This is a genomic window from Stappia sp. (assembly GCF_048268045.1).
Classification (GTDB): Bacteria; Pseudomonadota; Alphaproteobacteria; order Rhizobiales; family Stappiaceae; genus Stappia.
In genome coordinates, this window is record NZ_JBLWWG010000001.1 from 397787 (window position 1) to 455457 (window position 57671).

At 66.6% G+C, this 57671-nt stretch carries 49 protein-coding genes (2 of these 49 running past the window's edge); 28 read left to right on the top strand and 21 right to left on the bottom strand.

The genetic code is table 11. The features are described from left to right. Positions 1-665 carry the final stretch of a putative bifunctional diguanylate cyclase/phosphodiesterase gene (locus tag ACN0WF_RS01785; RefSeq protein ID WP_417771048.1) on the top strand. The gene continues 1621 nt to the left of window position 1, outside the view, so 665 of the gene's 2286 nt are visible here — the last part of the coding sequence; its start codon lies off the left edge, out of view; the stop codon is at positions 663-665. Between the two features lie 8 nt (positions 666-673). Here ACN0WF_RS01785 and ACN0WF_RS01790 read toward each other — a convergent pair whose 3' ends face one another. Next, positions 674-1216 (bottom strand): winged helix DNA-binding protein, encoded by a 543-nt coding sequence (locus tag ACN0WF_RS01790; protein WP_417771049.1) that lies wholly within the window; start codon positions 1214-1216, stop codon positions 674-676. A gap of 107 nt (positions 1217-1323) precedes the next feature. Beyond that, entirely contained in the window at positions 1324-2031 is a 708-nt protein-coding gene (locus tag ACN0WF_RS01795; RefSeq protein WP_417771050.1) for an aspartate/glutamate racemase family protein, read from the bottom strand. A 192-nt stretch (positions 2032-2223) separates the two neighbouring features. On the opposite strand from ACN0WF_RS01795, the gene ACN0WF_RS01800 reads away from it, so the two are divergent. From ACN0WF_RS01800 to ACN0WF_RS01830, 7 genes are all read left to right on the top strand, one after another. Continuing rightward, positions 2224-3489: an NAD(P)/FAD-dependent oxidoreductase gene (locus ACN0WF_RS01800; RefSeq protein WP_417771051.1), complete on the top strand. Its 1266-nt coding sequence runs from the start codon at positions 2224-2226 to the stop codon at positions 3487-3489. Positions 3490-3615: 126 nt separating this feature from the next. Beyond that, complete coding sequence (locus tag ACN0WF_RS01805; protein ID WP_417771052.1) at positions 3616-4620, top strand: TRAP transporter substrate-binding protein; 1005 nt, start codon at positions 3616-3618, stop codon at positions 4618-4620. A 121-nt stretch (positions 4621-4741) separates the two neighbouring features. Then, the gene (locus ACN0WF_RS01810; protein WP_417771053.1) at positions 4742-5275 is read left to right on the top strand and encodes a TRAP transporter small permease; all 534 of its coding nucleotides are present in this window, start codon (positions 4742-4744) and stop codon (positions 5273-5275) included. Positions 5276-5281: 6 nt separating this feature from the next. Next, the gene (locus tag ACN0WF_RS01815) at positions 5282-6589 is read left to right on the top strand and encodes a TRAP transporter large permease (RefSeq protein WP_417771054.1); all 1308 of its coding nucleotides are present in this window, start codon (positions 5282-5284) and stop codon (positions 6587-6589) included. Positions 6590-6735: 146 nt separating this feature from the next. Beyond that, positions 6736-10338, top strand: coding sequence for a hydantoinase B/oxoprolinase family protein (locus ACN0WF_RS01820; RefSeq protein ID WP_417771055.1), 3603 nt, complete (start codon positions 6736-6738; stop codon positions 10336-10338). A 471-nt stretch (positions 10339-10809) separates the two neighbouring features. Beyond that, positions 10810-12573 (top strand): methyl-accepting chemotaxis protein, encoded by a 1764-nt coding sequence (locus ACN0WF_RS01825; RefSeq protein ID WP_417771056.1) that lies wholly within the window; start codon positions 10810-10812, stop codon positions 12571-12573. 129 nt (positions 12574-12702) lie between these two features. Further along, positions 12703-13197 (top strand): hypothetical protein, encoded by a 495-nt coding sequence (locus ACN0WF_RS01830; RefSeq protein ID WP_417771057.1) that lies wholly within the window; start codon positions 12703-12705, stop codon positions 13195-13197. A gap of 16 nt (positions 13198-13213) precedes the next feature. Here ACN0WF_RS01830 and ACN0WF_RS01835 read toward each other — a convergent pair whose 3' ends face one another. From ACN0WF_RS01835 to ACN0WF_RS01850, 4 genes are all read right to left on the bottom strand, one after another. Further along, positions 13214-14356, bottom strand: a complete 1143-nt coding sequence (locus ACN0WF_RS01835) for an endonuclease/exonuclease/phosphatase family protein (RefSeq protein WP_417771058.1) — start codon at positions 14354-14356, stop codon at positions 13214-13216. Between the two features lie 88 nt (positions 14357-14444). Continuing rightward, positions 14445-14837: an MAPEG family protein gene (locus ACN0WF_RS01840; RefSeq protein ID WP_417771059.1), complete on the bottom strand. Its 393-nt coding sequence runs from the start codon at positions 14835-14837 to the stop codon at positions 14445-14447. A 19-nt stretch (positions 14838-14856) separates the two neighbouring features. Beyond that, positions 14857-15813, bottom strand: a complete 957-nt coding sequence (locus ACN0WF_RS01845; protein WP_417771060.1) for an alpha/beta hydrolase — start codon at positions 15811-15813, stop codon at positions 14857-14859. Positions 15814-15883: 70 nt separating this feature from the next. After that, positions 15884-16672, bottom strand: coding sequence for a HugZ family protein (locus ACN0WF_RS01850; protein WP_417771061.1), 789 nt, complete (start codon positions 16670-16672; stop codon positions 15884-15886). A 120-nt stretch (positions 16673-16792) separates the two neighbouring features. Between ACN0WF_RS01850 and ACN0WF_RS01855 the strand changes: the two genes are divergently transcribed. From ACN0WF_RS01855 to ACN0WF_RS01870, 4 genes are all read left to right on the top strand, one after another. Continuing rightward, positions 16793-17377 (top strand): BA14K family protein, encoded by a 585-nt coding sequence (locus ACN0WF_RS01855; RefSeq protein WP_417771062.1) that lies wholly within the window; start codon positions 16793-16795, stop codon positions 17375-17377. A 208-nt stretch (positions 17378-17585) separates the two neighbouring features. Continuing rightward, a complete protein-coding gene (locus tag ACN0WF_RS01860; protein WP_417771063.1) occupies positions 17586-18128 on the top strand; it encodes a BA14K family protein in 543 nt (180 codons plus the stop codon). A gap of 212 nt (positions 18129-18340) precedes the next feature. Beyond that, positions 18341-19423, top strand: a complete 1083-nt coding sequence (gene ppk2, locus ACN0WF_RS01865) for a polyphosphate kinase 2 (RefSeq protein WP_417771064.1) — start codon at positions 18341-18343, stop codon at positions 19421-19423. A 149-nt stretch (positions 19424-19572) separates the two neighbouring features. Beyond that, positions 19573-20826 (top strand): amidase, encoded by a 1254-nt coding sequence (locus tag ACN0WF_RS01870; RefSeq protein WP_417771065.1) that lies wholly within the window; start codon positions 19573-19575, stop codon positions 20824-20826. A 31-nt stretch (positions 20827-20857) separates the two neighbouring features. Here the strand turns inward: ACN0WF_RS01870 and ACN0WF_RS01875 are convergent, their stop codons facing one another. Both ACN0WF_RS01875 and tsaA read right to left on the bottom strand, forming a co-directional pair. Continuing rightward, positions 20858-21934, bottom strand: coding sequence for a DUF2336 domain-containing protein (locus tag ACN0WF_RS01875; RefSeq protein WP_417771066.1), 1077 nt, complete (start codon positions 21932-21934; stop codon positions 20858-20860). Between the two features lie 815 nt (positions 21935-22749). Continuing rightward, positions 22750-23250 carry a tRNA (N6-threonylcarbamoyladenosine(37)-N6)-methyltransferase TrmO gene (tsaA, locus tag ACN0WF_RS01880; protein WP_417771067.1) on the bottom strand — a complete coding sequence of 167 codons (501 nt, stop codon included), beginning with the start codon at positions 23248-23250 and terminating at the stop codon, positions 22750-22752. Between the two features lie 259 nt (positions 23251-23509). On the opposite strand from tsaA, the gene ACN0WF_RS01885 reads away from it, so the two are divergent. From ACN0WF_RS01885 to ACN0WF_RS01895, 3 genes are all read left to right on the top strand, one after another. Further along, positions 23510-24592: a DUF2336 domain-containing protein gene (locus ACN0WF_RS01885; protein ID WP_417771068.1), complete on the top strand. Its 1083-nt coding sequence runs from the start codon at positions 23510-23512 to the stop codon at positions 24590-24592. A gap of 110 nt (positions 24593-24702) precedes the next feature. Then, positions 24703-26925, top strand: a complete 2223-nt coding sequence (locus tag ACN0WF_RS01890; RefSeq protein WP_417771069.1) for a mechanosensitive ion channel family protein — start codon at positions 24703-24705, stop codon at positions 26923-26925. A 96-nt stretch (positions 26926-27021) separates the two neighbouring features. Continuing rightward, positions 27022-28155, top strand: a complete 1134-nt coding sequence (locus ACN0WF_RS01895) for an acyltransferase family protein (RefSeq protein ID WP_417771070.1) — start codon at positions 27022-27024, stop codon at positions 28153-28155. An 85-nt stretch (positions 28156-28240) separates the two neighbouring features. On the opposite strand, the gene metH is transcribed toward ACN0WF_RS01895, so the two are convergent. The 4 genes from metH to ACN0WF_RS01915 all read right to left on the bottom strand — a co-directional run bounded on the left by metH (position 28241) and on the right by ACN0WF_RS01915 (position 36626). Further along, on the bottom strand, positions 28241-31972 hold the full coding sequence (metH, locus tag ACN0WF_RS01900) for a methionine synthase (protein ID WP_417771071.1): 3732 nt from the start codon (positions 31970-31972) through the stop codon (positions 28241-28243). Positions 31973-31997: 25 nt separating this feature from the next. Beyond that, the gene (gene metF, locus ACN0WF_RS01905) at positions 31998-32921 is read right to left on the bottom strand and encodes a methylenetetrahydrofolate reductase [NAD(P)H] (protein WP_417771072.1); all 924 of its coding nucleotides are present in this window, start codon (positions 32919-32921) and stop codon (positions 31998-32000) included. Then, a complete protein-coding gene (locus ACN0WF_RS01910; RefSeq protein WP_417771073.1) occupies positions 32922-33950 on the bottom strand; it encodes an ArsR/SmtB family transcription factor in 1029 nt (342 codons plus the stop codon). Positions 33951-35156: 1206 nt separating this feature from the next. After that, positions 35157-36626, bottom strand: coding sequence for a catalase (locus ACN0WF_RS01915; protein ID WP_417771074.1), 1470 nt, complete (start codon positions 36624-36626; stop codon positions 35157-35159). A 242-nt stretch (positions 36627-36868) separates the two neighbouring features. On the opposite strand from ACN0WF_RS01915, the gene ACN0WF_RS01920 reads away from it, so the two are divergent. Beyond that, on the top strand, positions 36869-37789 hold the full coding sequence (locus ACN0WF_RS01920; protein WP_417771075.1) for a LysR substrate-binding domain-containing protein: 921 nt from the start codon (positions 36869-36871) through the stop codon (positions 37787-37789). A gap of 43 nt (positions 37790-37832) precedes the next feature. Beyond that, positions 37833-38183 (top strand): DUF2293 domain-containing protein, encoded by a 351-nt coding sequence (locus tag ACN0WF_RS01925; RefSeq protein WP_417771076.1) that lies wholly within the window; start codon positions 37833-37835, stop codon positions 38181-38183. Here ACN0WF_RS01925 and ACN0WF_RS01930 read toward each other — a convergent pair. Together ACN0WF_RS01930 and ettA are read right to left on the bottom strand one after the other, a co-directional pair. Then, complete coding sequence (locus tag ACN0WF_RS01930) at positions 38180-38797, bottom strand: MOSC domain-containing protein (protein ID WP_417771077.1); 618 nt, start codon at positions 38795-38797, stop codon at positions 38180-38182. The genes ACN0WF_RS01925 and ACN0WF_RS01930 overlap by 4 nt on opposite strands. Before the next feature lie 177 nt (positions 38798-38974). Further along, positions 38975-40624 carry an energy-dependent translational throttle protein EttA gene (gene ettA / locus ACN0WF_RS01935; protein WP_417771078.1) on the bottom strand — a complete coding sequence of 550 codons (1650 nt, stop codon included), beginning with the start codon at positions 40622-40624 and terminating at the stop codon, positions 38975-38977. A 201-nt stretch (positions 40625-40825) separates the two neighbouring features. On the opposite strand from ettA, the gene ACN0WF_RS01940 reads away from it, so the two are divergent. Beyond that, the gene (locus ACN0WF_RS01940) at positions 40826-41083 is read left to right on the top strand and encodes a hypothetical protein (protein ID WP_417771079.1); all 258 of its coding nucleotides are present in this window, start codon (positions 40826-40828) and stop codon (positions 41081-41083) included. Between the two features lie 139 nt (positions 41084-41222). After that, positions 41223-41474, top strand: coding sequence for a hypothetical protein (locus ACN0WF_RS01945; RefSeq protein WP_417771080.1), 252 nt, complete (start codon positions 41223-41225; stop codon positions 41472-41474). Positions 41475-41480: 6 nt separating this feature from the next. On the opposite strand, the gene ACN0WF_RS01950 is transcribed toward ACN0WF_RS01945, so the two are convergent. The 3 genes from ACN0WF_RS01950 to ACN0WF_RS01960 form a co-directional block, all read right to left on the bottom strand. Beyond that, the gene (locus ACN0WF_RS01950; RefSeq protein ID WP_417771081.1) at positions 41481-42206 is read right to left on the bottom strand and encodes a class I SAM-dependent methyltransferase; all 726 of its coding nucleotides are present in this window, start codon (positions 42204-42206) and stop codon (positions 41481-41483) included. Between the two features lie 28 nt (positions 42207-42234). Next, positions 42235-42954 (bottom strand): FkbM family methyltransferase, encoded by a 720-nt coding sequence (locus ACN0WF_RS01955; RefSeq protein WP_417771082.1) that lies wholly within the window; start codon positions 42952-42954, stop codon positions 42235-42237. Between the two features lie 120 nt (positions 42955-43074). Next, complete coding sequence (locus ACN0WF_RS01960; RefSeq protein ID WP_417771083.1) at positions 43075-43824, bottom strand: hypothetical protein; 750 nt, start codon at positions 43822-43824, stop codon at positions 43075-43077. A gap of 72 nt (positions 43825-43896) precedes the next feature. Here ACN0WF_RS01960 and ACN0WF_RS01965 point away from each other — a divergent pair, with 72 nt between their 5' ends. Beyond that, the gene (locus ACN0WF_RS01965) at positions 43897-44961 is read left to right on the top strand and encodes a hypothetical protein (RefSeq protein ID WP_417771084.1); all 1065 of its coding nucleotides are present in this window, start codon (positions 43897-43899) and stop codon (positions 44959-44961) included. A 50-nt stretch (positions 44962-45011) separates the two neighbouring features. On the opposite strand, the gene ACN0WF_RS01970 is transcribed toward ACN0WF_RS01965, so the two are convergent. Continuing rightward, on the bottom strand, positions 45012-45419 hold the full coding sequence (locus ACN0WF_RS01970) for a BA14K family protein (protein WP_417771085.1): 408 nt from the start codon (positions 45417-45419) through the stop codon (positions 45012-45014). A 214-nt stretch (positions 45420-45633) separates the two neighbouring features. Then, entirely contained in the window at positions 45634-46377 is a 744-nt protein-coding gene (locus ACN0WF_RS01975) for an IclR family transcriptional regulator (RefSeq protein WP_417771086.1), read from the bottom strand. A gap of 201 nt (positions 46378-46578) precedes the next feature. Between ACN0WF_RS01975 and ACN0WF_RS01980 the strand changes: the two genes are divergently transcribed. The 7 genes from ACN0WF_RS01980 (at position 46579) to ACN0WF_RS02010 (ending at position 55200) form a co-directional block, all read left to right on the top strand. Continuing rightward, entirely contained in the window at positions 46579-48093 is a 1515-nt protein-coding gene (locus tag ACN0WF_RS01980; protein ID WP_417771087.1) for an ABC transporter substrate-binding protein, read from the top strand. A 134-nt stretch (positions 48094-48227) separates the two neighbouring features. Beyond that, entirely contained in the window at positions 48228-49145 is a 918-nt protein-coding gene (locus tag ACN0WF_RS01985) for an ABC transporter permease (protein ID WP_417771088.1), read from the top strand. A 1-nt stretch (position 49146) separates the two neighbouring features. Beyond that, complete coding sequence (locus ACN0WF_RS01990) at positions 49147-50043, top strand: ABC transporter permease (RefSeq protein ID WP_417771089.1); 897 nt, start codon at positions 49147-49149, stop codon at positions 50041-50043. 11 nt (positions 50044-50054) lie between these two features. Further along, on the top strand, positions 50055-51053 hold the full coding sequence (locus ACN0WF_RS01995; protein WP_417771090.1) for an ABC transporter ATP-binding protein: 999 nt from the start codon (positions 50055-50057) through the stop codon (positions 51051-51053). Further along, positions 51050-52060, top strand: coding sequence for an ABC transporter ATP-binding protein (locus tag ACN0WF_RS02000; RefSeq protein ID WP_417771091.1), 1011 nt, complete (start codon positions 51050-51052; stop codon positions 52058-52060). The genes ACN0WF_RS01995 and ACN0WF_RS02000 overlap by 4 nt, the downstream gene beginning before the upstream one ends. A 159-nt stretch (positions 52061-52219) precedes the next feature. Beyond that, positions 52220-53809 (top strand): gamma-glutamyltransferase, encoded by a 1590-nt coding sequence (locus tag ACN0WF_RS02005; protein ID WP_417771092.1) that lies wholly within the window; start codon positions 52220-52222, stop codon positions 53807-53809. Positions 53810-53811: 2 nt separating this feature from the next. After that, entirely contained in the window at positions 53812-55200 is a 1389-nt protein-coding gene (locus ACN0WF_RS02010; protein WP_417771093.1) for a M20 family metallopeptidase, read from the top strand. A 58-nt stretch (positions 55201-55258) separates the two neighbouring features. Here the strand turns inward: ACN0WF_RS02010 and ACN0WF_RS02015 are convergent, their stop codons facing one another. Then, positions 55259-56158, bottom strand: a complete 900-nt coding sequence (locus tag ACN0WF_RS02015; protein ID WP_417771094.1) for a LysR family transcriptional regulator — start codon at positions 56156-56158, stop codon at positions 55259-55261. Between the two features lie 169 nt (positions 56159-56327). Between ACN0WF_RS02015 and bla the strand changes: the two genes are divergently transcribed. After that, entirely contained in the window at positions 56328-57221 is an 894-nt protein-coding gene (gene bla, locus ACN0WF_RS02020) for a class A beta-lactamase (protein ID WP_417771095.1), read from the top strand. 60 nt (positions 57222-57281) lie between these two features. Here the strand turns inward: bla and arsH are convergent, their stop codons facing one another. Next, on the bottom strand, positions 57282-57671 hold the 3' portion of the coding sequence (gene arsH / locus ACN0WF_RS02025) for an arsenical resistance protein ArsH (RefSeq protein ID WP_417771211.1). Its footprint extends 306 nt past the window's final position; the window shows 390 of its 696 coding nt (coding positions 307-696); its start codon lies beyond the right edge, outside the window; its stop codon occupies positions 57282-57284.

Here is a 57671-nt window from a genome sequence, read left to right on the forward strand (position 1 = left end):
GCCTCAACCCGCGCCGCCTGGAGATAGAGATCACCGAAAGCCTGCTCATCGCCAATACGGCTGCGGTGGTCAAGACGCTGACCGAGGTCCGCGCCCTGGGCGTGTCCGTTGCCATGGACGACTTCGGCACCGGCTATTCGAGCCTCAGTTACCTGTCCCGCTTCCCCTTCGACACCATCAAGATCGACCGCTCCTTCGTCGCCACCCTTGGCAGCAACGGCACGACGGATGCGATCATCGCTTCGATTGTCGGCCTCGGTCGCTCGCTCGGCGTGACCATCACCGCCGAGGGCGTGGAGAACGAGGAACAGGTGACCCTGCTGCGCGCCGCCGGCTGCGACAAGGTGCAGGGCTTCCTCTTCGGTCGGCCGATGGACCTGTCGAACGAACTGGAAAGCGCCAACGCCGCGCGCCAGCAGGAAAAGAACCGCGCCTTCCTCGCCAAGCGGCGCAGCAGCTATGGCTTGCCGTCGCCTGCTGATGCCGCGATCACCGACGGCACGGCGATCTCGCTGCCTGAGGCGAATGCGTCCGACCAGGGATCCGGCGAGACGGCCGCTCCGAACGGCGAAGCGACAGCCGACGCCGACATGACGCCAAAGGCCGACGATGGCCCAGTGGCCGGGCGGACGACAGGCAGCCGCGGCGAAAGCACCTACGGCTGAACGCCCGTCTACATGGCCGCCGCAGCCCGCGCCGCCTGGTCGTAATGGCCGGAGACGGAGCGCAGCGTCGCCGCGAGCCGCGACAGCTCGGCCTCATCCATGCCCAGCGCCTTGACCGGCCCGACGAGCAAGGCCTCGCGCAGACGCCGATACTCCATGCAGATTGCCTCGCCCGCGGGAGAGATCGCCACGGTCTTTTCCTTGCCGCGCTTTCCCGTCTCCACGAGCCCCGCGCCGACGAGCTTCTTCAGGGCGTAGGTGACCGTGTGGGTGTCCTCGATGTTGAGCACCAGGCAGATGTCGGCGAGTGACTTCGGACGCCCGCGGTGGTTGACGGAATGAAGGACCAGCGTGTCCAGCGGGCTCATGCCCGGAGCACCGGCCGCCGCCATGCAGCGCGACATCCAGCGATGATAGGCGTTGACCATCATCGTCACCGCGAATTCGACCTCGGAGAGCGCCGGCATCGCACCGGAGGCCAGATGCGCCGCCGATACGACAGGCCCGATGCCGGAAGCCGCCGGAGCGGCGTGGCTGGTCTCGTCTGCCATTCATCTTCCCGTTGCCAGAATGAAACGTCCGCGCAAGGCTAGTGCATCCTTGTGCGGACTGGAAACCGCCCGAACCAAAAATCGGTGCAAGAGAGCGTGACCACCGCTCAGGTCGACGGGTAGCGGCGCGGCGAGAGGCCACTGTGGAACCAGCTCACGAGGCTCTCGACGGAATAGACAGGCACGCCACAGGCTTCCCGGATGTCGGCTGCATAGGGAACCATGTTGGTGCATTCGAGCACGATGGCGCCGACCTCCGGGTGATCATCGAGGAGAGCCTGCGCCGCCGCAACGTTCTCCGCGCGGGCACGTTCGACGTCCAGCGTCGTGCGATTGCCGAGGATGGCGCTGGAGAACTCCGTCCCCGCGTCGAGCCCGGCGACAGGCGTATCCGACCGGCAGCCGGCGGCGGCAAGATGCGCCGGCGTCAGCGACGCTGCCGAGATCGTCAGGATGCCGGCGCGGCGCGATGCCGGCAGCAGCGCCTCGACCATAGACACCTGCATGAGCGAGGAGGTCGCCACCGGCACGCCCAGCGCCGCGCGCAGCGCATCCTGGAAAAGCACCAGGAAGCCGCAACTCGTCACGATGCCCTGCGCGCCCTCCGCGACGAGCGCGTGTCCCGCCTCGACGAACGGCGCAAGCAGCCCTTCCGCCCCGCCCGTCACCGCAAGCTGCGGACTCGCTCCGCGAACCACCTTGAAGGCAACCGGAAACGGCCACGTCGCCGGATTGCCGAGATCGCCAGGAATGCGTGGAAAGCGCGTTTCCAGCATGAGGATACCGATTGACGCAAGCCCGTTCCTGTCGATCAAATTCCCCTCCGGCGCGCAAAGGCCCTGTCGTTCCGGCCAACGATGACCCGACCCGCCCTCGCGGTCAAAGGCGAATGCCAGCGACCGGCGAAGGACTGTGGAACGACCTCCATTGCCGTGATTTTATCGATAAATCGTTGACATGAAGCACCGCCGCTTGCAGAGTTTTACAGGGCAGTTTCGGAGGGGTTTGTGCGCAAGGCGAGTGTTGAGACGGACACTGTCGCGGTGATCGGTGCCGGAATCGTTGGCGTCAGCGCCGCGATCTGGCTTGCCCGGGACGGACGCGATGTCGTCCTCATCGACCGTGCCGGACCCGGCGAGGGCACTTCGCACGGCAACGGCGGCGTTCTTGCGTCCTGCTCGGTCGTGCCGGTCACCGTTCCGGGCCTGATGCGCAAGGCGCCGGGCATGATCCTCGACCCGAAGAGCCCGCTGTTCTTGCGCTGGTCCTACCTGCCGCGCCTGATGCCGTGGCTTGCCCGTTACCTTTCCCATTGCAACGAGCGCGACGTCCGCCGCATCGCCGCCGCCCTGACGCCCATTCTCGGCGACAGCCTTGAGCAGCATCAGGCGCTGGCAGCGGGCACTGCGGCCGAACGCTGGATCCGCCCGTCAGACTATCTTTATGTCTATCGCGACCGTGCCGCCTACGAGGGTGACGCCTTCGGTTGGGGCATCCGGCGCGACTGCGGCTACACATGGGACGAGATGGAAGCCGAGGAGCTTGGGCGTTACGATCCCCTGCTCGGCCCGGCAAACCGCTTCGCCGCCAAGCTTCCCGGCCATGGCGTGATCCGCGATCCCGGCCTTTACGTGAAGGATCTTGCCGCCCATTTCGAGACGCTCGGCGGACGCATCGTCAAGGCAGACGTCAAGGGCTTCGAGTTCGACGGCGACGGCCGTCTCGCCGCGCTTGGCACCGACGCCGGGCCGATTGCGGCAAGCCGCGCGATCGTCGCCACCGGCGTCTGGTCGAAAGGCCTGTCGAAACTGCTCGGCATCGATGTGCCACTGGAGAGCGAGCGCGGCTATCACCTTGAGCTCGAGGAACCCAGCGCCTCGCCAGCGGCGCCCGCCATGGTTGCCTCGGGGCGTTTCGTCATCACTCCGATGGAAGGCCGCATCCGCCTCGCCGGCATCGTCGAGTTCGGCGGGCTGGAGGCCGGCCCCGCCGAGGCGCCCTTCGGCATCCTCGAGGCGGAGCTTCGCCGGGCAATGCCCACCCTCTCCTGGAAATCCACCCGAAAATGGATGGGGCACCGGCCGGCGCCGAGCGACTCCATCCCCGTGATCGGGGCGTCGCCTGTCCATGGCGATGTCCTGATGGCCTTCGGCCACCACCACGTCGGACTGACGGGCGGGGCGAAGACCGGACGGCTTGTCGCCGACCTCATCGCCGGACGAAAGCCCAATATCGACCTGACCCCCTATTCGCCGGAGCGTTTCGCCAGCTAGAGTGACGCGATCCCGCAAAGAGCGGCAAGGGACGACAAACAGACCGACCAGAGCAGGAACCCGCCCCCGAAACCGCCGTTACAAGGCGTCCCGGGCGAAAGCCAGAAAATGATTGGAGGACTTGAAATGACTGTGTCCACGAAGACCCGCAAGACGCTTGCCCGCACCACGGCCCTCGTTGCCGCCGGCCTCGCCCTCGCCGCGACCTCGCTGCCGGCGAGCGCCGAGAAGTGGGACCTGCCGATGGCCTATCCGGCCAGCAACTACCACACGGAAAACGGCGCCGCCTTCGCCGCCTGCGTGACCAAGGGCACCGACGGCGCGATCGAGATCGTCACCCATCCCAACGGCTCGCTCTTCGGCGGCGCCGACATCAAGCGCGCCGTCCAGACCGGCCAGGTGCCGATCGGTGAGCGCCTGCTCTCCGCTCATGCCAACGAGAACCCGCTCTTCGGCGTCGACAGCATTCCCTTCCTGGCAACCTCCTTCGACGATTCCGTCAAGCTTTGGGCGGCAGCCCAGCCGGCGATCGAGGAAGCTCTCGCCGACCAGAACCTCGTCCTGCTCTACACCGTGCCGTGGCCGCCTCAGGGCATGTACTTCAACAAGGACGTGAACTCGGTCGCCGACATGGAAGGCCTGAAGTTCCGCGCCTACAATGCCGCGACCGCCAAGCTCGCCGAGCTTACCGGCATGCTGCCGGTGCAGATCGAGGCGGCCGAGGTTCCGCAAGCCTTCGCCACCGGCGTCGCCCAATCGATGATCTCGTCGGGCGCGACCGGCTATGACAGCAAGCTGTGGGAGCATGTCTCCAACTTCTATGCCGTCGACGCCTGGCTGCCGCGCAACGCCGTCTTCGTCAACATGGACAGCTGGAACGGCCTCGACGACGCGACCAAGAAGGTCTTCACCGACTGCGCCGCCACCGCCGCGGCCGACGGCCTCAAGAAGGCCCAGGACTACACCTCCTTCACCCTCAACGGGCTGAAGGAAAACGGCATGAAGGTCGAGATGCCGAGCGACCAGCTCAAGGCCGACCTCGCCAAGATCGGCGAGACCATGACCGCCGAATGGCTCAAGTCCGCCGGCGACAAGGGCAAGGCCGTCGTCGACGCCTACAAGGCGAACTGACCAGGCCTGACACGGACCCCCGGCGGATGCGCCGGGGGTTTCCGGATAGCTCCTGGCCCCAAGCCGGACGTTCGTTCCGGCACCGGCCACCTGTGACCGCGCGAACCCCAGGGACGATCCCATGACCGCACTCGGACGAGGGCTGAGACGCCTTCTCGACGGGCTCTATTTCGCCGGCGGCGCGCTCGCCGCGCTCTGCCTCGTCTCCATCCTGGTGATCATCGTCGCCCAGATGGTGGCGCGCTGGACGGGCCTCACCTTCCCCGGCGCGGCCAGCTATGCCGGCTATGCCATGGCCGGCGCCTCGTTCCTTGCCTTCGCCCATGCGCTCAACCGCGGCGCCCATATCCGCGTGAGCCTGCTCCTCGCCGCGCTCGGCCGCCACGCCAGGTGGCTGGAGGTCTGGTGCTTCGGCATCGGCGCGGCGCTTGCCTGGTTCCTCGCCCGCTACGCCATCAAGGCCGTCTACTGGTCGTGGAAGCTCAAGGACGTCAGCCAGGGGCAGGACGCGACGCCGCTGTGGATCCCGCAACTCGCCATGGCCACCGGCGCCGTCCTGCTGGCCATTGCCCTTACCGATCACCTCCTGCGTGTCCTGTTCACCGGCGATGCCGGCATCAAGGCGGACACGGTCGAACAGAGCCACGGGGAATAGGCATCGATGGAAACCTTCGCCCCGATCGTTCTCTTCCTCTTCGTTCTCTTCATGCTGCTCGGCACCGGCGTCTGGGTGGGCCTTGCGCTCCTCGGCGTCGCCTTCGTCGGCATGGAGCTCTTCACCTCGCGTCCCTCCGGCGATGCCATGATCACCGTGATCTGGGCCACGTCCTCCTCCTGGACGCTGACGGCGCTGCCCCTCTTCATCTGGATGGGAGAGATCCTCTACCGGACACGGCTTTCGGAAGACATGTTCCGCGGCCTGTCGCCCTGGATGGCGCGGCTTCCCGGCGGTCTGCTCCACACCAATGTGGTCGGCTGCACGGTCTTCGCCGCCGTCTCCGGATCCTCCGCCGCGACGCTGACCACCGTCGGCAAGATGTCCGTGCCGGAGCTGCGCAAGCGCGGCTATCCGGAAAAGATGGTGATCGGCACCCTCGCCGGCGCCGCAACCCTCGGGCTGATGATCCCGCCGTCGCTGACGCTCATCGTCTACGGCGTGACGATCAATGAATCCATCACCAAGCTGTTCATGGCCGGCATCCTGCCGGGTCTCGTGCTCGCCGGCATGTTCATGGGCTACATCGCGATCCACTCGAAGTTCTCGCGCGACTACAACCCGACGCCGGAGCCGAGGATGTCCTTCGCCGAGAAGCTCGCCAACTCGCGGTTCCTGCTGCCGGTGCTCGGCCTCATCGCCGTCGTCATCGGCTCCATGTACCTGGGCTACGCCACCGCGACGGAGGCCGCCGCCCTCGGCGTCATCGGCGCGCTGGCGCTCGCCGCCGGCCAGGGATCGCTCACCTGGTCGACCTTCGGCGAAAGCCTGATGGGCGCGACCCGCACCTCCGCCATGGTGGCACTGATCCTCGCCGGCGCGGCCTTCCTGTCGCTTTCGATGGGGTTCACCGGCCTGCCGCGCGCGCTCGCCACGTTCATCGGCAGCCTCGAGCTTTCCCGCTTCGAGCTGCTGATGGCGCTGCTCGTCTTCTACATCGTCATCGGCTGCTTTCTGGACGGCATCTCCTCGGTGGTTCTCACCATGGCCGTGGTGGAACCGATGGTGCGCGCCGCCGGCATCGATCTCGTCTGGTTCGGCATCTTCATCGTCGTGGTCGTCGAGATGGCGCAGATCACACCGCCCATCGGCTTCAACCTCTTCGTGCTGCAGGGGATGACCCGGCACGAGATGCCCTATATCGCCCGCGCGGCGCTGCCGATGTTCGCGATCATGGTCGTCATGGTCTTCGTGCTGATCGCCTTCCCGGATCTGGCCACCTGGCTGCCGGAGAACATCCGCCAGCGGCCCTGACCGGCACGGGCAGCCGGCGGCGATCCTCCGCCACCGGTTGCCGCAATTCTAACGTTGACATTTTATCGATAAAAAGTTGACTTAAGCAAATCCGGGAACGCTGGACTTGCGAACCGGGGAAATTCGGACTTCAGGGAGACAACGGCATGACGAGCGGCAAGTGGGACTTCTGGATCGACCGTGGCGGCACCTTCACCGACATCGTCGCGCGCACCCCGGACGGCGAGATCAGGGCCCACAAGGTGCTCTCCGAGAACCCCGAAGCCTATCGCGACGCCGCTATCCAGGGCATCCGCGAGTTGATGGGCGTCGCCGCCGACGCGCGCATCCCGGCCGAGAACATCGCCGCAGTGAAGATGGGCACCACGGTCGCCACCAACGCGCTGCTGGAGCGCAAGGGCGACCGCACCCTGCTCGTAACCACCAGAGGCTTCCACGACGCACTCGAGATCGGCTATCAGGCACGCCCCGACATCTTCGCCAAGAAGATCGTCAAGCCCGAGCTGCTTTACGAGCGCGTGGTCGAGGTGGCCGAGCGCGTGCGCGCCGACGGCACGGTCGAGGCCGAGCCGGACCTCGATGCCGTCGAGGCCGAACTGCGGGCCGCCTATGACACCGGCATCCGCTCTGCCGCAATCGTCTTCATGCACGCCTACGCCTTCCCCGCGCACGAGAAGAAGGTCGCCGAGATCGCCCGCAAGGTCGGCTTCCCGCAGGTTTCCGTCAGCCACGAGGTCTCGCCGCTGATGAAGCTCGTCGGGCGTGGCGACACCACCGTGGTCGACGCCTATCTCTCGCCGATCCTGCGCCGCTACGTCGAGCAGGTGGCAAGCGAGCTGCAGATCGAGGGCACCGACTGCCGGCTGATGTTCATGCAGTCCTCCGGCGGCCTCACGGCGGCGGACCTCTTCCAGGGCAAGGACGCCATTCTGTCGGGTCCCGCCGGCGGCGTCGTCGGCGCCGTCGAGACCTCGCGCATGGCCGGCTTCGATGCGGTCATCGGCTTCGACATGGGCGGCACCTCGACCGATGTCTCGCACTACAACGGCGAATACGAACGCGCCTTCGAAACCGAGGTCGCCGGCGTGCGCATGCGCGCGCCGATGATGATGATCCACACCGTCGCCGCCGGCGGCGGCTCGATCCTCCACTATCGCGACGGGCGCTTCCAGGTCGGCCCGGATTCGGCCGGCGCCAATCCGGGGCCTGCCTGCTACCGGCGCGGCGGGCCGCTTGCCGTGACCGACGCCAACGTCATGGTCGGCAAGCTCCGTCCGGACTTCTTCCCGAAGATCTTCGGCAAGGGGCGCGACGAGACGCTCGACCGCGACGTGGTGGTCGCGAAGTTCGAGGCGCTTGCCAAGGAGATCGGCGACGGACGCTCCGCCGCGGAGGTCGCCGACGGCTTCCTGCGCATCGCGGTGGAGAACATGGCCAACGCCATCAAGAAGATTTCCGTCCAGCGCGGCTATGACGTCACCGAATACGCGCTGACCTGCTTCGGCGGCGCCGGTGGCCAGCATGCCTGCTCGGTCGCCGACAGCCTCGGCATGACCACCGTCATCGTTCACCCGCTGTCGGGCATCCTCTCCGCCTACGGCATGGGGCTGGCAGACATTCGCGCCACCCGCCAGCAGGCGGTCGTCAAGCGTCTCGAGCCCGCCACCCTCGACGAGCTTCAGGCGCTGCTCGACCGGCTTTCCGCCGAGACGCGCGCCGAGGTCGCCGGACAGGGTGTCCCAACGGCCGAGGTACGGGACCTGCCGCGTGCGCTGCTGCGCTACGAAGGCACCGACACGCCGATCGCCGTCGCCTATGTCGCCTCCGACATAGACGCGATGACCCAGGCCTTCGCCGACGCGCACCGGGCCCAGTTCGGCTTCGTCTACGAGAACAAGCCCATTGTCGTGGAAGCGCTCGAGGTGGAATCGGTCGGCGGCGGTTCGGGCATCGACGAGCCGGATCTCGCGACCGCGACCGGCGAGCCCGCCCCCTCCTCCACCGGCGACGTCTTTGCCGACGGGACCTGGCACGAGGCCGGCTTCTTCGCCCGCGGCGACCTGCGGCCCGGGCAGAAGCTGATGGGCCCGGCGCTGATCGTCGAGCCGCACCAGACCATCGTCGTCGAGCCGGGCTGGCAGGCGGAGATCACCGCCAAGGACCACGTCGTCCTGAAGCGCGTGGAAAGGCTCGCCCGCGCCGAGGCCATCGGCACCAAGGCCGATCCGGTCATGCTCGAGGTCTTCAACAACCTCTTCATGTCGATTGCCGAGCAGATGGGCGTGACGCTTCAGAACACGGCCTATTCGGTCAACGTCAAGGAGCGGCTCGACTTCTCCTGCGCCGTCTTCGATGCCTCCGGCGCGCTTGTCGCCAATGCTCCGCACATGCCGGTGCATCTGGGGTCGATGGACCGCTCGGTCGAGACCGTCATCAAGCTCAACGAGGGACGGATCAGCCCGGGCGATGTCTTCGCCCTCAACGCCCCCTATAACGGGGGCACGCATCTGCCGGACATCACGGTCGTCTCCCCGGTCTTCGACGATGCGGGCAAGGAGATCCTGTTCTGGGCGGCAAGCCGCGGTCACCACGCCGACGTCGGCGGCTCCGCCCCCGGCTCCATGACCCCGCGCGCCACCACCGTCGACGAGGAAGGCGTCCTCATCGACAACCTCAAGCTCGTCGACCGGGGCAACTTCCGCGAGGACGCGCTGGTCGAGGTGCTGACCAACCATCCCTGGCCGGTGCGCAACGTCACCCAGAACGTCGCAGACCTGAAGGCCCAGATCGCCGCCAACGAAAAGGGCGTGAAGGAACTCCGCAAGATGGTTGCCCACTTCGGCCTCGACGTCGTCCAGGCCTACATGGGCCACGTCCAGGACAACGCCGAGGAAAGCGTGCGCCGCGTCATCGAGGCGCTGACCGACAGCGAGTACGAATACCCCACCGACCAGGGGTCGGTGATCCGGGTGAAGATCTCCGTCGACAAGGAGAAACGCGAGGCGACCGTCGACTTCACCGGAACCAGCGGCGTGAAGCCCAACAACTTCAACGCCCCCGAGCCGGTAACCCGCGCGGCGGTGCTCTACTGCTTCCGCGTCATGGTCGAGGGTGACATCCCGATGAATGCCGGCTGCCTCAGGCCGATCCACATCGTCATTCCCGACGATTGCATGCTGCGTCCGTCCTATCCGGCGGCCGTCGTCGCCGGCAACGTCGAGACCAGCCAGCATGTCACCAACGCGCTCTTCGGCGCGCTGCAGGCGATGGCGAACAGTCAGGGCACGATGAACAACCTGACCTTCGGCAACGACACCTACCAGTACTACGAGACGCTGTGTTCCGGCTCGCCCGCCGGCCCCGGCTTCGACGGTACAGACGGCGTTCACGTCCATATGACCAATTCGCGCCTCACCGATCCGGAAGTGCTCGAGTTCCGCTACCCGGTGCTGCTGGAGGACTTCCATATCCGCCAGGGTTCGGGCGGCAAGGGCAAGTGGTCGGCTGGCAGCGGCACGAAGCGCACCATCCGCTTCCTGGAGGAGATGGAACTGGCCATCCTCTCCTCCCACCGGACCATCGCCCCGAAGGGCATGGAGGGCGGCGACGACGGCCAGCTCGGCCGCACCCTGGTGCGCCGCCTCGACGGCACCAGCGAGGAACTCGCGGGCTGCGACCAGACGGTGCTCAAGGCCGGCGAGGCCGTCACGGTCATCACCCCGACGGCAGGGGGCTGGGGCAAGGCCTGACGGCCCCGGCCTGGACCGATCGGCGCGCGCGGGTTCCTCACCGGGATCCGCGCGCGTCCTTGCCCGGAATACGCTATCCAGGATACCGAAAGTCGAACCGTGGCCAGCCCGCCTGAACAAGACTGACTCGTCAGAAAAGATGCTTACACCACAAGCAAGGCGAAGCATCGAAAGCAATTTATAAAATAATAAAAGTTGAAAACCGTTAGAAATCAAAAAACAAACCGCAAGTATATCTCTCAAAAAACCAGAAATACGATATAATTTAGTATATTCTGATGTTTAATATTAAAATTATATTAATTAAAATAATGCAATGACGGTAAAAATGCCATGACAGGCAACCTTTCGATAACTTTATCTCGTGAATATATCAATCGTATAAAATGTTAATCGTTGGCGCAGATAAATTGAAATCGGGGATGGGGAATAACGACCGTAACAACCTGCTTCAAGCTACGGAAAAAAGATATGGCTATGAGCCCCGCCGGCCCCTCCAGACTGCGTTCCATTTCGGCCAAGGTACTCGGGCTTGTCGCTTTCCTGAGTGGCATGATGATCGTCATCGCCTGTGTCGGCCTGTTCCAGATGAACCGCATCGGGACAGAGCTTGAGGAAATCGCCGGGGAAACGATCCCGCTGACGACGAATGTCACCCGGGTCAGCCTGCATCAGCTCGAGCAGGCGGTGCTGCTGGAGCGGCTGCTACGGGTCGGTGAGCTTGCCCCCAGCCCGGCGACCGGATCACTCGACCAGCTCGCCGACGGGCTCGGCAAACTTGCCCAACAGGTCGGCGAGGAGATTTCCCTTGCCGAAGGAATCGCCAAGCAAGGGCTTTCGGTCGCCAGGACCGATGCGCACAGCGCCAAATACAATCACATTCTCGAGCAGTTGAAACGCATCGAGGTGGAACACCTTGCCTATGACGACCACATCCAGAAGGTCATCGCCGAGATCCGGGCGGGCGACATTGCCACTGCGGAAAAGATCTCCGTCGAACTGGAACGCGAACAAGAGCGCCTCAACGGTGAGCTTGTCGCCCTGACCGACGAGTTGGACCGCTTCACCGCCGCCTCCAGCCGCGCCGCCGAGGAGCACGAACGGCACGGTCTGCTGGTCGTCAGCATCGTTGCCGGCATCGCCATTTCCGGCGGCATCGTCCTCGCCTCCCTGCTCTCCATCTATGGTATCAGCCGGCCGCTGCGCCTCGTCGTCACCGCGTTGAACCGTCTTGCCCAGAACGACACCAGCGTTGAGCTCAACGTGCGCAGCCGCGACGAGATCGGCGAACTGGCCGTCGCTTTCGAGGCGTTCCGCGAGAAGACCATAGAGATCAAGCGGCTGCAGGAGCAGGCAAGGGAGGAGGAAGAGCGCATCGAAATCGAGAAACGCGAGGCCACCCTGCGCCTCGCCGACAATCTGGAGACGACGGTGAAGCACGTCTCCGACAGCATCGCGACTGCCATTGTCGAGCTGGAGGCGGCCGCCGAGGTCATGGCCCGCAGCGCCCAGGATACCTCCAACAATGCCGGAACGGTCGCCGCCGCCGCCGAGGAATCCGCCACCGGCGTCCAGACCGTCGCCAGCGCCGCCGAAGAACTGTCCGCCTCCATCGGCGAGATCAGCCGTCAGGTCACCGCAGCGCTCGAGGCAGCCGGCATCACCAGCCAAAGTGCCCGCAGGTCGAGCGAGACCGTCACCGTTCTCGCCTCCTCGGCGCGCAAGATCGACGATGTGGTCAAGCTCATCAACGACATCGCCGGACAGACCAATCTGCTGGCCCTCAACGCCACCATCGAGGCGGCCCGCGCCGGAGAGGCCGGCCGCGGCTTCGCCGTCGTCGCCGGCGAGGTGAAGGCGCTCGCCAACGAGACAGGACGCGCGACAGGCGACATCAGTGGCCAGGTCAGCGAGATGCAGAGCGGCGCCGCCCTCACCTCCAATGACATCGCCGCAGTCGTCGAGGCCATCGGCAAGATCAACGACCAGATTTCCGCCATCGCCTCCGCCATCGAGGAACAAAGCGCGGTGACCGCCGAGATCGCGCGCAATGTCGGCGACGTGGCCAAGGGCAGCAACGACATCACCCGGACAATCGGGTCCGTGCGCGCAAGCGCGGTGGATTCAAGCGCCGGCGCGCGCCAGGTGCTGTCCACGGTCGGCAACCTGTCGAGCCAGTCGCACCTGCTTCAGCAGGAACTCGATACCTTCCTGCACAACATCCGCTCGGCCTGAGTACCACGGCGGCGGCACCGCCCTTGCAAGTCGTTGCCGCCGCGCGCCCAAACCGCGACAATCGCCTTCGGGCTGCAGCCCCCGGGGGAGCCCGCGCGCCACCGGCCACCCCGTTTCGCGAGGCCGCCCGTGACAGCCAGCCTTTCCCTGCTTTTCCAGGTGAGCGACGCGCTCACGCGGGCCGGCCTCACCTGTCATCTCTTCGGTGGGTTTGCGGAGGAGGCACGCGGGCTGCGTCCGCCCGCCCTCCATGGCGACATCGACCTTCTTCTCGAGATCGACACCGCCACGCCCCCCGACCACGCGCTTGCCGGCTGCCTGCCCGCCGCGCGCCCACTCACCGCCAAGCGCTTTCATCACAAGCGCGCCTTCGTTCTGGAAGGATGCCTTGTCGAGCTGCTGCTTGTGAGCCGCTCGTCCGACGGGGCATGCCGGACGCTGTTCTGGGGCGACACGCCGCACGACTGGGCCGCGCCGCTGGCCACCCCGCTTGTCTTCGCCGGCCGTTCCGTTTCCGTCGCGACAGCCGCGAACCTCCATGGCTACCGCGCGGGCCGCGCGCGGCTCCAGCCGGAGCGATGGCGCGATCCCGCCTCCATCGTGCCCGCCAACACCGACTGTTGAGCGGAGACGGACCGTCTCAACGCTTGCCCGCCAGCACCACGCCGCGCCGGTCGAAGATCATCGACACCGGCTTGTGGTCGCTGGTCATCGCGTAGGCCGGACGGGTCCCGGTGACCGCGTGGTGGATCTCGTGCTCGACGCATCCCCCGCCCTCGCGCGCCCGGTAGGCGAAGGACGGGACCTGCCTGTTGCCGGTGAAGCTCTGGCTGAAAAGGATGTGGTCGAGCAGGATGCGCGGGTCGCGGCCGGGATCGAGCGCATCGCGGAAGAAGACCGACCAGCGCTCCTCCTCCACCGCGTCGAAGAGCGCATGGTTGAGAAAGCGCCGCGCGAAGAAGATCTCTCCCTGCAGCGTGCTGATGAGATCGTGATAGAGGAAGCGCCGCTCGATGCGCTCCTTGCCCGGACCGTCGTTGAGGTCTCCGGCGACGATGATCGGCACACCGGTCTCCGCCTCGAAACGGGCATCGATATAGTGGCGCACATCGGCACACTCGGTGGTGATCTTGGTCCGCGCCTTGACGAGTTCGGCGACGAGCTTCGGATTGTCGGCGAAATAGTGCGGATCGGTGGGGTCGCCGGTGCCGCGCACCCGGGTGAACTTGCTCTTCAGGTGCGCGCCGACGATCTCCAGCCGGTGCCCGCCAACGGTCGCAAGGAGCACCTGCGGGTGCCGCCAGTGGGAATGATTGCGGTCGATGTCATATGAAAGCGTGTCTCCGGCAAAGCGCGGGTAGGACACATCCCAGCGCCCGCCCGCGTGCTCGCCGCCAGAGTTCGCCGCGACCAGCGCCTGCCAGCGGTCGAGATGAAGGAGCTCGCCGGAAATATCGACGCCCTTGCGGATCAGGAACCAGATCCACTGCCGCCCTGTCGTCGCGTCCGTGCCCTGCATGCCATAGTCGCCGCGCTCACCCCCGCCGCGCGTCACCACAGCATGCCCCGGGGCGACCGCGCCGAAGAAGTCCTCAGCGCGCGCCTCGCCGTTCGGCCCCTCGCAGATGAGCAGGATATCCGGATCAATCGCCGCGATCTCGGCGGTGATCGCCTCGCGTCGCGCCTCCGCCTTCGCCCTCTTGCTCGGATCCGCGTCGGCAAGATCATCGATCAGCTTGTCGGCGTGCTCGATGTTCCAGGTCGTGAACTTGAAGCTCTGCATGGCACCCTCCCGATAGGCGCGAATGAAATAACTATACAATCAATGCGGGAATTATCCGGGAAAAGTAACCTAGCGTCAAATTGCGACTTCACAGCCCTCGCAGCACGCCGAGAAGCAGGATAACGGCTCCGGCGAACAGGCACAGTAGGGTCAGCAGCATGCCGGCCACCCGAAACGGAAGATTGCGGTCACCCTCGGCCATGCCATGGGCGTGGAGCAGCCGGCCGGCGATCAGGGCGATGCCCATGGCATGGATCAGGTAGATCGACGTGGACTGCAATTCCGCCAGCGCCATGAGAAGCAGGATCAGCGGGCCGTATTCGGCCGCGTTGCCGTGGATACGGGCGAGACGCTCCAGCCGCCCGTTGCCATTGTGGCCGACGCTGACGCGCGCCGACTTGCGCTGACGCACCACCTGAACCGAATAAAACAGAAACAGAAGGGCGAAAAGCGCCGCATAAAGCGCCGTTACATGAGCCATGTCACTTCCCTTTCCCGGGTCAGCGCCCGGTAGCCGCGAACATCCAGTTCAGTATCAGCCGCCAGTCGGTCATTCGGATCGGCGTGCCATGCGTGCCGGTCTCGAACAGGACGAACCGCGCGGGATATGTCGGCGCACGGGCCTTGAGGCGTTCGAAGAAGCTGGCCTGTCGGCGCCAGTCATAGACCTCGTCCCAGCTTCCGTGACCGAAGTAGATCGGCAGCCGTCCGGCGCGGAACGTGGCGGACGAAAGGAACTCCTCGTCCCAGGTCGAGCCCATCAGCAACATGCCGCCCATCATCGCGGCCGCGCCGGGGTCCTTGGCCAGCCGCCAGCACAGGAAGCCACCCATCGACCCGCAGGCGACATAGACCTTCGCCCCGGGTGACTGGTCCACGTAGTGGCGCATCAGCGCCTTGACGTCGGCCGCCCCCTTGGCCTCGAAATTCTTCACGTCGAGCGTCAGATAGAGCCCGGAGTTGCGCACCATCAGGTTCTTGATGCGGTTGAAGTTTCCGCCGAAACTGACGTCGCTCATGCCCTGGAAGCGATTGCCGCCCTGGCCGTGGACGTAGATCACGACGGCCTTCGCCCCGCGCGGTTCGCCGACGCGCATGTAGCTGACCGTGCGGCCGTTGGCCTTGAGCGTCAGGTCCTCCTGCGAGCCGCTCGGCTTCATCGACACGTATTCGCCGTAGACCTCGCGCTCCCACACCTTGTCGCGGCGGTGGATGTCGCGGCGCTTGTCGTAGTCGACGATGACGAAGGCGTCCTCAGCCGCCCCCGCCAGCAGGCCCGGATAGCGGAACAGCCGGTCCTTGTAGCTGTCGAGCCGATAGGCGGCCGCGGCCGGCAGCGCGCTGCCGGCAAGAACGGCAAGCCCGAGGATCGCCGCCAGCAGGGATGCGGCACGGCCACGTCCCGGTGTCGCGGATTTCGCCAAATCCAGATCGCGCGCGCGGAAATCGGTCTTCACGTTGGTCCTGTCTGCTCGCGTCGCCCGCCCGGCGCGCCGGTTTGAAGAATCGCCTCGCCAGCCGCGCCGATCATCCCCTCTCGCGGGCCTCTTTCGCAAGCGCCACGAGACGCGGGCGCAAATCTCCGGCGGTCGCGAGCGGAGGGTCGAAGGCCAGGCGGGCGACCCGGTCACCGTCCATGAAGTCGAGCCCCTCCGGGTCAAAGGAGGAGAGGAACCAGCTCCCCTCGCCCGCCCGCGCCAGCCGCTCGGCATACAGGCGCACCGCATCGAGATGGTCTGCGTGCATGTGGGCGATGGCACCCGCCTCCATCGCCGCGAGTTCCTCCAGCGCCGGATGGCCGGCGATCGACAGGTCCGCGCCCTCGAGCAGATAGGCCTTGCCGAAGCCGCCGTTAAGGCTCGCCCGCTCCATGCGGATGCGGAAGAAGGAGAAGTCGGAAAAGCCCGCGTAGAGCTTGGCCTTGGGATGACGGCAGAGATAGCGGCGCTGGATCGCAGCATGGGCGGGGTCATCGCGCCCGATCCGCTCCGCCCGGCCGGTGACGGAAAGCCGCGGATGGGCAAGCGGGTCGCCCTTGCCGGGCTCGCCGACAAGCAGCGCACAACGCGCGTCATGCTGCAGCGCCCTGGTGTGTTGGGAAAGCGAGGAGACAAGCATCGCCGGCGTACCATCCATCTCGCTCGCAAGCGCGACGCGCGAGACGAAGGGAAACCCGTCACCCGGGTCGAGCACGCCCAGCGCGCCGAAGCGCGCGATGCGGATCAGCCGGCGCGCCATGCCGCGCGCCTCCGCGTCCGTCGGCAGCACCGGGGACGGCCGGTCCTGTCGCCCGTCGCCCGTCTCGCCTTCAACCATGCCGGTTCCTTCCGCATCGACCGGAGCGTGACGGCCGTCACACAGTCCGGGTCACGCTGTCGCCATATTGGAAGCGATGCTTGGCAAAGATCACAAGGAAATACAACCGTGAGATCCGTCATGACCCTGCGTCTGAAAGCTGGACTGCCCCGCCTCCGCCGCTGGCTTGCAACCGGCGCGCTGGCCGCAGCCCTGTGCGTGCCGGCAAGCCTTGCCCCGCAGTCCGCGGCCGCGCAGGGCGTTTATCGCGACGGTCGCCCGGCTGTCGGCGTGCATCTCGTCGGTGGACGCCACCACCAAAGGGGCGGAAGAAACTGGGGCCACAGGGGCCGGGGCCACGGCCATTGGGGCAACAGGGGCCGCCACAACAGAGGCTGGGGCAATAGGGGCTGGGGCAATAGGGGCTGGGGCAATAGGGGCTGGGGCAACCGGAACCGCTATTACCGCCCCTATAGGCCCTATCGCTACGACCCGGGCCCAGGCATCGCGCTCGGCATCATGGGGCTTGCGACGGGCGCCATTATCGGACAATCCCTCAACTCCGGAGGGCGCGACTACATCGACCCGCCGGTTCGCGTCCACCGGGCACGCCCGGCTCCCTGGACGCCGGATTGGTATGCCTATTGCGCGCGCAAATACCGCAGCTTCAACCCGGAGACCGGCTATTTCCTGGCCTATTCCGGGCGCTACCGGTTCTGTCGCTAGGAGGCTTCGGCACCGAGCAACGGAACAGAAAGAGAAGCCTGCGCGTTCTTGAAACTGAATGCCAGATGAACGGGGGTCTCAGTGCCCGTTCAACCAGGATCGGTCATTCTGGCCTCATCGATCACGGAGACACCCGGCCGACCGACGCCATGCCCCCCAAGACCGGGCGCCGGACTCAGCTTAGAAAGCGTTCCGAAAGGACCAGAAAATGGCTCTCAAGCGTATCGCATCCCGTCTGCTCGCCGCCGCTCTGGTCGGCGCCATCATCGTCCCGACCGTCGTCGCTCCCGCCGAAGCCGGCCCCCGTCGCGAATGGCGCGACCGTGGCGGCCACGGTGGCGGCGGCCGTCACGGCGGCCACAACCGTCACAACCGTCCCGACCGCGGCGGCTACCGCGACCGGGATCGCGATAACGGCAACAATGTCGGTGCGGCCATTGCCCTTGGCGTGATCGGACTTGCCGCCGGCGCGGCCCTTGCCGGCGCGGCCAGCGCCCCCGAGCCGATCGATCCGCCCTACTATGGACCGAACTACGGGCCGGCCGACGGCGACTACTACATCGACCCGGCCCACCGCGGGACAGGCTTCCGCAAGCCCTACTATCCGAATGCGCCGCGCGTTTCCGCCGGCTACGCGCCGGAGCCCTGGTCGCGCGAGTGGTACGCCTACTGCGCCGACAAGTTCCGCAGCTTCGAGCCGCGCACCGGAACCTACACGACCTACGGTGGCGAGAAGCGCTTCTGCCAGTAAGGCAAGGCCAGGTCCCAAGCGAACTTCGGAGGCGCCCCATCGGGCGCCTCTTTCATAATCGCCACCCGGTTTCCCCGACGGCCTTGTCCGCGCCATCGCCCCGAAACGCCTTGCGCAATCATCCGCGTCTCCCCGAATTGCCGACTCCGCACGCGCGTGCGAGCCTGCCTGTCACGAAGCCGCAACACGCGGACGCCAGCGGGGAACACCAGGTGACGAAGCGACAATCCGGAACGAAACCAGGCACGCAGCAAGATGCGCCCGAGGCGGCCGATCTGCCGAGCGAGGCCGCCAGCCCCCTCGCAGAGGAGACGGCGGATCCTGCGGCGGATGCGGCCACGGCCGACGCAGCGCTTGCGGCCGTCGGCGCGGCGGAGCCGACGCCAAGTGCGCGCGCGGGCGCTGCGCGGCGGCACCGGCTCGCCGAGATGAAGCACGATCCGGATGCCATCCGCGAGGTTTTCGAGACCGGCTCCTACCCCTATGCGGCCAAGATGCGCCGCAAGGTCTACGAGGAACACAAGGCCGCGCTTCAGGTGGAGCTGCTGAAGGCGCAGAACTGGGTGGCGGAAACCGGCGAGAAGATCGTCGTCCTGTTCGAGGGGCGCGATGCCGCCGGCAAGGGCGGCACGATCAAGCGCTTCATGGAGCACCTCAACCCGCGCGGCGCGCGGGTCGTCGCCCTGTCGAAGCCGTCGGAGCGCGAACAAAGCCAGTGGTACTTCCAGCGCTACATCGAGCAGCTTCCTGCCGGCGGTGAAATCGTCTTCTTCGACCGCTCCTGGTACAACCGTGCCGGCGTCGAGCGGGTGATGGGCTTCTGCCAGCCCAATGAATATCTGGACTTCATGCGCCAGTGCCCGCTGTTCGAGCAAATGCTGGTCCAGTCCGGCCTGCGCCTGTTCAAATACTGGTTCTCCGTCTCCCGGGACGAGCAGCGCCGCCGATTCAACGACCGGCAAACCGATCCGCTGAAGCAGTGGAAGCTCTCGCCCATCGACCGGGCCTCCATGGACAAATGGGACGACTACACCGAGGCGAAGGAAGCCATGTTCTTCTACACCGACACGGCGGACGCGCCCTGGACGGTGGTGAAGTCGGACGACAAGAAGCGCGCGCGCATCAACTGCATGCAGCATTTCCTGGCCAACCTGCCCTATCCCGACAAGGACCGGTCGGTGGTCCGCGCGCCCGATCCGCTGATCGTTGGCGCAAGCTCCCACGTCATCGGCCGGGACACCCACATCCTCGGCAAGACGCTGCACCCGGAGAAGCGCCACACCCCAGAAACCTGATCTGTGCCCAAATCCTTGAAAAGGCTTGCAAGATAGCCGCTGATTGGAAAAACTCCCAAGGTCAACAAGGGTGCCCTGACGCGGGGGCCCAGAACCGTCGCGGCTCCGACATCCCTGGAGGCCCGCGGCGGGAGCGGGGGAGAAACGGGATGCTTTCGGCTCTGGAACTCGCGCGCGGCCTGGAGGCCGGCACACTCAGCCTCGACGACCTCTACGAGAGGGTCGCCGAGCGGATCGCCGAGCGCGAGGACGAGATCGGCGCTTTCGTCAATTACGACCTGGAAACCGCCCGGGCCGACGCAGGCCGCGCCAGCGGCCCCCTCAGGGGGCTGCCGCTGGGCGTCAAGGACAACATCGACACCGGCGACCGGCCGAGCGAATATGGCTCTCCGATCCACGCCGGCCACCGGCCGGCGGTGGATGCGGCCATCGTCGCGCTGGCGCGGCGGGCCGGCGGCGCGATCCTCGGCAAGACGGTGACGACCGAGTTCGCCTTCTTCGAGCCTGGCCGCACCCGCAACCCGCACAATCTCGAGCACACGCCCGGCGGCTCCTCGTCCGGCTCGGCGGCCGGCGTTGCGGCCGGCTTCTTCCCGCTCGCGCTGGGCACCCAGACCGGCGGCTCCGTGGTCAGGCCAGCGTCCTTCTGCGGCGTTGCCGGCTTCAAGCCCTCCTTCGGACGCCTGCCGACCGTCGGCCTCAAGTTCTTCTCCTGGTCGCTCGACACGCTCGGCCTGTTCGGCAAGGGCGTCGCCGATGTCGCGTTCGGCGCGGGCGCGCTGGCGGGACGGGACTGGCGCATCGACGGCGCCAGCCACGGCACGCCCCACCTCGGCTTTCTGGAGCCGCAGCCCTGGGCTCAGGCCGACGACGACATGCTCGAGGCGTTCGAGCGGGCCCGCAGCCTGGCGCTTCGCGCCGGCGCGAAGGTCTCCTCCGTCTCGCTGCCCCCCGTATTCCGCGAGGCGTTCGCCGCCCACCAGACGATCCAGGACTATGAGGCGACGCGCGCACTGGCGGCCGAGGTCGACATGGCAGCCGAGCGGATCAGCCCGAAGCTGCGCAAGACGCTGGAGGATGGTGCCGCGATTTCCGCCGAAGACTATGATGCGGCTCAGGAAACAGCGCTGGCCGCACGGCGTGCCTGCGCCGAGGCGATGGCCACCCTCGATGCGCTGGTGACGCCCTCGGCTCCGGGAGCCGCGCCCTTTGGGCTTGCCTCGACGGGATCCTCGGTCTTCAACCGGCTGTGGACGCTGATGGGGGTGCCCGCGGTCAATGTGCCCGGCCTCGTCGCAGGAAACGGCCTGCCGCTTGGCATTCAGGTGCTGGCCCCCTTCGGCCGCGACCGCAGCGCGCTGCGTGCCGCAAGCATTCTGGAAACGGCCTTCGCCAACGGGTGAACCCGGCCGGTGCGCCGGCCGACCTTGGACCTCAGACCTCGGCAGGCAGCTTCAGCTTCCTCGCCATCGCGAGGAAGGTGTTGCGCGCCTCGGCCACGGAGAGTTCGGCATAGCGGCGCGTGGATTCCGCCGAATTGGACGACGACAGCCGCATGCGCTTGGAGCGCATCTTGATGATCTTGCTGTAGGCCTCCTCGCTCACCCCGCTGATGCGGCAGAGCACGAAGAGCGGCATCTCGTCATCCCGGAACACCAGCGGAACGACAACGTTTTCCGGCCACCCCTGCTTGCGGGCCAGGAGCTGGGCCAGGTCGAAGGCCCGATCCTTGTCGGCGAAGGCGGCGACGGCCACGTCGACCGGCACCTGGCCTTCCAGCGCCTTGTCGATCAGCTCCTGGGTCTTCGACTTGGCGCCGTTGAACTCGCGCAGCTGGATCTCGACCTCGCGGGCGGCGCGGGTGGCGATCGCCTTGACCAGCACCTCATTGAGGTTGCCGTCGCGAATGCGCTGCGAAAGCTCGCGCGAGAGAAAGGGGACAAGCTTCTCGGCCGAGGCCATCGGCAGGTCGTCGCGCGCGCTCAACGCCTCCTGCAATTCCTCGTCCTTGCGTGCGCGCGCAACGAGAATGTCGAACGTATCCCCGCCGAGCGTCGCGGCGTGATTGCGCGCCAGCGTGTGCAGAACCTCGGGATTACCGCTTTCCGCCAGCACCCGCGTCAGCACCGGCCGGATCGGATGACGCTTGCACAGGACAAGCATGTGGGCGTTCGAGACTTCCTTGGCGATTTCGGCCAGGTCTTCGTCGCTCAGGACCCGCGAGTTGAGCAGCACCGGCTCGGCGACCTCGATCTCGGTGTCGCTGGCAAGCGCCTTCAGGATGGGCTTGGGGATCTTGTCTTCCTCGGAGACGCGCCGCGCGATCGCCGCCCGTGCCGCTGCCTCAAGGCGGTCCATCACATGGAGCAGCACCTCGGCGAAGACAGGGCTGACACGTTCGCGCTCCTTGGCCTCGGAGCGGCAGAACATGTCGGCCAGCGCGACGACCAGGTCCCCGATGTTTCCGGCCGGAGCCTTGGGGGTCAACGCTGCGTCATGCGTCGAATTCATGCCATTTCCTTCATCGCCGTTTCACAATAGGTTAGCGGCAACCTCTTTCCTCACCGTTAAACTTCGGGAATTGAAAAAGAACAGGAAATACAGCCCGCTTACCCACCCGTGATCTCTGTCTCGCGTCCCTTCGACTGTCGGGCACGCCGACGCCCGCGCCAGACCGGGCCCGAGAACACGCACCGCGCGCATTTCCAAAAAACTCACCCGAGCACCTGCCCGAGCTGCCAGATCCGACGCCGTCCGCAACCGGTTTCCACCATGCAACCGATTGCGCGCAAAGCCGTTTTCCGGACACGCGGCAGTGCAGCATCTTTTTCGCTTTGTCGTCTGCGCCCCGTAACTTATTATTTACCGGTCGAAAGACTGCGGGAGGCCACAGCATGACATTCGTCCGCAATCTTAACTTCCTTACCGCGTGCGCGGCATTCTTGTTCGTCGCCGCCATCGTTGTCGGAGTTCTCTGAGGCACCCCGTCAAGTCGGGTGCCGACTCATCGCAGACACGAAGAGGATGCGTTTCAGACATCCCGAGAGCGTAATTTTCGAAAGATTGTCGCATCTCGAAGCAAGTTTGTCGTGCCGAAGGGCACGCGGCCCGGGCGGGAAACCGCCCGGGTTTTTCGTATCTGCCGCCCTCCGGGCAAGCTCCCGAGAGCCTCGCTCCGCAGCGGCGAGAAAAACCGCAAGCTGGCTTGTCCCCGCCGCCCGTTCACCCGCCCCGCGCGCCTGTCCCCGCCCCTGAGCCGGAGGCCGGCGCGCGACCGCCGCGAGGACAACGGCCCGTTCAAGGAGAGAGCCGCCCTGGCCGGAACCCTAGCCGGCCCAGCCGACCTCGGCCTCGGGAAAGCTGTCGGTGCGGGCGAAATAGGGCTTGATGTCGACCAGCGGCGTGCCGTTCAGGCAATCGAGGCCGCGCACACTCAGCACGTTGCCGTCGACGCCTAGCAGGTCGACGACGGACAGCGACACCGGATTCGGCCGGACCGGCGAGCGCAGCGCGAAACATCCGTGGGTCGTGCCAGCAAAGGACGGCGCCTGAACGATCAGGTCGCGCCGCGCCACGCTCATCCAGTAGAGCAGGATGAGATGGCTGCAGGTCGCCACCGACTTGAGCCCCTCGGCATAGGCGTCACTTACATGGACCCGGCAGATGGCATCGCTCTTGCGGCCGTTGCGCGGGCAGGCCGAGAGGTCGCTCCAGGGCGTCTCGATATGACCGATGAACACCAGCCCGGCATCGGCCGGCAGGACCGCCGGGTCGCGGGCCAGCCGGACCTCGCCCGGCCTCGACGCCATCTTGTCCGTTTCGCTCACGAGCGCCACTCCCTTTTGATGCACGGCCCTTGCGGTCCGCCTGACTTTCAAGCACCCGCCCGCAACGATGCCATGCCGCAAGATCGCCGCCAAGAAGACGCGACACCGGCCGATGCGAACAATTTTACGAAAACTCTCCTCAAATTTTATTCTAATGAAAATCAAGTAAATCTATATTTTTTATTGGTGACTACGAGATTTTGTTTAAGTAGGACGTGCTAGCGATGGTCAATCGAACGATTCCGGTCAGGAAAATGCTATGTCGAACATGCCAACAACCGAACTGGTGAATTTCGAGGCGCTGGCCAATGAGAAGGACATGGGCCGACGCAACGAGCTGGCCCGCAACGTGGCGACCCTGTTTTCGCTGACCTCGGAGAAGTGCTCGGACGAACAGATCGAAATCTACGATTCGGTTCTGGTCCGCCTTTCCGATATGGTCGAAGCACAGGCCCGCGCCTTCATCGCCGACCGGCTGGCCTCGCTGCGCCGCGCACCGGAAGCAACCATGCGACGTCTCGCCGCCGACGACATCGCCGTGGCACGACCCGTGTTGCAGCGGTCCACAGCGCTCAGGGACGGCGACCTGATCGAGATCGCACTCAACCGCGGCGAGGACCACCGTGTGGCCATCGCCACCCGCGAGATCCTCTCTGAAATGGTCACCGACGTGCTTGTCGACAATGGCGGCACCGACGTCCACCGCACTGTTGCAGGCAACGGCGGCGCCAGCCTCTCGTCCCGCACGATCGGCAGCCTCATCCAGGCCGCCGGCCTCGACGAGGACCTGCAGCTCGCCCTGGCCAACCGGGCCGATCTCGACGAGCCGGCCGTTGAGACCCTTGCCGCCCTTGCCAGCGAGCGCGTGCGCATGCGCCTGCTCGCCGCCAACCAGGCGGAAGGCGAGAGCGTACCGCAGGCCGCCCGTCTCGCCGCCCAGAAGCTCTCCAACGACTTCTGGCTGAAGCGCTACGACTTCGAGACCGCGATGGGCCGCGTCCTGGCGCTCGCCCGCGGTCCCGGCATCGACGAGGCCACGCTGCTGCGCTTTGCCGAGGAAGACCGTTTTGCCGAGGTCGTGGCCACTTTCGCCATGCTCGGCGACATCGGCATCGAGGAAGCGACGCTCTGGATGGTGCGCCTCGACACCGACCCGTTCCTGATCGTCGCGCGGGCCTGCGGGCTTGGTGCGGACACCGTTTCCAAGGTGCTCACCATTGGCCCCTGGCGCTACCGTCTGAGCGAGGCGGGACGGGAAAAGGCGATGCGCCGCTACGAGACCATCAACCCGAAGTCCGCGCGTACCCTGCTCGGCCAGTGGCAGGGCCGGATGGCTTGCTGATCCCTTGGAAAAGACCGGCGAGACAAGGGCGCTTCCCCCCCGCCCTCGTCTCGCCGTAAAGTGCCGACGAATCAATTTCCGACTGTAGGGTCTGGCCGGGGGCAGCAATCATGGGCGAATCGGACGGGCGCGTTCTTCCAAACGCCGCCACACTGTTGAAATCCGCCACCGCGGGCCTTGCCACCATCGCCGCCGCCGGCCCCGCCCACGCCGAAACGGCACGGCAGATGGCAGGCGAACGCGCCTTCGTGCAGCTTGGACTTCAGGTTCGAGAGGCGCTCGAGCGCACGCTTCCGGCAACGGCCGATTTTCCCGAGCGCGCCGCCGCCGCGCTGAGCACCCATTCGCCTGACGGCAGCCTGAGCTGGATCTGGGCAACGCTGATCGTTCTGGCGGGCGCGTTCGCTGCCGGTGGCATGGTGCTTGCTGTCACCGAGCGCTGGATGTTTGCCCGCTTCCTCCAGGGCCGCCTCCCGCACCCGGGGGCCGACCGGTCGACGCGCATCGCCTTCCTTTTTTCCCGTGCCATCCTGATGGCGCTTGCCATCGTCCCCTTCGCGGCAGTGACCATGGCGGTCGCCTTCGCCTTCGTTTCCGGGCACCCCGCCTCGCGGGTGTCGGTATTCATCGGCGTGGAGGCGAGCCTTACCCTGCTTGCGCTGCGCCTGGTGCTGCGCACCGCGCTCGCGCCGGGGGTGTCGCACGGGCGCATGATCTCCTTCTCGGACCCGGAGGCCACGAGCCTCTATCGCGGCCTGATGGCGGCCGGCGGCCTCAGCATCCTGATGATGTCGATCTGCGACTGGATGGAGGCGATGGGCCTCGATCCGGCACCGCACCGGCTGGCGCTCATCGCCACCATCGGGGCGACCTGCCTGCTGTTGTCGCTCGTCGCCATCGCCCACCGGCGCTCCATCGGACGTATCGTCTCCGGCGGCCAGGCTGCCTCCTCGCGGGCCCACCGCATCGCCGGCCTCGTCTGGCTCCCCCTGATCCTCGTCTATTTCGCGCTCGCCTTCCTCACATCCGGCGTGCGCATTCTGCTGGAAAAACCGGATGCCATCGGGCTGGTGGCGGCTCCGATCATGGCAGCCCTTGTCTGGGGCGGTGTGCTGGGCCTGATGATCCTCATCGTCGACCGGCTGCTCCTGCCCCGCCTTGACAGCGACCAGAAGCTCGAGACGCGCGTCCGCGACCTCATGCGCGCCGACACAGCCGCCGGCGAGCCGCCCGAGGAGGAGGCCGCGCGGTCCCAGGCGGCGGCCGAGGCGATGGAAGCCGAACGCCACCGCCTGCCCTACCGCAATCTGCTCGACCACGGCGCCGAGATTCTCGCCGTCGTCATCGCCATCGGCTTCATCCTGATGCGCTGGGGCGTGCACATCGCCGACAAGAGCTCGATCGCCAGCATACTGTTCGAAGTCGGCGTCATCGTCTTCCTGTCCTACATGGCGTATCAGGCCGTCGAGCTTGCCATCGATCGGCAGATCCACCGCGAAAGCGGAACCGCCAGCGGACACGGTGAAGCGGCCGAGGGCCACGGGCGCGGCGAAAGCCGACTGGCGACGCTGCTGCCGATCTTCCGCAATTTCCTGCTGATCTCCATCGTCGTCCTCGGCGGCATGATCGTCCTGTCCGAATTCGGCGTGAACGTCGGCCCGCTCTTCGCCGGCGCCGGCGTCGTTGGCCTTGCCGTCGGCTTCGGATCGCAGACCCTGATCCGGGACATTTTCTCCGGCGCCTTCTTCCTGGTCGACGACGCCTTCCGCAAGGGCGAGTACATCGACATCGGCAGCGTCAAGGGAACGGTCGAGAAGATCTCCATCCGCTCCATGCAGCTTCGCCACCACAATGGCCCGCTCAACACGGTGCCCTTCGGCGAGATCAAGTTCGTCAAGAACTTCTCCCGCGACTGGGCAGTGATGAAGCTCGCCTTCCGCGTCACCTACGACACCGACGTGGACAAGATGCGCAAGCTCATCAAGAAGTTTGGCCAGGAGCTGCTGGAGCATCCCGACTACGGCTCGAAGTTCCTCGAGCCGGTGAAGTCGCAAGGCGTCACGGCGCTTGAGGATTCCGCCATGATCGTGCGGGTGAAGTTCATGACCCGCCCGGGCGACCAGTTCGAACTGCGCAAGGTGGTCTATTCCGGCATCCGCGACCTGTGCGAGGCAGCCGGAATCCACTTCGCCCACCGCGAGGTCACCGTGCGTGTCGCCCAGGAGCCGGGCGACACCCGCGAGTTCAACGAGGCTGAGAAGAAGGCAATCGGCGCGGCCGTGCTGCCGACGCTCGCGCCCGCCGGCCCGCCGCCCGACGCCGACGGCCGCTGATCCGGCCGTTTCACCGCTCTTAAACGCTCGCCTGCGAAACTTAACTCGTCGCGCGCGGGGTGGTCCGCATCGGGCCGGGGGCGGAAGGGGATCGTCATGGGGGACAACACCGGGCAGGCACGCCAGCGCGGCGATGCGCACGCCGCCAGGGCCGCCACCCCGCCCCATCGTCGGCCCGGCCTCGACCTGCTGCGCATTGTCGCCGTTGCCGCCGTCGCATGGTTCCATTTCGGCTTCCGCATGGAGGTGACGGGCGAGGCCGGCGACGCGCTCACCGGAGATCCAGGCGGGCTCGCCCGCTACGGCTATCTCGGCGTCTCGGTGTTCTTCGCCATCTCCGGCTATGTGATCACGATCTCGACCGAGGGCCGCGACCCCGTCGCCTTCGCCATCGCCCGCTTCGCGCGGCTGTGGCCCACCTATGTGCTGTGCATGAGCGCCACCGCTCTCGTCACCCTGCTGGTGCCGGGCCTCGTCTTTCCCGTCGGCATCGCCCAGTATCTCGCAAATCTGACCATGCTCTCGCCCTTTCTCGGGCAACCCTTCATGGATGGCGCCTACTGGTCGATCGTCGCCGAGATCGTGTTCTACGGCTGGGTCGGGCTGTTGATGGCGACCGGCCTGTGGCGTCGCCACCAGGTGGTGATCGCGCTCGTCTGGGTGACCATCGCCGCGCTCGACCAGGGGCTTGTCGGCAGCGGACTGCTGCGCCGCGTGTTTCTCACCGAGTTCGCCGGCTTCTTCGCCTTCGGCATGATGCTGCGCGCGCGCGAGCGCGGCGAGGCGGGCGCCACAATCGTGCTCGTCGCCGCCCTCGTGCAGGCGCTGGCGAGCGGCATCGCCTTCGCGCGGGGGCTGGAGCCAATCTATGGCGAAGCCTTCTCCGGCCCGCTCGCCGGGGCCATCATCGCGGCTTCGCTCGCCGTCATGGCCGGTCTGACGCGGAGTGCCGACACGCGGCTTCCGGCAGCCGTCGTCGCCCTTCTCGGCCGGGCGACCTATCCCTTCTACCTGCTCCACCAGCACATCGGCTACGCCGGCTTCCTGCTGCTTGCGCCCCTGATCGGGTTTCCCGCAACGGCCGTCGTCGTTTTGGCCGGACTGACATTCGCCGCGCTTCTTGTCACCACCACGATAGAACGCCCGGCCGGACGCGCCATCCGGCGGGTCGGCAAGGCATTGCGCGGCCGGGTGCCGGCCCTTGCCAGCCAGCACCCGCGCCAGGACTGAAAAACGCGAAAGGCCCGCGCCTCTTGCAAGACGCGGGCCTTTCCGAAGTGTCGCCAGCCGGCATACGGATGAGAGACCGGACGGCCTATTCCGCCGCCTGCAGCTTCAGCGGATCATAGTTCAGGATCGGGGCGAGCCAGCGTTCGGCCGTTTCCACGTCCCAGCCCTTGCGCGCCGCGTAATCCTCGATCTGGTCGCGCTCGATGCGTCCGACGCCGAAGTAATGGGCGTCGGGATGGGCGAAATAGAGCCCCGAGACCGAGGATCCCGGCCACATCGCATAGCTCTCGGTGAGAATGATGCCGGCGGCCGCGGACGCGTCGAGAAGCTCAAACAGCGTTCCCTTTTCGGTGTGGTCCGGCTGGGCCGGATACCCCGGCGCCGGGCGGATGCCCTGATACTTCTCACCGATCAGATCCTCGGCCGAGAGCTTCTCGTTCGCCGCGTAGCCCCAGAAGGTGGTGCGCGTCATCTGGTGGAGCTTCTCGGCGAAGGCCTCGGCCAGCCGGTCGCAGAGCGCCTGGGCGAGGATCTTGTTGTAGTCGTCGCCGGCCGCGATGTGACGGGCGAGGAGCTCCTCCTCGCCATGACCCGAGGTGACGGCGAAGCCGCCGAGCCAGTCGGCGATGCCGGAGGCTTCCGGCGCGACGAAATCGGAGAGCGCCAGATTGGCCCGCGCGCTGCCGGCACGCGCCATCTGCTGGCGCAAGGTGTGCAGCGTGGCCAGTTCGCCGGTGCGCGCCTCGTCGGCAAAGAGCACGATGTCGTCGCCCCGGCCTGCCGCCGGCCAGAAGCCGACAACGCCCTTCGGGCGAAGCTGGCCGTCGCGCACGATCTCGTCGAGCATGCGCCTGGCGTCATCGAACAGGGCCCTGGCCGCCGGGCCATAGCGGTTGTCGGTCAGCACCCCCGGATAGGTGCCCTTGATCTCCCAGGTGGAGAAGAACGGCGTCCAGTCGATCACCTCCGCCAGCGACTCCAGCGAGATGTCATCGACGATCTTCGTGCCCAGGAAGGAGGGCGCGCTCGGCCGGTAGCTCTCGAAGGAGGGCTTGAAGGCATTGGCGCGCGCATCCGCCAGGCTCGTGCGCTTGCCCTGGCCGCGCGAGCGCGAATGCCCCTCCGCCGCCTTGGCGTAGTCGGCGCGGATCCCATCGATGTAGCCGTCGCGCTCCCCCTTCGACAGAAGCCTGGAGACGACGCCCACCGCCCGGCTGGCGTCGGTGACATAGACGGCCTGGGAGCGGCGGTAGTTCGGGTGGATCTTCACCGCCGTGTGGATCAGGCTCGTCGTCGCTCCACCGATCAGCAGCGGCAGGTCGAAGCCCTCGCGCTCCATCTCGGCGGCGACATTGCACATCTCGTCGAGCGACGGCGTGATCAGTCCCGACAGGCCGATGATATCGACCTTCTCCTTCCGCGCGGTGTCGAGGATCTTCGTCGCCGGCACCATGACGCCAAGGTCGATGACCTCGAAGTTGTTGCACTGGAGCACGACGCCGACGATGTTCTTGCCGATGTCATGGACATCGCCCTTGACGGTGGCCAGAAGCACCTTGCCGGCGCTCGGCATGCCCTCGATGCCCTGCTCGCGCTTCTCCTGCTCCATGAAGGGCATCAGATGCGCAACGGCCTGCTTCATGACGCGCGCCGACTTCACCACCTGCGGCAGGAACATCTTGCCCGCGCCGAAGAGGTCGCCGACGACGTTCATGCCGTCCATCAGCGGTCCCTCGATGACGTGCAGCGGACGCTCGGCCTTGAGGCGCGCCTCCTCGACGTCTTCGTCGATGTAGTCGGTGATGCCGTTGACGAGCGCATGGCTGAGACGCTTCTCGACCGGCAGCTCGCGCCAGCTCAGGTCCTGCACCCGCGCCTTGCCGCCCTTGCCCTTGAACCGCTCGGCCGCTTCCAGCAGCCGGTCGGTGGAATCGGCGCGCCGGTTGAGCACCACGTCCTCGGCAAGCTCGCGCAGCTCCGCCGGCAGATCGTCGTAGACCGCCAGCTGGCCGGCGTTGACGATGCCCATGTCCATGCCCGCCTGGATGGCGTGGTAGAGGAACACCGAGTGCATCGCCTCGCGCACCAGCTCGTTGCCGCGGAAGGAGAACGACAGGTTCGAGACGCCGCCCGAGACATGCGCGTGCGGCAGGTTGCCGCGAATCCAGCGCGTCGCCTCGATGAAGTCGACGCCGTAGTTGTCGTGCTCGGAAATGCCGGTGGCGACGGCGAAGATGTTCGGGTCGAAGATGATGTCTTCCGGCGGGAACCCGACCTCGTTGACGAGGATCTCATAGGATCGCCGGGTGATCTCGACCTTGCGGGCCTGGGTGTCGGCCTGGCCATCCTCGTCGAAGGCCATGACGACGACCGCCGCGCCGTGCCGGCGCACGAGCTTCGCCTGGGCGACGAAGGCCTCGACGCCCTCCTTCATCGAGATCGAATTGACCACCGCCTTGCCCTGGACGCACTTCAGGCCGGCCTCGATCACCTCCCACTTGGAGCTGTCGACCATGACCGGCACCCGGGCGATGTCCGGCTCGGCGGCAACCAGATTGAGGAAGGTGACCATGGCCTCCTTCGAATCGAGCAGGCCCTCGTCCATGTTGACGTCGATGATCTGGGCGCCGCTCTCGACCTGCTGGCGGGCGACCTCGAGCGCGGTGTCGTAATCGCCTTCCTTGATCAGCTTGCGGAAGCGGGCCGAGCCGGTGACGTTGGTACGCTCGCCGATGTTGACGAAGGCGATCTCCGGCGTCAGCACGAAGGGCTCGAGGCCCGACAGGCGCAACCGCCGCGGAGGGGCCGCGACCGTGCGCGGCGCATGCGGCGCGACGGCCTCGGCGATGGCGCGGATATGATCCGGCGTGGTGCCGCAACAGCCGCCGACGATGTTGACCAGCCCGCTCTCGGCGAACTCGCCGACCAGCGCGCCCATCGCCTCCGGGCTCTCGTCGTATTCGCCGAACTCATTGGGGAGCCCGGCGTTCGGATAGGCGCACACCAGGGTGTCGGCGACACGCGAAAGCTCGGCGATATGCGCGCGCATCTCCTTGGCGCCGAGCGCGCAGTTGAGGCCGATGGAGAACGGGCTGGCGTGGCGCAGCGAATACCAGAACGCTTCCGGCGTCTGGCCCGACAGGGTGCGTCCGGACAGATCGGTGATCGTGCCGGAGATCATGACCGGCAGCTTGACGCCCTTTTCCTCGAACACCTCGTCGATGGCGAAGAGCGCGGCCTTGGCGTTCAGCGTGTCGAAGATGGTCTCGACCAGGATCAGGTCCGAACCACCGTCGATGAGGCCGCGCACGGCTTCCGCGTAGGACTCCTTCAGCGCGTCGAAGGTGATCGCGCGAAAGCCCGGATTGTTGACGTCCGGCGAGATCGACAGCGTGCGGTTGGTCGGGCCGATGGCGCCGGCGACGAAGCGCGGGCGCGCGGGGTCGCGCGCCGTGACGATGTCACAGGCCTCGCGGGCGAGCCGCGCGCCTTCCAGGTTCAGCTCGTAGGCGAGTTCCTCCATCGCATAGTCGGCCTGGGCGACGGTGGTGGAGGAGAAAGTGTTGGTCTCCAGGATGTCCGCGCCGGCCTCAAGATAGGCGATGTGGATGTCGCGGATCGCCGGGCCCTGCGTCAGGTTGAGAAGGTCGTTGTTGCCCTTCACGTCCTGCTGCCAGTCCTTGAAGCGCGCGCCGCGATAGCCGTCCTCGTCCAGCTTCAGGGCCTGGATCATGGTGCCCATGGCGCCATCTAGAACGAGAATGCGCTTGGCGGCGGCCTCGGCAAGGGCCGTGGCGGCGGATGTGCGGTTCGTCATCTGGTCGTGTCTCCCGGATCCGTCTTCAGGCGGCCTGCTGCGCGGCAGCGGCCGGGCTCATGCCCAGCATGCGGCAGATCGCGACCGTCAGGTCGGCACGGTTCATCGTGTAGAAATGAAAGTCGGCGACGCCGCGATCGACAAGGTCGAGCACCTGCTCGCAGGCGACCGCGGACGCGACCAGCTTGCGCGTCTCCGCATCCTCGTCGAGACCGGCAAAGCGGCGCGCCAGCCAGTGCGGGATCGTGGTGCCGCACTTGGCCGAGAACACCATGGTCGTCTCGAAATTGACGATCGGCAGGATGCCCGGCACGATCGGAATGGTGATGCCGGCGGCGCGCACCCGCTCCAGAAAGCTCTCGAACAGGTCATTGTCGAAGAAATACTGGGTGATCGCCCGGGTCGCGCCGGCATCGACCTTGCGCTTCAGGTTGTCGATCTCGGTCTGCCAGTCGGCGCTTTCGGGGTGGCGCTCCGGATAGGCGGAGACGGACACCTCGATGTCGTCGGCGATGCGGCGGATGCCGGTGATCAGGTCGCCCGCATAGGCATAGCCCTGCGGATGCGGCCGGTAGATTGCGCCGAGCCCCTCCTGCGGGTCGCCCCGCAGCGCCACGATGTGGCGCACGCCGAGCTCATGGTAGGAGCGGATGACGTCATCGATCTCGTCGCGGCTGGCACCGACGCAGGTCAGATGCGCGGCCGGGCGCAGCTCGGTCTCGCGCAGAATGCGCTCCACCGTGCGGTGGGTGCGTTCGCGCGTCGAGCCGCCGGCGCCATAGGTGACGGAGACGAAGGAGGGGCCAAGCGGCTCCAGCCGCTTCACGGCATTCCACAGCGAGGCTTCCATCTTCTCGCTCTTGGGCGGAAAGAACTCGAAGGAGACGGAGACCTCCTTGCCGGAGCCATTGCCGAGCTCGAAGCGGCGGAATTTGTCGAAGGAAGACATTCAGGCGACCTCCTGGGTCAGGTTCAGGTCCGGCAGATCGGAGACGATGCGCGGATCGCGGGCAAGCCAGATCGTGACCGTGAGGCGGTCCGCCTCGCCGGCATCGGGATGCAGGTCGCGGATCTCGACCATGTCGAGACCGGCATCCTGCAGCCATCGGCTCATCTGCTCATGGGCGAAGCCGAGCCGGCGATGCGCATGCGCGTCGCGCAGGAACTCCAGCTCGTGCGGGGCGAAATCGACAATCAGCAGCCGTCCGCCGGGACGCAGCACCCGCGCTGCCTCCTGGATCGCCCGGCCGGGGTCGTCGAGAAAATGCAGCACCTGGTGCAGCGTGATAAGGTCGAAGCTCTCCGAGGGCACGTTGAGGGCGTAGATGTCGCCCTGCCGCACCTGGGCGTTCTTCAGTCCCTCGCGCGAGATATTGGCGCGCGCCACGGCCAGCATGTCATGGCTCTGGTCGAGACCGAGCGCCTGCTCGTACTGGTCGCTGAACAGCGACAGAAGGCTTCCGGTGCCGGTGCCCAGATCAAGCATGGTATGGAACGGGCGCTTGCCGACGATCTCGCGGATCGCATCCTCCACCGCCGCCTCCGGCACATGCAGCGAGCGCTCCTGATCCCAGGTCCGCGCCCGCGAGGCGAAGAAGGCGGCCGCCTCCTCTGCCTTGACACGGCGGGTGGCGGCCAGGCGCACCCGATCAGCGGCGAGAAGCGGGTCGTTGATGTCGAGACGCGACAGCAGCAGCCGGGCGAAATCGCCCATCGCCCCCTCGCCCAGCCGGTAGAACACCCAGGCCCCTTCGGGGAAGCGCTGGACGAGGCCGGCCTCGGTCAGAAGCTTGAGATGGCGCGAGATGCGCGGCTGGCTCTGGCCGAGGATCGTGGTCGCGTCCTTGACGGTGAGTTCGCCATCGGCAAGAAGCGCCAGCAGACGCAGGCGCGTGTCCTCGCCCACCGTGCGCAGGCCGACAAGCAGCTGTTCCGCGCTCAGCGGCGTTCCGTCGGTCAAGGCGAACCCGTGGCTCATCGCAGTCCTCGTCATCGACGCGGCGAACATGGCATCGCGCCGTCCGGCCCGTGCATATCCGCTTCTCAGGAAGATATAAAGATATCTTTATACCTGTATCCCGAGAAAATCAAGACCTCCCCTTCGCCCCGACGGGGCGGCAGACGGGAAGCCGACGGGCCTGACCGCTCCGACACACAAGCCAGGCACCGGCGGGCGCACCCGCCCGGCCGCCTCCCTCCCTCATCTCTTCTCCCTGCCCATCCTCAACGCCCTCATCGCCGCCCCTCGCACCGCCGTCACCCCGGGCTTGCCCCGGGGCCCAATCGAGCCCGGAGCGCCGGCGACGTCGGCTTCGGGCCTGCGGATGGCTCCGGACGAACCAGCCGCCGCCGCGCCCGCGGCAAGGTGGATTGGGTCCCGGGGCAAGCCCGGGATGACGCCGTGAGGAAGCAGGAAAGGCCGAGGTGGAGGAGGTGCGCCACGCATTCGGGAGAAGAATGAAGGAGAGGCGGTGGGCCACGCGAAGGTGCGCGGCCCCATGCAGAGCCCCGGCGCTCGCGGGTGCACCCGCCGGCCACAGCGCTCATCGCTTCTCCCTGCCCATCGTCAACGCCCTCATCGCCGCCCCTCGCACCGCCGTCACCCCGGGCTTGCCCCGGGGCCTAATCGAGCCTGGAGCGCCGGCGACGTCGGCTCCGGGCCTGCGGATGGCTCCGGACGAACCAGCCGCCGTAGCGCCCGCGGCAAGGTGGATTGGGTCCCGGGTCAAGCCCGGGATGACGCCGTGGGGAAGCAGGAAAGGCCGAGGTAGAGGAGGAGGTGCGCCACGCATTCGGGAGAGGAGTGAAGGAGAGGCGGTGCGCCACGCGAAGGTGCGCGGCCCCTGCAGAGCCCCGGCACCGGCGGGTGCACCCGCCGGCCTCTGCGCTCATTGCTTCTCCCTGCCCATCGTCAACGCCCTCATCGCCGCCCCCCGCACCGCCGTCACCCCGGGCTTGACCCGGGGCCCAATCGAGCCCGGAGCGCCGGCGATGTCGGCTTCGGGCCTGCGGATGGCTCCGGACGAACCAGCTGCCGTCGCGCCCGCGGCAAGGCGGCTTGACCCGGGACCGCCTCGCCTGCTGCTTGCGCCGGGGACGGAAAAAGGGCGCGGCGAAGGTCGCCGCGCCCTTGGGGCATCTCAGGCTCGAGGCAGCCGGGAGATCCCGGCTCCGAGAGCCCTTGTCACTCCGCCGCGTCGCGGGCCGAGGCGCGCTCGGCGAGGGCGGCGCGCACGCCCTTGCCATAGTCCGGGTGGACCTGGTCGAAGAGCGCCGTCTGACGGTCGACGATCGCCTGCGGCACGCCCTGCATGGCGGTGGCGATGTTCGAGAAGAGCCGTGCCTTCTGATCATCGTCGAACAGGTTGAACAGCGCGCGCGGCTGCGAGAAGTCGTCGTTGCCCTCGCGGTGGTTGAAGCGGTCGGCGTCGCCCGAGATCTTCAGCGGCGGCTCCCGGTACTCCGGCGCCTCGACGGCGCCGTTCATGCTGTTGGGCTCGTAGAAGGCATCGGTGCTGCCGGTCATCTGGCCGAAGAAATTCATGCTGCCGTCCTTGTGGTAGTGATGGACGGGGCAGCGCGGCTGGTTGACCGGAAGCGCCTCATAGTGCGTGCCGAGCCGGTAGCGGTGCGCATCCGCGTAGGAGAAGACACGCGCCTGCAGCATCTTGTCCGGCGAATAGCCGATGCCGGGAACCTTGTTCGACGGCGAGAAGGCGGCCTGCTCGATCTCCGCGAAATAATTCTCCGCGTTGCGGTTGAGCTCCATGATGCCGACCTCGATCAGCGGATAGTCGCCATGCGGCCAGACCTTGGTGAGATCGAACGGATTGTAGGCCGTCTTGTCGGCATCCGCCTCCGGCATCACCTGAATGCACATGCGCCACTTCGGGAAATCGCCCTTCTCGATCGAACCGAAGAGATCCTCCTGGTAGCTCTCGCGGGTCTGGCCGACCACATCGGAGGCCTCGCCGTTGGTCAGGAACTTGTGGCCCTGCATGGTCTTGAAGTGGAACTTCACCCAGAAGCGCTCGCCCTCGGCGTTGATCAGGCTGTAGGTGTGCGAACCATAGCCGTTCATGAAGCGCGGGCTCGGCGGCAGGCCGCGGTCCGACATCAGGATCGTCACCTGGTGCAGGCTTTCCGGCGACAGCGACCAGAAATCCCACATGGCTGTCGCCGAGCGCAGGTTGGTCTTGGGATGGCGCTTCTGCGTGTGGATGAAGTCGGGGAACTTGTAGGCATCACGCACGAAGAACACCGGCGTGTTGTTGCCAACGAGATCCCAGTTGCCTTCCTCGGTGTAGAACTTCAACGCGAATCCGCGCACGTCACGCTCGGCATCGGCGGCCCCCTGCTCACCGGCAACGGTGGAGAAACGCGCCAGCATGTCGGTCTTCATGCCGACCTTCGAGAAGATGCTCGCACGGGTGTAGCGGGTGATGTCGTTGGTGATGGTCAGCGTGCCGAACGCGCCCCAGCCCTTGGCATGGACGACGCGCTCGGGAATGCGCTCGCGGTTCTGATGCGCGAGCTTCTCAAGCAGCTGGTAGTCTTCCATCAGCACCGGACCGCGGGCGCCCGCCGTCAGCGTGTTCTGGTTGTCGGACACCGGCGCACCGGCCGTCGTCGTCAGAATGGGCCTGTCACTCATCGCGTATCTCCCTCTCGATTTCGCGCGGGCAACCTGTGCCGGCGACCCGCGTCTCATAATCCAGCCCGTGAAGCGTGCCACAGGCAGGCTATCAGAACCAATCGCATTGCAGGCAAATGGTAATAAGATTTTCTGATAATAAGAGAGCGCCACCCGAAAGCCCCCTTTCGGATGCACCGGCGCGGCCGCCCATCAGAATCCGACACATTGCCAAGCCTGAGCGATAAGACTATCCAATCGACATGATCACACTGAGACAGATGCGCTATTTCGATGCGCTCGCCCGGCACCTGCATTTCGGCCGCGCCGCCGAGGATGTGTCCGTGTCGCAGCCAGCTCTTTCCATGCAGATCCGCGAGATGGAGGCGATCCTCGGCATCGCGCTGGTGGAGCGCCGGCCGAACGCGGTACGGCTGACGGCGGAGGGCGAGGAAATCGCCCGCCGTGCCGCCAGCATCCTGGCGGAAACCCGCGACCTGATCGACTACGGCCGCCACGCCGGCGAGGTGCTGACGCGCGAACTCCGGCTCGGCATCATTCCCTCCATCGCCCCCTACCTGCTGCCGCGCATCCTGCCGGCGCTGACCAGCGCCTATCCGAATGTCGATCTGCAGGTGCGCGAGACGCTGACCCAGTCGCTCGTCGGCGAACTGGCCCAGGGGCGGCTCGACGTGATCCTCGCCGCGCTGCCCATCGCCGGTCCCGAACTCGCGACGCTGCCGCTGTTCCAGGACCGTTTCCTGCTGGCCGTGCAGAACCGCCCGGATCTCGACGAACGCGCCCGCGTCGACCCTTCCAGCATCGACGGCGCCAGCCTGCTCCTGCTCGAGGAAGGCCATTGCCTGCGCGACCAGGCGCTGAACTATTGCGAGGGGCTGCGTCCGCAGGGGCGCTCCGCCTTCGGCGCGACCAGCCTTTCGACGGTCATGCAGATGGTCGCCGCCGGCTACGGCGTGACGCTGCTGCCGGAACTTTGCGCCGCCGTGGAAGTGCGCGACGAGCGCGTGGCGCTGCTGCGCTTCTCAGAGCCGCAGCCGCAACGCTCGGTCGGCCTGGCATGGCGCAAGTCCTCGCCGCGCGAGCGCGACTTCCTGGCGCTCGGCGACTGCATTACCCAGGCGATGGCCGATAGCGTCCAGCCGCTCGCGACAAGCGCGGCGTGACAGAGCAGCGGGCGACAGGGCGGCGGGCAACAGGGAGCGGGCGATGATGACGGACGCACCGCGCAGCCGCGGCACGCGCCGGCAGAAGGAGATGCGCCGGCAGCTGCGCGTGACCATTCCGCTCGCCCCGCACGCCGACGCGGTCCCGATCCTCGAGGCAGCCCTTGCCCCGCACCTGCGCCGCCTGCCGCCTTCGATCGCCCTGTGGCAGGCGATCACCGCCCATGTGCGTCACCGTCACACGGACTATGAGGCGATGCTCGACGACGGCTATGACCGCGACGCGGCGCGCTTCTTCTGTCTCGACGAAATGAACGAGGTGCTGACCGGCTGGGGCTGTCCGCGCCAGGTCACCGCCGATGAGCCGGAGATCGCCGGGGACGGCAGCGTCTAGCGGTAGAGCCAGTGCTCCGGCACATGGGCGACCACCTCCTCGCCCGGGCGGATGACGCCCGGCCGCTCGACGAAGCCGACCAGCCCACGCCGCCGGCGGCCATGCCTGGGGAAGGCGAGCTCGAGCCCCTCGTGTTCAGGGAGATGGCCGGCAATCGCCTTTCCCGCGGCCCGGCAAGGGGCGTTGTCGCCATCGACGCGCACCACGGCGCCACCGGCGAAAACGAGCCGGGTGCGCGGCGGCAGAAGAGTGAAGCGCGCGATGCCCTCGATCAGCACGTTGGCGCCGATCCAGCCCGCCTCGATCCGCTCGATGCCCATGCGCGCGGCGATGAGGGCGAGTTCCTCGACCGAGACCAGCGACAGCTGCCGCTCGTTGCACATCTCCGAGCCGCGCGGATACCAGGGCTCTCGCGAACCCGAGCGCCGGGTGTGGCCGGCATGCAGGTCGCCTGCGGCGCCGGTGAATCCGAGCTTCAGCGCCGCCTGCCAAACGGTCTGGAAATCGTCGGGCCCGCGTGTCGTCAGAACCTCGCGCACGGTGCCGGGCACCTTGCGTCCTGGCACCCGCTCCAGGTCCTCCAGGCTCTCCTCGCCAAAGAGATCCGTTGCCATGTCCGCCCCCTGCCTGATCCGTCGCGCGCCGCTTCGCCAAACCTTAGCGCGGTGTCGCCGCAGCGCCTAGGCCCGCCGCGCGGGGCACGCGCCAAAACGAAAAAGGGCGGCGGCTCTTGCGAACCGCCGCCCCTCTTTCGTACCGCTCTCCCGCCGTCGCTGCGGCGGGCGCGCCGGTCAGCGCGTCAGCGGCTTGTACTTGATGCGGCTCGGATCGGCGGCATGGGCGCCGAGACGACGCACCTTGTCCTTCTCGTAGTCCTCGAAGTTGCCCTCGAACCACTCGACGTGGCTGTCGCCCTCGAAGGCGAGCATGTGGGTCGCGAGGCGGTCGAGGAACATGCGATCATGGCTGATCACGACGGCGCAGCCGGCGTAGTTCTCGAGCGCATCCTCGAGGGCGGCCAGCGTCTCGGTGTCGAGATCGTTGGTCGGCTCGTCAAGCAGCAGCACGTTGGCGCCCTGCTTCAGCACCTTGGCGAGATGCACGCGGTTGCGCTGGCCGCCGGAAAGATCACCGACCTTGGCCTGCTGAGCCGGGCCCTTGAAGTTGAAGGACGAGCAATAGGCGCGGCTGTTGATCTCCTTGCCGTCGAGATAGATGATCTCCTGGCCCCCGGAAATCTCCTCCCACACGGTCTTGCTTCCGTCGAGCTTGTCGCGCGACTGGTCGACATAGCCGAGATGCACGCTCTCGCCGACGGTGATCACGCCGGAATCGGGCGTCTCCTGGCCGGTCAGCAGCTTGAACAGCGTCGACTTGCCGGCGCCGTTGGGCCCGATCACGCCGACGATGCCGCCGCGCGGCAGCTTGAAGGAGAGGTCCTCGATCAGCAGGCGGTCGCCAAAGCCCTTGGACACGCCCTCAAGGTCGATGACGTTGTTGCCAAGCCGCTCGCCCACCGGAATGAGGATCTGCTCGATCGAGGGCATGCGCTCTTCCTGCTTGGACAGCAGATCGTCATAGGCGCGGATACGCGCCTTGGACTTGGTCTGCCGACCCTTCGGCGACATGCCCATCCACTCGCGCTCGCGGGCGATGGCGCGCGAACGGGCCATGTCCTCGCGGCCCTCCTGCTCCATGCGCTTGGTCTTCTTTTCCAGATAGACCGAATAGTTGCCCTCGTAGGGAATGCCGCGACCGCGGTCGAGCTCGAGGATCCAGCCCGTGACGTTGTCGAGGAAGTAGCGATCGTGGGTGATGATCAGCACGGAGCCCTTGAACTCGCGCAGATGGCGCTCCAGCCAGTGCACCGTCTCGGCGTCCAGATGGTTGGTCGGCTCATCGAGGAGCAGCAGGTCCGGCTCCGACAGCAGCAGCTGGCAAAGCGCCACGCGGCGGCGCTCACCGCCCGAGAGATTGTCGACGGGGCTGTCCGACGGCGGGCAGCGCAGGGCTTCCATCGCCATCTCGACCTTGCTGTCGAGGTTCCACAGATCCTCGGCGTCGATGACGTCCTGAAGCTTGGCGCCTTCCTCCGCGGTCTCGTCGGAGTAGTTCATCATCAGTTCGTTGTAACGGTCGACGATCGCCTGCTTGTGGGCGACACCGTCCATGACGTTCTCGCGAACGGTCTTGGTGTTGTCGAGGTTCGGTTCCTGCGGCAGATAACCGATGCGCGCGCCGTCGGCGGCCCAGGCCTCGCCGGTGTACTCCTTGTCGAGACCGGCCATGATCTTGAGGAGCGTCGACTTGCCCGCGCCGTTCGGGCCCAGGATGCCGATCTTCGCATCCGGGTAGAACGAGAGGTGGATGTCGTCGAGGACCTTCTTGCCGTTATAGGCCTTCGACAAACCGTGCATGTGATAGATGAACTGGCGTGCCATGGATGCCTGCCGCTCCGCTTAATTCCGATGAGGGGAAATTTGACCCGTTACTTAGTCGAAGGAGGGTCGCGGAGCAAGGGCTGCATCGGAAGCGCGCCGGCGGGGCGAGACGCCTGGCGCGCCGGGTTCGCGTTTACCGACGATTCACGATGGTCGTCGCATGGTGCGGCAGCTGGAACATCGTTCGAAGGAAAAAAGTTCATGCGTATCCGGAGACCCCTCACCCTTGCCGGGCTTCTTGCGCTTTCGCTCGCCGTCGCCGCTTGCGGCTCGAACAGGTTTGAGCGCGGCGTGACCGGCGGCGCGATCGGCACCGCGGCCGGCGCCGGCGTCGTCGCCCTCGCGGGCGGCCCCGTGCTTGTCGGCGCGGCCGCGGGTGCGGTTGGCGGCGCGGCCATCGGCGCGCTCACCAACGAATGCCAGATCGACCTCGGCCCGCAGCGTCCGAACAACTGCTGAGGGCGTCCGGCGGGACCTCCCGCCGGACCGCTTCCGCGGTCGATACGACAGAGATACCCGCCTCAGTCGCCTTTCGTTCTTGTCCCGGGATTCCCTTTACGTCAGTATCCCGCTCACGCGAGGGGAACTGGAGGGGAACATGACCTGGTCGCTGTCGTGGATGGACACTTGGTCCGCCTGTACGCAACCGCGCGCTCAAGCGGGCAAGGCGCTCTTGAACACACCTCAGGAGCCGGCGCGGGGCACGCCTGAGCAGACGGTCGACGAAAGCGCGCAACCCTGTCTCGAGGCAGCCCATGACGCGCTGCTGCGCATCGCCGGCGCCGAGTGGCCTGACGGCACGGCCGATATGACAGCCCTCCCCACGCCATCGGTGCTCGAACGGGTCTGACCGACCTCAGGCCTTCGCCGGCCTGCGGGCGCGCACGAAATATCCGTTGGTCAGCAACTCGGCGGACGCGGGCGCGCCCTCTGCACGCTCCGCTCGCGCGAGCGCGCGCAGCCGTGCCCGGGCAAGCCACAGCAACACCCGCGTGAACGGCCCGAGCCGACCTCCGCCATATTGCCTGTAGACCCGCTGAACGCGGCCAACCTCATGCGCGACCCAGTCGAAATAGCCGCCATTCGGCGTCATCTCGACGATCTCAAGCCCCTCGTCGCCCAGATGCTTGCGGTAGAAATGCACCGACAGGCCGGTGGCGTGAAAGTGCGGGGCGAAATGGGTAAGGCTGCAAAACGGCGCGGTGACGATGAGCTCGCCCCCCGGCGCCACGAGCCTTGCGATCTTGCGCAGCGAGGCGGCGGGATCCGGCACATGCTCCAGCACCTCGGTGCAAAGCACGGCATCGAACTTGCGGTCCTCGGGAATGTCGAGAATATCGCAGACGATATCGATGCGCGAGAAATCGAAGCTGCCCGTCTGCAGGCCGCTGCCGTCGCCCGAGCCGTCATATTCCGCCACATCCTGCGAGGTGTAGGCGAGATGCGTTGCCGACTGCTTGTAGCGGCATTCGCCAGCCCCAACGTCGAGGAGGGAACTTCCCTGCGGGCGCGCGGCAAGCGCGGCCTCGACCCAGCGATGACGCACATGCTCGAACTTTTCGCCGGCCACATCACCCGTCATGCCCGTCATCCTTGTTGTTGGCGTGGGATCAAACGCGCCCCATCATGCGATAGAACCAGCGCTTGATGGGGCCGCGCGTGCGCTTCTGGTCGACTTCCACCGGCTCCATGCCAGCGGGAACGCGCTCCTTGCGCAGGTACACGCCATCGCCCCAGTAGCGGCTGACCCAGTAGGTCTCCATCCGGCGAAAGCCGGCCGCATCGAGGAACGCGTCGACATCACCGACGCCGGCGGAGTCCTCATAGGTCTTCTCGCGGTTGAGCTCGCAGACGATGCAGTCCATGCGTCGCAGGGTTTCCGGCCCACCCTTGAGCACCTCGATCTCGAAGCCCTGGACATCGAGGACCATCACGTTGAATGCCTCGCCGGCAACCAGAAAGGAGTCGAGCGTGCGGACGGCCACGGTCTCGCGCCCGACGAACCTGATCTTGCGCCACACCTTGCGCCCCTGCATCGGCGCGAGCAGCGAGCTCGAGGCGGCCTGGTTGTCAGCGACGAACATCTCCGCCTCGCCATCGCTCGCACCCAGAGCCACATTGTGCGGAATCGCCGTCACGCCCTCGGGAAGCTTGGCAAGGCGGGCCTTCAGCCGGGCGAAAGGCTCCCGCAGCGGCTCGAACATCTTGAAGGAGGTAAAGCCCGCCTCGACATAGGCATCCAGTTCCTGCCCGTCGTTCGCGCCAATGTGGACAAGCCCTAGCGGCGTGATCCCGTAGCGGGACAGGACGGCGACGAGATCGGCATTCACGTGGGACGCTCCGTTACGGCAGGCTCGGTGGTTTGCGGTAGTGCGCGCATGACGCGATGTCAACCGCTCCGAACGCCCCCGGGGCACCGCGTTGCTGCGCATTGCAGCGCGCCGCCACGCTCAGATGTGCGACTGGCGTCTCTCGCGCAGCAGATAGAGCCGCCGCCGAATGCCGTCACTGAACCGCAGGCGGCGGCCGTCGAGATGATCGACGGTACGCGCCAGCCCGTAGTCGCCATATAGATAGCCACCGCCGACATAGCGGCAAAGCCCGCCTTCCAGCCCGATCGCCTGCCCGCCCGGGCCGCGCAGGATCGGCAGCACTACCTTGCGATACCAGTCGACATCGATCACATGCGGATTGTTCGAGCGGCCGTTGATGCGGCACAGCGGAAAATCCGGATCACCGTTCGGCTCCACCGCCAGATCATAGGCAGCCGGGTGGTTGGTGCGCTTGTTGAAGCGCAGGTAGTTGATCCGCGCCTGCCCCATCCGCGAGACGATCTCCCCGATCGAATGATCGATGCGCCGCGGCATGAAGACGAAATCATGCTCGAGCTGCATGGCGAAGGCGCCCTCGCTCACGTCGAGCGAGCGGGCGAACCCGTCGATCAGCCCCCGCGTCTCGACGAACTCGAAGGGAATGTCGGCAAGCGCGTCGCGGATGACCGACTTCCACGCCTCGTAGAGATCGGGATTCGGGTTGGGATCAATGAAGATCCGCGTCACGAAGCGGAAGCATTCCGTCCCGCCAAATGTCTCGAAGAAGGAGCGAACGGCGTGTTGGGCCAGGCAATGGCCCGGATCGCGCGACGCGACATTGGTGAAGACATTGACGTTGAAAACGCCGGGATCGGCCGGACATTCCATGCTTGCTTTCCCCTTGCCCCGCTTCTAAGCGTGACGCGAACCGTTCATTTGCAACCTTATAGGGGTCTCTCCGTGCCGAAGCCAGCCTCGCATCCGTGGCGTCTGGGGCTCGACCAAAGCCTTGGAAGCGCCCGCTGGCGCGCACTGGCGAGCGCGGCCCTCGCCCCCTTCTGGCCGGTCCATGACCTGCCGGCCGGGCGGCTGACGCAAGGCATCGACGAGACCGGCCCCTCGGCCACCGAGCTTGCCGCCGAGGCCCCCGAGGCGCTGCGTGCGCCGCTGCTGCGCGAGGGCGACACCCGCGACAGGCTCGCGCATCGGATCGCCGAAGGTCCCTTCGACATCGACCCGCTTTCCGGCGCGCTGTTCAGCGAGGGTCGGCTGACACGTCCCGACGTCCGTCCGCGCGAGCTGCTGGCCACCCCCGCCGCGCGTCCCGACCTGACGCGACGGCTGCGGTTGCGCCGCATCCCGCGCGAACCGTCGCTGCCGCTCTACACGGGCGCGGAGGTTTCGCTCGGCGCTTTTCTTATCGACGTGTTGCCGCGCTTCTTCGCGATCGAGGCGCTCGATCTTCCCCGCGACCTGCTGCTGCTGGTGTCCGTGCGCATGGGAATGCTGCCGCAATTCCAGGATGCGCTGAACGACGGGCTGTTCCGTCCAAGGCCTGTTGAACTGATGCGACAGGGCCGCGTGGTTCAGGCGCAAACGGTCCATCTCGTCGACCGGCCGCTGTTGCGGGGCGATATTCACGCCCGCCTGCATGACCGTCTCGCCACGCTCTACGGCCTGCCGAAGCAGCCCGGAGGGAGCATAAGGACCGTCGTGCTCGCCACGGGAGGCCGGGCCGGCCTCGCGACGCTGATCGCCCGTAGCCCGGAGCTGCGCGCGCGTGTCGAGGAAGACGGAGCCCGGATCATCGACCCGCGTACCCTGCCCCTGCGGGACCTGGTCGCGTGCCTGTGGGGCGCCGACACGGTGATTGCCCCGGAATGCGGCGAGGCCGCCGCCTTCCTGCTCGCCGGCCCGACGCTGCGACAGCTGGTGCTGGTCGCGAGCGCCAACGGGACAGCACCCGATCCGCGCCCTTGGCTGATGGCCAGGGCCATGGGCCTCGACTGCATCAGAACCGACTGACCGGCCGCGCACGGCCGGAAAGCCGGTTCTTTTTCTCCCTCAGGCCGCGATCAGCGGATGTAGGGAGAGATGCAGGCGCGACGCCGGCCGTTGTAGGGCTGGAAGGTGTTGTCGGCCGCACGATAGGACCTGTAGCGCGCGCTGCACCAGCGGTAGTGCGCCCGCGGCAGGCCCGCCCGGTGTCGCGGCGCCGGGCGATAGCGTGGCGCCGGGCGATAGTAGCGCGGCACCGGCCGGTAGCGCGGGCCGTAGTAGTAGCGGTTGTTCCTGTGCCAGCGCCTGCGGTCCCCGTGACGGTACTGGGCCTTTTCGGCACGGACAGCGCCGTCCTGCGTACCGGTCGCCTGCGCGCCGGCATGAGCGGGGGCCGGCATGGCACCCGCTGGAACCGCGCCGAAACCGACGGCAGCCGCGGCGGCGAACAACGCGCCGGCGATAATCTGCTTCAGGGGTGTCATTTCCGGTCTCCTTCGGCCTTTGTCACAACGGGAACGGCAAGCCGAGCAACGTTCCTCGGGCTGACGGGGCGACTTGGCCGCGCCTTCCTGGGGACAAACGGCCCGGCCACCTGTCTGGTTCCCGTGACATGAAGGTTACGCGGCAAACCCGTCCCAAACTGTGACGCAGATCATGAAATGGCGCGCTGGCGAAAGACCGGCGACCAGGCCCGTCTCACCCCAGATGCGGCGTGATGGAATTGGCCGTGTCGATGAGCATGGGAACGATCTCGCGTTCGACCCGCTCCTGCGTCCAGTCGTAGGAGGAAACCGCGCACTGGATCGCCGCCAGCGGCCGCCCGTCTGAGCCGATGATCGGCGCGGCCACCGCGATCTCGCGCAGGATCATCTGCCCCTCGGTGATGACATAGCCCTTTTCCACAGCCTCCTCGACGCTGCGGCGGATGACGTCGCGGTCCACATCGGTGCGCGGGGTGAAGCTGCGCGCCGGCCAGTTCGCCAGGCAGGCCTCGCGCTCGTCATGCGGCAACCGGGCGATGATGGTCCGCCCCGACGAGGTGTTGAGCGCCGGCAGCCGGCGGCCCGGAACCGTGGCGGCGAAACTGGTGCGCTGGCACGGCAGCCGCACGACATAGACAATGTCGGTGCCGAACAGTTCCGCCATGTTGACCGTCTCGCCGATCCGCCGCGACAGGTCGATCAGCTTGGGCATGGCAAGCTGCACGACCGGGTCCGACCAGCTGTAGGCGTAGGCGCGCTCCAGGAACTTCAATGAAGGCCGATAGCGGCGCGTCGTCTCGTCCTTTGTCAGGAACCCGGTCTGGTGCAGCGTGTTGGCCAACCGCTGCGTCGCGCTCTTGTCGATGCCGGAAAGCGCCGCCAGTTCGCTCAGTCTCAGAGCCTGATGCTCCTCGTCGAAAACTTCCAGAATCCTCAAGCCTTTGGCCAGCGAATTCACGAATAAGGTGTCCTGCTTCCGCTCCGTCCCCAAAGCTGCTCCCTCGCCGACAATCTTAGACTTTTTTGCGGCGACCTCTTGACGGGACCGCCTCTGCACGTCTGAAATACCATAATCAGATACAACGTATCATAATACGATACAATAACAAGCTGACGCAACGGCATCACATAGATGCCGCAGAGACCGACCGGAGGGCATATGAACTCTTTTCTCCTGAAATGCAGTGTAGCCGCGCTTGCGCTCGGCATTGCCACCGCCGCACAGGCGGGCAAGTCCGATGACACGCTGAACGTCGCCTTCACCAAGGAGCTGGAGAACGTCGACAGCTACTTCAACTCGTCCCGTGAGGGCGTCGTCATGCAGCGCGCCGTTTGGGACGGGCTGATCTATTCCGATCCGGCGACGGGCGAGTACAAGGGCAACCTTGCCACCTCCTGGAAGTGGATCGACGACGTCACCCTCGAGCTGAAGCTGCGCGAGGGCGTCAAGTTCCACAACGGCGAGGAATTCGACGCCGACGACGTCGTCTACACGGTCGACTACGTCGCCGACGAAAAGAACGGCGTGAAGACCCAGCGCAACGTCAACTGGATGAAGTCGGCCGAAAAGGTCGACAAATACACCGTTCGCATCATCCTCAAGGCGCCCTTCCCGGCCGCCATCGAGTATCTGGCCGGCCCGGTCTCGATCTATCCGAACGAATATTACGCCAAGGCCGGCCCGAGCGGCATGGGCCTGAAGCCCGTCGGCACCGGCCCCTACAAGGTCGTCTCCGTCGAGCCGGGCAAGCACTTCGTGCTGGAGAAGTACGAGGGCTATCACGACAGCCCGAAGGGCAAGGCCGAGATCGGCCATGTCGACATCCGCACGATTCCCGACGTCAACACCCAGATGGCCGAACTCTTCGGCGGGTCGCTCGATCTCATCTGGCAGGTGCCGGCCGACCAGGCCGAGAAGCTTGCGGCGATGAACCGCTTCACGGTCGCCAACGAAAGCACCATGCGCATCGGCTATCTGACGCTCGATGCCGCCGGCCGCACCGGCGCCGACAATCCCTTCACCGATGTCCGCGTCCGCCGCGCCGTCGCCCACGCCATCAACAGGAAGGCGCTGGTCGAGGCTCTGCTGAAGGGCAAGTCCAAGGTCATCGACACGGCTTGCTTCCCGACCCAGTTCGGCTGCAGCCAGGACGTTCCGACCTATGACTACAATCCGGAGAAGGCCAAGGCACTGCTCGCCGAGGCCGGCTATCCGGACGGCTTCGAGACGGACTACTACGCCTATCGCGACCGCGAGTACGCCGAGGCCATCGCCAACTACCTGAACGCGGTCGGCATCCGCGTGAACTTCAACATGCTGCAGTATTCCGCGCTTCGCGAGCTGCGCATGAAGGGCGGCACGCCGATCTCGTTCCAGACCTGGGGTTCCTACTCGATCAACGACGCCTCGGCGATCACCAGCCAGTTCTTCAAGTTCGGCTCGCTCGACGACAGCCGTGACGAGGAAATCCGTGACTGGCTGAACATCGCCGACAGCTCCACCGAGCCGGAGGTGCGCAAGGAGAACTACGCCAAGGCGCTGACCAAGATCGCCGACCAGGCGTATTGGGTGCCGATGTTCTCCTACAACACCAACTACGTCTTCTCCGAGGACGTGGCCTACACCCCTACCCCGGACGAGGTGCTGCGCTTCGTCGAGATGAGCTGGAAATAACAAGCTCGAAGCCACCGAACCTCGACACAACCACCGGCCGGACGCCACTGGCGTCCGGCCGGCCCTTCGGCGATCTCGGAAGAGCGGCCTGACCGCCTCCGCGCCGTCGCGTCCGAAGCCTGCGGGAGCCGATCGTGCTGACCTTCATCCTCAAACGGCTGGGCCTTGCCCTGCTCGTCGCGCTGACCGTTTCGGCGATCAGTTTCAGCCTTCTCTTCATGGCCGGCGATCCGGCGGCCGCACTTGCCGGCGAGCACGCCAACGACGCCGACATCGAGGCGATCCGCACCCTCTACGGGTTCGACCGGCCGATGATCGTCCAGTACTGGGAATGGCTGCGCCACGCGCTCACCGGCGACTTCGGAGAAAGCTATTATTTCCGGCTTCCCGTCGCCGATCTCATCATGGACCGCCTGTCGGTGACCATGACGCTCGGCGTCTGCGGCATCAGCTTCGCGCTCCTGACCGCGGTTCCCCTCGGCGTGCTCGCCGCGATCCGCCCCAACTCGATGATCGACCGCTTCGCCCTGTTTCTCTCGGTGATGGGTCAGGCGATGCCGAGCTTCTGGTTCGGCCTGATGCTGATCGTCGTCTTCTCGATCCAGCTCAACCTGCTGCCGCCCTCGGGAACCAAGACCTGGCTCAACTTCGTGATGCCGACCATCGTGCTCGGCTACTACGCGATGCCGGCGATCATGCGCCTGACCCGCGCCGGCATGCTCGACGTGCTCGGATCCGACTACATCCGCACGGCGCGCGCCAAGGGTGCCGGCGAGACCCGCGTCCTCTTCAAGCACGCCTTGCGCAACGCCATCATCCCGGTCGTCTCTCTCGCGGCGGTGCAGATGGGGTTCATGCTCGGCGGCTCCATCGTCGTGGAATCGATCTTCGCCCTGCATGGCGCCGGCTACCTGGCGTGGGAGTCGATCGGCCGCAACGACCTGCCCACCGTGCAGGCGCTGATCCTTATCTTCTCGATGTTCTATATCGTCTTCACCTTCCTGTCGGACGTGCTCAACGCCTGGCTTGATCCGCGCATGAGGGTTGCCTGACATGTCACGTTCGATGGACACCCTCCTGGAGGAGATCCAGGGTCCGACGCCGGGCCAGCAGCTTCGCCGCCGCGTCTTCGGGCACCTGGGCCTGCTGTTCGGCGTCACCGTGCTGCTGTTCCTGCTCGTCATCGCGCTCGCCGCGCCGCTGATCGTCCAGCACAGCCCCTACGCCCAGGACCTGATGGGGCGCATGCAGCCGCCGGTCTTCCTTGGCGGCACCTGGAACCACCCCCTCGGCACCGACCATCTCGGCCGCGACTATCTCGCCCGCCTCATCTACGGCGCGCAGATCTCTCTGCTGATCGGCGGTCTCGCCGCGCTTATTTCCGGCGTGATCGGCACCGCCATGGGCGTCGCCGCCGGCTACTTCGGCGGCAAGGTCGACATGGTCGTGACCTTCCTCATCAACGTCCGCCTGGCAATGCCGGTGGTGCTGGTGGCGCTGGCGATCGTCGCCGTCTTCGGCGGTTCGCTCGAGGTCGTCATCCTGGTGCTCGGGTTCCTGCTCTGGGACCGGTTCGCCGTCGTCATGCGCTCCTCCACCTTGCAGGTGCGCTCGCGCGAATACGTGATCGCGGCGAAGGCCATCGGCTGCTCCACCACCCGCGTGATCCTCAGCGAGATCATGCCGAACATCGTCAACAACCTGATCGTCGTGGTCACACTGGAAATGGCGCATGCGATCCTGCTGGAGGCGGCGCTCTCCTTCCTCGGTCTCGGCGTGCAGCCGCCGACGCCGTCCTGGGGGCTAATGATCTCGGAAGGCAAGCAGATGATGCTGTTCGAACCCTGGCTCGTGGCCATCCCCGGCATCGCGCTGTTCGTGCTGGTGCTTGCCATCAACCTGATGGGTGACGGTCTTCGCGACGTCACCGCTCCCGAAAACCGCAACTGAGGAGGAGGCCCATGTCTGACCCCGTCCTCACGGTCGCCAACCTGCGGCTGGACATCCCCACCGCCTCCGGCACGCTCCACGCCGTGCGCGGCATCGACTTCGAGCTCAACCGCGGCGAGACGCTCTGCATCGTCGGCGAGAGCGGCTCGGGCAAGTCGCTCACCTCCCTCGCGATCATGGACCTGCTCGGCAAGAGCATCCAGCGCAAGGCGGACAAGCTGGAATTCGACGGCACCGACCTTCTCACGGCCGGACCGCGCAAGATGCGGTCGCTGCGCGGCGACCGCATGGCGATGATCTTCCAGGAGCCGATGACCTCGCTTAACCCGGCCTACACGATCGGCGACCAGCTGTGCGAGGCGCTGCTCCTGCACCGCAGCGTCGGCCGCGCCGCCGCCAGGGCACGCGCCATCGAGCTTCTGGAAAAGGTCGGCATCACCGGCGCCGAGCGGCGCATGACGCAATACCCGCACCAGCTTTCCGGCGGCCTGCGCCAGCGTGTCATGATCGCCATGGCGCTGATGTGCGAACCGGAGCTGATCATCGCCGACGAGCCGACCACCGCGCTCGACGTGACCATCCAGGCCCAGATCCTGCGCCTGCTGGTCGACCTCACCCGCGAGATGAACGTGGCGATGATCCTCATCACCCACGATCTCGGTGTCGTCGCGCGCATCGCCGACAAGGTCGCCGTCATGTACGCCGGCGAACTGGTCGAGACCGGGTCGGCGAAAAAGGTCTTCAAGGCGCCGATGCACCCCTACACGCGCGGCCTCCTGCGCTGCATCCCGGTGCCCGGCAAGACCGCGCGCGGCTCCGAACTGGGGTCGATCCCCGGCATCGTACCCTCGCTGATCGGCGACATCGCCGGCTGCGTCTTCCGCACCCGCTGCGAGGAGGCTGTGGAAGCCTGCAAGCAGAACATCCCGCTGCGCGACAGCGACGCAGGCCACTGCTTCCGCTGTGTCCATGAGACCGGCCACAGACAGCGCCAGGAGGAGCCGGCATGAGCGACACGACCACGACAGCCGATGCCGCGACGGGCCGCCCCGTCCTTGAGCTTCGCGGCGTTTCCAAGACCTATTCGATCAAGCAGGGCATGTTCGGCGAGCGCAAGCCGCTCAGGGCCGTGAACGATGTCTCGCTGTCGATCAACAAGGGCGACGTGCTCGGCCTCGTCGGCGAAAGCGGCTGCGGCAAGTCCACGCTCGCCAAGATCCTGCTCGGCCTCGATGCGCCCACCAGCGGCGAGGTCCTTGTCGACGGCGAGCCGATCGGCGACCAGAACCGGCGCATCCTGGCCCGGCGCATCCAGCCGATCTTCCAGGATCCCTATTCCTCGCTGAACCCGCGCAAGTCGATCCGCGACATCATCTCGCTGCCGCTGCGCGTTCACAAGATCGGCGACGCCGCATCGCAGGACAAGGCGGTGCGCGAGATCCTCGACATCGTCGGCCTGCCGGCGCGCGTCATGAACTCCTATCCGAACCAGATGTCGGGCGGCCAGCGCCAGCGTGTCGCCATCGCCCGTGCGCTGATCATGAAGCCGGAGATCGTCATCTGCGACGAACCCACCTCCGCGCTCGACGTGTCGGTGCAGTCGCAGATCCTCAACCTTCTCGTGGACCTGCGCCGTGAACTGGGGCTGACCTATCTCTTCATCAGCCACAATCTCGCGGTGGTCGAGCATCTCGCGACCCGCGTCGCGGTGATGTATCTCGGCCGCATCGTCGAGGAAGCTCCGGTCGACGCGCTGTTCGACGCCCCGCGCCACCCCTACACCGAGGCGCTGCTCGCCTCGGTCCTGACGCCGGATCCCGACCTCGACGTACCCGACACCCAACTGGGCGCGGCCTACCCCAACCCCATCGACCCGCCGTCGGGTTGCCACTTCCACCCGCGCTGCGCCAAGGTGATGGACATGTGCCGGACCACCGCGCCGCATCTCCTGGACGAAGGCGCGCGCAAGGTCGAGTGCCATCTCTACACGCAAAGCCGGGAGACCGCGCCCGCCTGACCCGTCCCGCCTGACCGATCACGGCACCGGCGGCCACCGCCGGTGCCGCTCCTCCGGCATCCCCCGCCGGCCCCCCCGGCGGGCCCTGCCCGCGGCCTGTCCCCCCGACAGCTTCTCGACGTCCTTCCAGACAAGAACAAGACACAAGAGACAACCGCCGTGACAAACAGCTTCTCCAGAACCCAGCAGATTTCAAAGACTGTCCTGCGCTCACGCCACGGCGTCGTCGCGGCCCAGCACCGCCATGCCGCCGAGGCCGGGGCCGACATCCTCGCCGCCGGTGGCGACGCCATCGACGCGGCAACCGCCGTTTCCTTCGCCATGGGCGTCGTCGAGCCCTGGATGAGCGGCCCGGCCGGCGGTGGCGCGATGATGATCTGGCGCCAGGACGAAGGCCGGGCCTATGCCGTCAACTACGGCATGCGTTCCCCCGCTGCCCTCGACCCGGCCGACTATCCGCTCTGTGAAAACGGCACCGCCAGCGACCTGTTTCCCTGGAAATCGGTCAAGGACAACCGCAACATCGAGGGCGCCTCAGCGGTGGCGGTGCCCGGCACCGTCGACGGCATCGGCCAGGCGCACGCCCGCTTCGGGCGCATGACGTGGGCCGAGCTGCTGAAGCCGGCCGAGACGCTCGCCCGCGACGGCCTGCATGTCGACTGGTACGCGGCCCTGATCATCGCCTCCGCGACCCGCTCCCTGGCGTGCGATCCCGATGCCGCCGCCCTCTTCCTCGAGGACGGCCAGTGGCCGACCATCGCCGGCTGGACGGCGCTCTCAGACAAGCGCATCGACATGAGCGCCATGGCAGACACCATCGCGCGGCTCGCCGAGGCCGGCCCGCGCGACTTCTATGAGGGCGATGTCGCCGCCGCCATGATCAAGGACCTGCGCGCCAAGGGCAGCGCCATGTCGATGGACGACCTTGCCAGCTACAGCGCCGTCATCGAGGACCCGCTCGAGATCGCCTATCGCGGCGGCCGCGTCTTCGCCATGCCGGGCCTCACCGCCGGTCCGACGCTCGCCGACATGCTGAACGGGCTGTCGGAGAGCTTCACGCCGGGCGAGACCGCCGACGCGCGGAGCTTCGCCGCCTATGCGAAGGCCCTGAACGAGGCGTACCGGCGCCGCCTGTCGGGCATGGGAGACGGCGAGTCGCCCGCCGCGCCCGCCTGCACCACACATTTCTCGGTCGTCGACCGGCACGGCAACATGGTGGCGATGACGCAGACGCTGCTGTCGATCTTCGGCGCGCGGGTCGTCTCGCCTTCCACCGGTCTGCTCATGAACAACGGCATCATGTGGTTCGACCCCGAGCAGGGCAAGCCGAACTCCCTCGCCCCGGGCAAGCGCTGCCTGATGAACGTCTGCCCGGTGATCGGCGAGACCGCGCCCGACAAGGGCGCCCGCCGCTTCGCCCTCGGTGCCTCTGGCGGACGCAAGATCGTTTCCGCCGTCGGCCAGATCGCCTCCTTCATGATGGACCATGGAATGAGCCTGGAAGAGGCCTTCCACCATCCGCGCATCGACGTTTCCGGCGGGCCGACGATCGTCGCCGACGAGATGCTGCCGGCCGCGGTGATCGGCGCGCTTGCCGCAGAGCACGCCGTCGTGACGACAAAGCGGACCTCCTTCCCCTACGCCTTTGCCTGCCCGGCGGCCGTCCTGCGCGAGGACGGCGAGAACATGGGCGCAACCGAAATCATGTCGCCCTGGGGCGACGCAGTGCACGAAACCGAAAGGACCTGAGCATGGTGTCGAGAGCTGGAGCCGTCGAACGGGCAGAAACCTATTTCGACGATGGCACCTTCAAGAACGACCTCGCCCGTCTCGTCGCCTTCGAGACCGAGAGCCAGAACCCGGACCAGAAGGCCGAACTCGCGCGGTATCTCGACGAGGCGATGAAGCCCTGGCTGGAGAGTCTCGGCTTTGCCTGCGAGATTTTCGAGAACACCGACCCGCGCGGCGGGCCGTTGCTCGTCGGCCAGCGGATCGAAGATCCCGCCTACGAGACCGTTCTGACCTACGGCCACGGCGACGTCATCCGCGCCCAGACCGACCAGTGGCGCGAGGGCCTCGGTCCGTTCACGCTGGTCGAGGAGGGCGACAGGCTCTACGGTCGCGGCACCGCCGACAACAAGGGCCAGCACCTGATCAACATCTCGGCCCTCGCCGCGGTGCTGAAAGAGCGCGACGGCAAGCTCGGCTTCAACGTCAAGGTGCTGATCGAGATGTCCGAGGAGACGGGCTCCGCCGGTCTTGCCGAGTTCTGCCGCACGCACGGCGACCTGCTCGCCGCCGACGTGCTGATCGCCTCCGATGGTCCGCGCCTGCAGCCCGACACGCCGACCATGTTCATGGGCTCGCGCGGCGGTGTGAACTTCGACCTCGTCGTGAATTTCCGTGACGGCGCTCATCACTCCGGCAACTGGGGCGGCCTGCTGGCCGATCCGGCAACGGTGCTCGCCCATGCCATTGGCTGTATCGTAGACAAGCGCGGCCAGATCCAGATCCCCGAGTGGCGCCCGACCAGCCTGACGCCGGACATCCGCGCAGCGCTGAAGGACCTGCCGATAACCGGCGAGACCGGCCCCTCCATCGACGAGGACTGGGGCGAGGAAAGCCTCAGCCCGACCGAGCGCGTGTTCGGCTGGAACTCCTTCGCCGTTCTCGCCATGAAGAGCGGCGTGCCGGAAGCCCCGGTCAACGCCATCTCCGGCTGGGCCCGGGCCACCTGCCAGTTGCGCTACGTGGTGGGTACGGAGCCGGACGACATCCTGCCATCGCTGCGCCGTCATCTGGACAAGCACGGCTTCGGGAACGTCGAGGTGACGCCCGCCGACCGCGTGTTCTTCAAGGCAACGCGCCTCGACCCTGACGCGCCCTGGGTGACCTTCGTCGCCAAGTCGCTCGAGGAAACCGCCGGCAAGCCGCCCCACATCCTGCCGAACCTCGCGGGCTCGCTGCCCAACGACACGTTCAGCGAGATCCTCGGGCTGCCGACCGTCTGGGTTCCCCATTCCTATCGCGGCTGCTCGCAGCATGCCCCCAACGAGCATGTCATCAAGGACACCTGCCGCCAGGCACTGATGCTGATGGCGGGCCTGTTCTACGACATTGGCGCGCGCAAGACGGCCTGAGGCTGCCTCGACCACCGCAACACCGAAGGGCCGGCCGGGAAATCCCGCCGGCCCTTTTTCATGCCGCCTCCGGCCCGGCGGAGAGCTTCGCGCATTCCTCGCAAAGCCAGGCCTCCAGCAGCCGCATGGCCGGCGTTGGCGCCTTGCTGCGCGGGCGCGTCAGCCAGTAACGCCCGACCGCGACCTCCGCCGCAAAGGGACGCACCAGCCGCCCCTGACCCAGCCGGCGGGCGAACATCACGGCCGGCAGCAGCCCCACGCCCAGCCCTGCCTCCGCCATGTCGGCCATGGCAAGCGAGCTGTCGAGAACCGGCCCGTGCAGATCGGGAGCCGCCCCGCCGGCCGCCTCGAACCAGAGCCGCCACTCATCCGCCCGGTAGGAGCGAAAGAGCACCTGTGCGCCAAGATCGCCCGGGACACGCAGGCTGTCCGCAAGTTGCGGCGCACAGAGCGGTGTCAGCGGCGCCTCGAGCAGCGGCGTCGCGAAGAGCCCGGGCCACTGTCCGTCGCCGAAGCGGATCGCCACATGCAGCCCCTCGCGGGCGATGTCGATGCGGTTGTTGTTCGTGAAGATGCGGATGCTGATGCCCGGATGCGCCGCCTCGAAGGCCGGCAGTCGCTCCTGGAGCCAGCCTGCGGCGAAGGTCGTGACCACACCCAGATGCAGCGTCTCGCGGTAGCGCCCGCCAACGAACCGGTCGAGCACATCGCCCATTTCGTCGAAGCTGCGTGTCAACACCGGACGCAATGCCAGCCCCTCGTCCGTCAGCACGAGCCCGGAGGACGTACGGGTAAAGAGACGCACGCCGAGCAGATCCTCCAGCCGCAGAACCTGCTGGCTGACAGCGGCCTGGGTGACCCGCAGCTCGATTGCCGCCTGGGTGAAGCTGCCCTGTCGGGCGGCGACCTCGAAGGCGCGCAGGCCGTTCAGCGGGAGATTGGGGCGATCCGTTGCCATTAGAAGACCTTATGGGGTAGGCAAAGATTTGTCGTTTGCCGCGAGGGGGCCGCGCAATATAGCAAGACAACCAGGCATTCCGGAACGCCGCACCAACCGAAATACATTAGAAAATCTCAACCACCCGTCCGCTGACAGGACGGGTGGCGACCTTCGGAAAGGCAGCGACATGAGACCCTTCTCCCATCCCTTCCCCCGTTCCGTGCTAGCCGCGGCGACCCTGGCGCTGGCGGCCGCGCTGGCGTTGCCGGCGAGCGCCCGCGCCGGGACGGTGACCGACACCGTCGCCCGGCTCGAGGCAACGCTGGGAGGTCGCATCGGCGTGGAACTGCGCGGCGAAGGCAGCCCGACGCCGCTCGCCAGCATCCGCGCGGACGAGCGCTTTCCCATGGCGAGCACCTTCAAGGTCCTTCTGTGCGGCGCGGTCCTTGCCCGTGTCGATGCGGGCGAGGAACAACTCGACCGCCGCGTCAGCTACGGGCCGGAAGCGCTCGTCACCTACTCGCCGGTAACGGAAAAGCGGGCGGGCGGCAGCATGACCGTCGGCGAACTGTGCGAGGCAACGATCACGCTCAGCGACAACACCGCCGCCAACCTGCTGCTTGCCAGCCTCGGCGGCCCGGAGGGGCTGACAACCTTCCTGCGCGAGATCGGCGATCCGACCACCCGCCTCGACCGCAACGAGCCGAGCCTCAACGCCGCCGTGCCGGGCGACGAGCGTGACACGACCTCTCCGAAGGCCGTTCTTGCCTCGCTGGAAACGCTGATCTTCGGCGATGCGTTGTCCGATGCCTCCCGGCGACAGCTCGAGGACTGGATGATCGCCGACAAGGTCGCCGATGCGCTGATCCGCAAGCACCTGCCCGAAGGCTGGACCATCGGCGACAAGACCGGCGCCGGCGCCAACGGCAGCCGCGCGATCATTGCCGTGATCCGACCGCCGCATCGCACGCCCTATCTGGCGGCGATCTATCTGACCGGCAGCAGCGCGGATTTCGACACGCGCAACGCCGCGATCGCCGAGATCGGCAAGGCGATGGTCGAAGAAATCGGCGCGCACTGAGCCGAACGCCGGCGCAAGGGACCTGGGGCAGGCGGGCATTCCGCCAGCCCCGTCCCCGGCTCAGGTCGCCTTGGCCTGATTGACCCGACGCGACAGCTCCGCGCGGCTTTCGACCCGTTCGGAATACCGGTCCACGAGATGCTCGCGGACATCGCGCGTCAGAAGCGTGAACTTCACCAGCTCTTCCATCACGTCGACAATCCGGTCGTAGTAGGGCGAAGGCTTCATCCGCCCGCTCTCGTCGAACTCGTCCCAGGCCTTCGCCACGGACGACTGGTTCGGGATCGTCAGCAGACGCATCCAGCGCCCGAGGATGCGCAACTGGTTGACCGTGTTGAAGCTCTGGCTGCCGCCGCACACCTGCATCACCGCAAGCGTCTTTCCCTGTGTCGGCCGCACGCCGCCAAGCGATAGCGGGATCCAGTCGATCTGGGTTTTCATCAGACCGGT

Bases quoted from the DNA above. Each gene is read 5' to 3' on its own strand.
- ACN0WF_RS01790 (WP_417771049.1), bottom strand. From the start codon at position 1,216: ATGGCAGACGAGACCAGCCACGCCGCTCCGGCGGCTTCCGGCATCGGG.
- ACN0WF_RS01805 (WP_417771052.1), top strand. From the start codon at position 3,616: ATGACTGTGTCCACGAAGACCCGCAAGACGCTTGCCCGCACCACGGCC.
- ACN0WF_RS01810 (WP_417771053.1), top strand. From the start codon at position 4,742: ATGACCGCACTCGGACGAGGGCTGAGACGCCTTCTCGACGGGCTCTAT.
- ACN0WF_RS01815 (WP_417771054.1), top strand. From the start codon at position 5,282: ATGGAAACCTTCGCCCCGATCGTTCTCTTCCTCTTCGTTCTCTTCATG.
- ACN0WF_RS01820 (WP_417771055.1), top strand. From the start codon at position 6,736: ATGACGAGCGGCAAGTGGGACTTCTGGATCGACCGTGGCGGCACCTTC.
- ACN0WF_RS01825 (WP_417771056.1), top strand. From the start codon at position 10,810: ATGGCTATGAGCCCCGCCGGCCCCTCCAGACTGCGTTCCATTTCGGCC.
- ACN0WF_RS01835 (WP_417771058.1), bottom strand. From the start codon at position 14,356: ATGCAGAGCTTCAAGTTCACGACCTGGAACATCGAGCACGCCGACAAG.
- ACN0WF_RS01840 (WP_417771059.1), bottom strand. From the start codon at position 14,837: ATGGCTCATGTAACGGCGCTTTATGCGGCGCTTTTCGCCCTTCTGTTT.
- ACN0WF_RS01850 (WP_417771061.1), bottom strand. From the start codon at position 16,672: ATGGTTGAAGGCGAGACGGGCGACGGGCGACAGGACCGGCCGTCCCCG.
- ACN0WF_RS01855 (WP_417771062.1), top strand. From the start codon at position 16,793: ATGACCCTGCGTCTGAAAGCTGGACTGCCCCGCCTCCGCCGCTGGCTT.
- ACN0WF_RS01860 (WP_417771063.1), top strand. From the start codon at position 17,586: ATGGCTCTCAAGCGTATCGCATCCCGTCTGCTCGCCGCCGCTCTGGTC.
- ACN0WF_RS01870 (WP_417771065.1), top strand. From the start codon at position 19,573: ATGCTTTCGGCTCTGGAACTCGCGCGCGGCCTGGAGGCCGGCACACTC.
- ACN0WF_RS01875 (WP_417771066.1), bottom strand. From the start codon at position 21,934: ATGAATTCGACGCATGACGCAGCGTTGACCCCCAAGGCTCCGGCCGGA.
- ACN0WF_RS01885 (WP_417771068.1), top strand. From the start codon at position 23,510: ATGTCGAACATGCCAACAACCGAACTGGTGAATTTCGAGGCGCTGGCC.
- ACN0WF_RS01890 (WP_417771069.1), top strand. From the start codon at position 24,703: ATGGGCGAATCGGACGGGCGCGTTCTTCCAAACGCCGCCACACTGTTG.
- ACN0WF_RS01895 (WP_417771070.1), top strand. From the start codon at position 27,022: ATGGGGGACAACACCGGGCAGGCACGCCAGCGCGGCGATGCGCACGCC.
- metH (WP_417771071.1), bottom strand. From the start codon at position 31,972: ATGACGAACCGCACATCCGCCGCCACGGCCCTTGCCGAGGCCGCCGCC.
- metF (WP_417771072.1), bottom strand. From the start codon at position 32,921: ATGTCTTCCTTCGACAAATTCCGCCGCTTCGAGCTCGGCAATGGCTCC.
- ACN0WF_RS01910 (WP_417771073.1), bottom strand. From the start codon at position 33,950: ATGAGCCACGGGTTCGCCTTGACCGACGGAACGCCGCTGAGCGCGGAA.
- ACN0WF_RS01915 (WP_417771074.1), bottom strand. From the start codon at position 36,626: ATGAGTGACAGGCCCATTCTGACGACGACGGCCGGTGCGCCGGTGTCC.
- ACN0WF_RS01920 (WP_417771075.1), top strand. From the start codon at position 36,869: ATGATCACACTGAGACAGATGCGCTATTTCGATGCGCTCGCCCGGCAC.
- ACN0WF_RS01925 (WP_417771076.1), top strand. From the start codon at position 37,833: ATGATGACGGACGCACCGCGCAGCCGCGGCACGCGCCGGCAGAAGGAG.
- ACN0WF_RS01930 (WP_417771077.1), bottom strand. From the start codon at position 38,797: ATGGCAACGGATCTCTTTGGCGAGGAGAGCCTGGAGGACCTGGAGCGG.
- ettA (WP_417771078.1), bottom strand. From the start codon at position 40,624: ATGGCACGCCAGTTCATCTATCACATGCACGGTTTGTCGAAGGCCTAT.
- ACN0WF_RS01940 (WP_417771079.1), top strand. From the start codon at position 40,826: ATGCGTATCCGGAGACCCCTCACCCTTGCCGGGCTTCTTGCGCTTTCG.
- ACN0WF_RS01945 (WP_417771080.1), top strand. From the start codon at position 41,223: ATGACCTGGTCGCTGTCGTGGATGGACACTTGGTCCGCCTGTACGCAA.
- ACN0WF_RS01950 (WP_417771081.1), bottom strand. From the start codon at position 42,206: ATGACGGGTGATGTGGCCGGCGAAAAGTTCGAGCATGTGCGTCATCGC.
- ACN0WF_RS01960 (WP_417771083.1), bottom strand. From the start codon at position 43,824: ATGGAATGTCCGGCCGATCCCGGCGTTTTCAACGTCAATGTCTTCACC.
- ACN0WF_RS01970 (WP_417771085.1), bottom strand. From the start codon at position 45,419: ATGACACCCCTGAAGCAGATTATCGCCGGCGCGTTGTTCGCCGCCGCG.
- ACN0WF_RS01980 (WP_417771087.1), top strand. From the start codon at position 46,579: ATGAACTCTTTTCTCCTGAAATGCAGTGTAGCCGCGCTTGCGCTCGGC.
- ACN0WF_RS01990 (WP_417771089.1), top strand. From the start codon at position 49,147: ATGTCACGTTCGATGGACACCCTCCTGGAGGAGATCCAGGGTCCGACG.
- ACN0WF_RS01995 (WP_417771090.1), top strand. From the start codon at position 50,055: ATGTCTGACCCCGTCCTCACGGTCGCCAACCTGCGGCTGGACATCCCC.
- ACN0WF_RS02000 (WP_417771091.1), top strand. From the start codon at position 51,050: ATGAGCGACACGACCACGACAGCCGATGCCGCGACGGGCCGCCCCGTC.
- ACN0WF_RS02010 (WP_417771093.1), top strand. From the start codon at position 53,812: ATGGTGTCGAGAGCTGGAGCCGTCGAACGGGCAGAAACCTATTTCGAC.
- ACN0WF_RS02015 (WP_417771094.1), bottom strand. From the start codon at position 56,158: ATGGCAACGGATCGCCCCAATCTCCCGCTGAACGGCCTGCGCGCCTTC.
- bla (WP_417771095.1), top strand. From the start codon at position 56,328: ATGAGACCCTTCTCCCATCCCTTCCCCCGTTCCGTGCTAGCCGCGGCG.